Below are 57,349 nucleotides of genomic sequence, written 5' to 3'. Positions count from 1 at the left end.
AGGTCTCTTCTTTACTGACCGATGCCGATTATCGTAATTTTTATGGCCGTCATGCAGTTGAAGTCCTGTATCAAAATCAGGGCGCGCTACAGCGCCTGCTGCAGCTGCTGGAACCTTATCTGCCACCCAAAACGCATTGAGGCAAATCATGCAAAAACGGGCGATTTATCCAGGAACCTTTGATCCCATAACTAACGGCCATCTTGATATCGTGACGCGTGCGACCAGCATGTTCGATCACGTGATCCTGGCGATTGCCGCAAGTCCCAGTAAAAAACCGATGTTTACCCTTGAAGAACGCGTCGAACTGGCGCAACAGGCAACGGCGCATCTCGGCAATGTGGAAGTTCTGGGATTCAGCGACTTAATGGCAAACTTTGCCCGTGATAATCAGGCTAACATTCTGATCCGTGGCCTGCGCGCGGTAGCAGATTTTGAGTATGAAATGCAGTTGGCCCACATGAACCGCCACCTGATGCCGCAACTGGAAAGCGTCTTTCTGATGCCGTCTAAAGAGTGGTCATTTATCTCATCGTCACTGGTGAAAGAAGTCGCCCGCCACCAGGGAGATGTGACGCACTTTCTGCCGGAAAACGTCCATCAGGCGTTAATGAGTAAACTAAAGTAATACGTCTGGCCGGATAAGACATACAGCTTATCCGGCCAGCAACGAATGTTATTTCTGACAGCGACGGCAGTAGAACGTCGTACGCTGGGCGTGTTTTGTCGCAATGATCGGCGCGCCGCATACGCGACAGGGTTCGCCTTCTCTCCCATAGACCTGCAGTTCCTGGGCAAAATAGCCCGGCTTACCGTCGCTTTGCAGGAAGTCCTTCAGCGTCGTTCCACCCTGTTCGATCGAACGCAGCAAAACCGCCTTAATGACGCGCACCAGTAGTTCGCACTCATCCTGCGACAAAGATGACGCCAGACGATCAGGATGGATACCCGCTGCAAACAGCGACTCGCTGGCATAGATATTACCTACCCCCACCACCAGCTTGTTATCCATCAGCCAGGGTTTAATCGCGGTTTTCTTCTTCGCGCATTTCTGCTGCAGATAACTGGCGTTGAAATCGTCGCTCAGTGGCTCTGGTCCAAGATGAGCGAGAACATTATGCCCATCGAGCTCTGTCGTCCACAGCCAGGCGCCAAAACGGCGAGGATCGGTATAGCGCAGAACTTTGCCGTTACTCATCACTAAGTCGACGTGGTCATGCTTTTCTGCCGGAAGCTCTTCAGGAAGGATACGCAAACTACCCGACATCCCCAGATGAATGATAATCCAACCATCCGACAGTTCCAGCAACAGGTATTTCGCGCGCCGCTGTACGCTGAGAACGGGTTTATCACTCAACCGGTAGATTTCCTCGGATACCGGCCAACGCAAACGACCGTTACGCACAGTCGCATGCATAATCGTTGCCCCAACCAGATGCGGCTCAATACCGCGGCGGCTGGTTTCGACTTCAGGTAATTCAGGCATAGTATCTCCGGCGATGTATCAGGTCACATTAATATGGGGACGGCCAGAAAACAAAAAACCCCGCCGAAGCGAGGTTTTTTATTACATCAAAGCGAGAATTACTTGATTTTCGCTTCTTTGTAGAGAACGTGCTGACGGACAACTGGATCGAATTTTTTCAGTTCCAGTTTTTCCGGCTTAGTACGTTTGTTCTTCGTAGTGGTATAGAAGTGACCAGTACCAGCAGAAGAAACCAGCTTGATTTTCTCACGAATACCTTTAGCCATGATTTATTTCCTCTTAGTACTTAGTACTTTTCGCCACGGGCACGCAGTTCAGACAGAACTGTTTCGATGCCTTTCTTATCAATAACACGCATACCTTTAGCAGATACACGCAGGGTGACAAAACGCTTTTCGCTCTCAACCCAGAAACGGTGAGAGTGCAGGTTAGGCAGGAAACGGCGTTTAGTCGCGTTCAGTGCGTGGGAACGGTTGTTACCGGTCACCGGACGCTTGCCAGTAACTTGGCAGACTCGGGACATGTCTATTCTCCAAAAATCAAATTAGCTCGAGCTTCGTATGGGGTATCGGCGCCTCGTCAGGCTTTACAGCCCGGTCATCGCGTAGTTCTAAGTGAACTCTCGATTGCCAGGCCCAAATGCCAAACCCGAGATTCTCAAAGGTGGCGTAGTATACGCTGACCCGGCGTTATGCTCAAGTCCCGAACAGACAAAGATCCCGATGGATCGCGTAAAGTGCGTTAAATCCAACCGCGTTCCGCAAAAGAAACGTACTCTCCGCGCCCAATGACCAGATGATCAAGCACCCGGATATCCATGAACTGACAGCATTTCACAACACGCTCGGTGATGAGTTTATCTGCTTTACTCGGCTCTGCACAACCCGAAGGGTGATTATGGGCAAGGATCACCGCTGACGCATTCATTTTTATCGCTTCACGCACAATTTCTCGTGGATGCACCTCAACATGGCTAAGCGTGCCGGAAAAAAGTTTGCTGTGTTTAATCACACGATGTTGAGAATCCATAAAGATCACCAGAAAGATCTCGCGTTCCTCTTGCGCGAGCTGGCTTTGCAGAAATTCTCGCGCCATTTCCGGACTAAGTAACGCGCGCTCTTCCATCACTCGCACGTTATGGTAGCGCCTTGCCAGTTCGGCAATCCCTTTAAGCTGCGCATACTTCGCCAGGCCAATGCCGTGAACGTGGCTAAACGCCATATAGTCTGCTGATAACAGGCCATACAGCGAACCAAAATGCTGGATCAACTCTTTTGCCAACGTCAGCACATCTTTACCCAGAATCCCGGTGCGTAAAAAAAGCGCCAGTAGCTCAACATCGCTAAGTGAACCAGCCCCCTGCGCCAACAGCTTTTCCCGGGGCATCATACGTCCTGTATTTTCCATGCTTTCCCCTCCTTTCGCGTCCGCATAGTGGCATAACGCTTGTCGCGAATCGACGCTCTGTTATCACTTCTTCGTAGCGGCTCGCAAACTGAAGCGCGGGCAAAAGCACGACTCATTGCGGATTGTGATAAAATATCCGCCTTCTGGTGAAACCCAACAGGAAAGATCATGATGAGCCTGGCCGGTAAAAAAATCGTACTTGGCGTCAGTGGCGGCATTGCTGCGTACAAAACCCCTGAACTGGTGCGTCGTTTACGGGAACGCGGCGCTGACGTCCGCGTGGCGATGACCGAAGCGGCAAAAGCGTTTATTACTCCCCTGAGCTTACAAGCGGTTTCGGGTTATCCCGTTTCCGACAGCCTGCTTGACCCCGCCGCCGAAGCCGCGATGGGCCACATTGAGCTGGGGAAATGGGCCGACCTGGTTATTTTGGCGCCTGCTACGGCAGACCTGATTGCCCGCGTCGCCGCGGGGATGGCTAACGATCTGGTTTCAACGATTTGTCTGGCAACGCCTGCTCCTGTTGCTGTGCTGCCAGCCATGAACCAGCAGATGTACCGCGCTGCCGCGACCCAGCACAATCTGAGCATTCTTGCCTCGCGAGGTTTGCTCATTTGGGGTCCTGACAGTGGTAGCCAGGCATGTGGCGATGTCGGTCCTGGACGCATGCTGGATCCGTTGACGATTGTCGATATGGCCGCAGAACATTTCTCGCCTGTCAACGATCTGCAACATCTCAATATCATGATTACGGCGGGCCCGACGCGTGAACCGCTGGATCCCGTGCGTTACATTTCCAATCACAGCTCCGGAAAAATGGGATTTGCTATCGCAGCCGCAGCCGCAAAACGCGGGGCAAACGTCACGCTGGTGTCGGGACCTGTTTCGTTACCCACACCGCCATTTGTGCAGCGCATTGATGTGATGACCGCACTGGAGATGCAAGCCGCCGTGCAATCTGTGGTGCAACAACAGCATATTTTTATCGGCTGCGCCGCAGTCGCTGATTATCGCGCCGAGACCGTCGCCCCCGAAAAAATCAAAAAACAGGCGACGCAGGGTGATGAATTAACAGTAAAAATGGTCAAAAACCCGGATATTATCGCCGGTGTTGCCGCACTGGATGCTAATCGTCCTTTTGTCGTTGGGTTTGCCGCCGAAACAAATAATGTGGAAGAATATGCCCGGCAAAAACGCATCCGCAAAAACCTTGATGTGATCTGTGCTAACGACGTTTCGCTATCAAATCAAGGGTTTAACAGCGACAGCAACGCATTACACCTTTTTTGGCAGGATGGAGATAAAATCTTACCGCTTGAGCGTAAAGAACTCCTGGGCCAATTATTACTCGACGAGATCGTGACCCGTTATGATGAAAAAAATCGACGTTAAGATTCTGGACCCGCGCGTAGGGCAACAATTTCCACTCCCGACGTACGCCACTTCTGGCTCTGCCGGGCTTGACCTGCGTGCTTGTCTTGATGACGCCGTAGAGCTGGCGCCAGGTGCAACTACGCTGGTGCCAACCGGGTTAGCCATCCACATTGCCGATCCCTCTCTGGCGGCGGTGATGTTGCCACGTTCCGGGCTGGGCCATAAGCACGGCATCGTACTGGGCAACCTGGTCGGCCTGATTGATTCCGACTATCAAGGACAATTGATGGTATCTATCTGGAACCGTGGCCAGGACAGCTTCACAATTGAACCGGGCGAACGTATCGCGCAGATGGTATTTGTACCGGTCGTGCAGGCTGAATTTAATCTGGTGGAAGAGTTTGAAGCCACCGATCGTGGCGAAGGTGGCTTCGGCCATTCCGGGCGCAAGTAACCCGCAGAAAAGTATCCCACAGCGTAATAACGCAATAACACACCGCAAACAGCCGTTTGCGGTCGCTGTGTGGATGCCTGCCTGGCAAGAGCTTATTTTCAGGGGTATTTTGTAACATGGTAGAAAAGCAAACTGCGAAAAGGAATCGTCGCGAAGAAATACTTCAGTCTCTGGCACTGATGCTTGAGTCCAGCGATGGAAGCCAACGCATCACGACAGCGAAACTGGCAGCCTCTGTAGGCGTTTCCGAAGCGGCGTTGTATCGCCATTTTCCCAGCAAGACCCGCATGTTCGATAGCCTGATTGAGTTTATCGAAGATAGTCTGATTACCCGTATCAATCTGATCTTAAAAGATGAAAAGGACACCAGCGCACGTCTGCGTCTGATCGTTCTGCTGATTTTAGGCTTCGGTGAACGTAACCCCGGTCTGACGCGCATTCTGACCGGGCATGCGCTCATGTTTGAACAGGATCGTCTGCAAGGCCGCATTAACCAGCTTTTCGAACGTATTGAGGCCCAGTTACGCCAGGTTCTGCGCGAAAAAAGAATGCGTGAAGGCGAAGGTTACACGGTGGATGAAACGCTGCTGGCCAGCCAGTTACTGGCTTTCTGCGAAGGAATGTTGTCCCGGTTTGTACGTAGCGAATTTAAGTATCGACCAACGGATGATTTTGACACCCGCTGGCCGCTGGTTGCCGCTCAATTGCAGTAACACGATTGCCGGATGGCGACTTTGTCTTATCCGGCCTGTGCAACCCGTAGGCCCGGTAAGCTTAACGCCACCGGGCAATTCAGCGACGATTAAACCCCAAACTCTTCTCGGTATGCCCGCACTGCTGCCAAATGTTCTGCCATCTCAGGCTTCTCTTCCAGATACGCAATCAGGTCTTTCAGGGTAATGATCGAAATTACCTTGCAACCATAATCACGTTCCACTTCCTGAATCGCTGAAATCTCGCCACGACCGCGTTCCTGACGATCAAGAGAAATCAGTACCCCAGCAAGCGTAGCGCCATTAGCCTGAATAATCTCCATCGACTCACGAATTGCTGTTCCCGCGGTGATAACATCATCCACCAGCATGACACGCCCCTCAAGTGCGCTACCTACCAGATTACCGCCTTCACCATGGGTCTTCGCCTCTTTACGGTTAAAGCAGTACGGTAAATCTTTATCGTGGTGTTCCGCCAGCGCAACGGCGGTGGTGGTCGCAATCGGAATACCTTTGTAGGCTGGGCCAAACAGCAAATCGAACTCGATGCCGGAATCCACCAGCGCTTCGGCATAAAAACGGCCTAGCAGTGCCAGATCGCGCCCGGTATTAAATAGCCCGGCGTTGAAGAAATAGGGGCTTTTGCGCCCGGATTTCAACGTAAATTCGCCAAACTTTAGTACCTGCTTGCTAAGCGCAAACTCAATAAACTGGCGCTGATACGGTTTCATGGATTCGCTCCTCATCTCACTTTATTACAGACAAAAAAAAGGCGACTCTTCAGTCGCCTTTAAAATCAATTTTCTAACGCCGCCTTCTGCGTCGCTACAATGGATTCGATTCCCCCTCGGGCCAATGCCAGTAGGGTGAGAAGTTCTTCATGGCTGAACGGCTCACCTTCCGCCGTGCCCTGCACCTCAATAATGCGACCATCTTCAGTCATCACCACGTTCATGTCAGTTTCTGCGGCAGAGTCCTCAACGTACTCGAGGTCACAGAGCGCTTCACCGTTGACAATGCCCACGGAAACCGCGGCTACCATCCCTTTCATCGGGTTAGTTTTCAGCTTACCGCTCGCCACCAGTTTGTTCAGCGCATCCGCCAACGCAACGCATGCGCCAGTAATCGATGCAGTACGCGTACCGCCATCTGCCTGAATAACATCACAGTCCAGCGTAATAGTGAATTCACCGAGCGTCTTCAGGTCAACAGCAGCGCGAAGTGCGCGGGCGATCAAACGCTGGATTTCCATGGTACGACCGCCCTGCTTACCTTTCGCCGCTTCACGGGCGTTACGGGTGTGCGTGGCGCGTGGCAGCATGCCATATTCTGCGGTGATCCAGCCCTGGCCCTGACCTTTCAGAAAACGTGGGACGCCTTCATCGATAGAAGCGGTACACAGTACTTTAGTATCACCAAATTCGACCAGCACGGAGCCTTCAGCGTGTTTTGTATAATTACGGGTCAGGGTGACGGGACGCACCTGATTGGCACTACGACCTGCTGGACGCATGATAAAATCTCCGGCTTGAAACGAATGTGGCTGCGCATTATACGGACTTCCGACGGTTATTCCTATCCTGACAAGACGTGGATGGCTATAATCCTCCCATCTCATCTTTAAAAACAGGAACGTCTATGATCCGCAGCATGACCGCCTACGCCCGGCGTGAAATCAAGGGTGAATGGGGTAGCGCAACCTGGGAAATGCGCTCGGTAAACCAGCGTTATCTGGAAACTTATTTTCGCCTGCCGGAACAGTTCCGTAGTCTCGAACCCGTGGTTCGCGAACGCATCCGCACGCGTCTGACGCGCGGTAAGATCGAATGTACGCTGCGTTTTGAGCCGGATGCCAGCGCTCAGGGCGAGCTGATTCTGAATGAAAAGCTCGCTAAACAGCTCGTGAGTGCTGCTAACTGGGTCAAAATGCAGAGTGATGAAGGTGAAATTAACCCGGTTGATATCCTGCGTTGGCCTGGCGTAATGGCAGCCCAGGAGCAAGATCTGGACGCCATTGCCGCCGAAATCCTCGCTGCGCTTGACGGTACGCTGGATGACTTTATCGTTGCGCGTGAAACCGAAGGTCAGGCGCTGAAGGCGCTGATCGAGCAGCGTCTGGAAGGCGTCAGCGCTGAAGTGACGAAGGTACGTGCGCATATGCCGGAAATTCTACAATGGCAGCGTGAGCGTCTGGTGGCCAAACTGGAAGACGCTCAGGTGCAACTGGAAAATAACCGCCTTGAGCAAGAGCTGGTGCTGATGGCACAACGTATCGACGTGGCTGAAGAACTGGATCGCCTGGAAGCTCACGTCAAAGAAACCTACAACATTCTGAAGAAAAAAGAGGCGGTTGGCCGTCGTCTGGACTTCATGATGCAGGAATTCAACCGTGAGTCGAACACTCTGGCATCCAAGTCTATCAATGCCGAAGTGACTAACTCCGCAATTGAACTGAAAGTTTTGATCGAGCAAATGCGCGAGCAAATTCAGAACATCGAGTAATTTTGCGTACCATGCCTATGCTATCATAACGTACTAGATAGCCTGCTCAATGCAGGCTATCCGTACCTCCAGTAAGTACTGGCTTATATAAAATTGAACACTTATTTATCTGGCATATATTTGTCGTTATAAAGACTCTTCAGAATATCAACCCGAACAGCGTTGCTGCTGTTCATCTTCACGACTGTCAGTACTTCATCAGATCCCCTGAGGCGCCAGCATTCTGCCTCTATATCGCATTTTTCCTGTTTTTCATAGCCCACCATTGAGAGATATTCACTAATTTTCCACGTATCCCTGGTATCATGGAACGTCACACTCCATACATCAGCCTTAGGGCCAGAAATGTTCGTATAATTAAAGTCATATACTTGGGATATTCTCGGCATTTTTTTAAAAACCTGGGGAGTGTAATAATCATATTTGGCTTTATCAAACTCTGTATATTGTGCGTTACATGCAAGTCTCATTTTAATATTAGGCCAGAAATAAGAGCTACATATAGCTATTACCATCAGTACTATTATGACTGCCTGTTTCATATGTTTCCCTTTTTTACCAGTTAACGACCGTTCCATCTCTGCAAACTATTTTAACGTTACCAGACCTAAAGTCGCTGTAAGGTATCACTGTTCTCATGAATGAGGGTAAAACACCTTTTACAGGAAGAGCTAAAGCTGATTTCATCGGATCGGGAAATAAAATCGGTTGGAATGAGGTGTTTTTAAAAGAGCCGATTGGACCATAATAATCCCAACGTCTGAGGGCTTCCTCTTTGCTGACGGGTTGCAATAGCGGGAATGGGTTACTATATGAGACTACGCGGTAGAACCCCAGCAAATCGGATACTAAATCCTCACCACTGAAACCGCTGTCGGTGTAAAGATAAAAGGGGAAATTTGACTGTAAACCCTCAAAACGATGAGCAAGCGCCATCATCATGGAAAGCGCTATACTATATCGTTCAAATAAGCTACGCCCTTTTCTAATTCTCTATCTGATGAACTTCCCAATTATAAGCCCTCCTCTTCCCATACTTTGAGTGTATTTTACATCGTAATAATCCTTTCCTGAATGCTCGCCTTGGTGCATATCCGAGAGTAACTTTCTAACATCATCTCCTCGAGCATGTCCCATATCTATCCACCCCAAAACTTCGGTGTAGATTATCCCACTTCTTAAAATTCCAGCCTCTCTGCCATCCTGAATTTCTTCTCTGGCGCTCATATCTACCACTCCGACTGACTAAATGCTGAAGATTTTGCTGTAAATGCCCCTACACACATAGAAGCGATAGCTGAGGGGGCCATTTTTCAGAATAGAGGCCGCTGAATATCAGAGTTTACTCATGATGACTTCCCTAATGGCTTCTGGCGTGTCAACTTGTCCTATGGTCGAGGAGTAATAGCTTGATGAAATATCATACGTAGCCCGCCAGTAAACGGCGGGACTACGTGTTTTTCCCGACGTTTCGCTTCCGCCCCTTCACTTCGAATTACATTTTCTCATCGTTTATTATTACACCACACACTTTAGACAGCATGCCATAACGCATTTCTGACAAATTCGCATTAGCTGTAGTTATTAAAATCGATTCACCTTAGAAAATCTCAATCGTGACAATGCGCACAAATCGATAACCTTAGCCCCCAGCACAACAGGGGGAATACATGCTGTTACACGTTTTATATTTAATTGGTATTACTGCCGAAGCCATGACCGGCGCGCTTGCGGCAGGACGTCGCCGTATGGATACATTTGGCGTCATTATTATTGCCACTGCGACCGCCATTGGCGGTGGTTCAGTACGCGACATTCTTCTCGGCCACTATCCGCTTGGCTGGGTAAAGCATCCTGAATACGTCATCATTGTGGCGGCCGCTGCGGTACTCACCACCATTATTGCTCCTGTCATGCCCTACCTGCGTAAAATATTCCTTGTACTGGATGCGCTGGGCCTGGTGGTCTTTTCTATTATTGGCGCACAGGTGGCGCTGGATATGGGTCACGGGCCGATTATCGCCGTGGTCGCTGCGGTCACTACCGGCGTCTTCGGTGGCGTGTTACGCGACATGTTCTGCAAACGCATTCCGTTGGTGTTCCAGAAAGAGCTATATGCTGGCGTTTCTTTTGCCGCTGCCGTGCTTTACATCGTGCTGCAACATTACGTCTCCAGCCACGATGTGGTGGTTATCTCTACCCTACTCTTCGGTTTTACCGCCCGCTTACTGGCGCTACGCCTGAAGTTGGGCCTGCCAGTATTTTATTATCGCCATGAAGGCCATTAAGGCATAAAGCCCGTAATACGCTGAGCAGCCAGCCAGTTGCTCAGCGCTATGACCTCCCTGGCCTCCAGCCACTGAATAATCTGTCGTGCCCGGCGCTCCCCCATTAAAGGGAGTTGTCGCCAGCTTTGTTCATCACGGTCCTGCAATTGTTGCCACGAAGCATCCCGACAGGCATTCAGCGTTGCCTGTGTTAACGGTATTCCCATGGCTATAACCCAACGTGTGAACGGAAGATGGCGCGACAGGTTGAACTGATGCCACATCTTCTCCCCTTTGCTTACGCCTAATGTGGACCGGAGCTGCTCCTGAGTTAATCCGAGCCAGGAAAAGATATGTTCAAAGTGATACGTCTGATGAAGGTTACGCCATCCCGCTTCACCAATACCTTCTAATTCCAGCACTTCTTTCGCGCCCAGCCAAACCAGTCTGGCAATAAATTGCTCATAACACGCCGGCGTGGCATAAAAGCAGGTCATTGAATTGAAATGTCCCACAGGCGGCGTTGGCTTAGTGCGTTGAGTGCTACGCCAGACCACTTCGTCGATACGCGGGATCCCCTGTCCGGCCAGGCTTATCAGGATCCGATCTCCAGGCGCGATATCCCATTCATTCCAGCGGCGTACAGAGCCAATATTGACGCGTTGCACGCGTTTATCATCCAGCATGACGGGTGCCAGCAGCGCGACTACGGCAATTTTCCCACTTTTACCGACTGAAAACTGAATATCTGTGACCTCGGATACCTGAGCCACGGGCGGATATTTCCATGCCGCCAGCCAGTCTCCCTGCCCAGGTAACCAGTATCGCGCCTGCGGTTCTTTCCCCGATCGCACCACGACGCCATCCGTCACAAAAGGGAGTGCCGAAGTCCACCAACGGGTACGGGCATGCTCGACATCGTCCGCATTTTTCACGGGCTGGGTATAGCGTTGCGTGAAACTGAACCCGGCGGCAGTGAGTTGTTCCAGCCTTTCCGACATGACCGCCGGACCATCAGGCCAGGCCCAGATGAAAATAGCCAACGAACGTAACAATTCCGGGTTGCTCTGGCGCATCATCATTCCAGCGACCTTTGAGCGGGCATTCATTCCCCCGCTCTGTTGCTGGATATGCCCTTCCTGCTGTAAAAATATCTCACCCTGCAACGTACTGTTTGCCAGCAGACCTTTGGAAGTGTGTGGTACGGAAGGTATCCGCAGCACCTTTTGCGTCCAGTCTTCACCTTTCAGGCCATTACCTCGGCTAATCGCTCTTACCAGATTGCCATTGCGATAGACCAGCGTGACCGCCACGCCGTCGACCTTTGGTTGTACCCAGAGATCGCTGCGCACACGCATCCATTGCTGTAACGCTTGCTTATCTGCCAGCTTGCGGACCCCCGTGTGAGGTACTGGATGCGAGACGGTGCCACTTATTGGGGGCGCAGACAGATCAGGTGGAGCTTCATCGCCAAAACAGCGCTGCCATTGGATGAGTTGCGCATTGAGCTGGTCATAAACGCTGTCATCAACGGCGCTGACACCCTGTTTCCAGTAACTATCATTCCATTGTGTTATCTGCTGCTGTAATCGTGAAATTTCCTCGCTTGCCCGGGCTGGGGACCAGGCAGGGCATACCGCCCAAACCGGTAAATTCCAGACCAGTAAAACTATGCCAAGGCATTTCCATAGCCTCATGCTGCCTCCGCTAACCAATGTGTTTCCCGGCAGGTATAGCGCGGAGTGCCATCGAAACAGAGCGACAAAAATTCATCGTGCGAGCAGCCTTCCTGACATTTTCACGTGTTGCTGCAAATTGCCGATAAAACAGGAAACGGGTACGCAAAACGCAATAAACATGCGCAAAAAGTGTGACAAAGGCTACGTCACATAGCGGCTACGTGTATAATAAGCCCGTATGTAGGCTCTCTTTCGACAATCACATACATTAAGATACTCATGGCTCAAGGCACGCTTTATATTGTTTCTGCCCCCAGTGGCGCGGGTAAATCCAGCCTGATTCAGGCTTTATTAAAGACCCAACCGTTGTATGACACCCAGGTTTCTGTTTCGCACACCACGCGCGCACCGCGCCCGGGGGAAGTGCATGGTGAACACTATTTCTTTGTGAACCATGACGAATTCAGAGCCATGATTGGCAGAGACGCGTTTCTGGAACACGCTGAGGTTTTCGGTAATTACTACGGCACTTCGCGTGAGGCCATTGAGCAAGTATTAGCATCCGGCGTAGACGTCTTTTTAGATATCGACTGGCAAGGTGCGCAGCAAATTCGTGAAAAAATGCCGCATGCGCGCAGTATTTTTATTTTGCCGCCCTCTAAGATTGAGCTGGACCGCCGTCTGCGTGGTCGAGGTCAGGATAGCGAAGACGTGATCGCAAAACGTATGGCGCAAGCTGTTGCAGAAATGAGCCATTACGCCGAATATGATTATCTTATTGTGAACGATGATTTCGATACCGCCCTGGGCGATTTGAAAACCATCATTCGCGCCGAACGTCTGCGCATGAGCCGCCAAAAGCAGCGTCATGACGCTTTAATCAGCAAACTGTTGGCAGACTGAACCCACATTCAGTATCATGCCCAGTCATTTCTTCACCTGTGGAGCATTTTAAGTATGGCACGCGTAACTGTTCAGGACGCTGTAGAGAAAATTGGTAACCGTTTTGACCTGGTACTGGTCGCCGCGCGTCGCGCTCGTCAGATGCAGGTAGGCGGAAAGGATCCGCTCGTACCGGAAGAAAACGATAAAACTACCGTTATCGCGCTGCGCGAAATCGAAGAAGGTCTGATCAACAACCAGATCCTCGACGTACGTGAGCGCCAGGAACAGCAAGAGCAGGAAGCCGCTGAATTACAAGCCGTTACCGCTATTGCTGAAGGTCGTCGTTAATCACAAAGCGGGTCGCCCTTGTATCTGTTTGAAAGCCTGAATCAGCTGATTCAAAACTACCTGCCGGAAGACCAGATTAAGCGTCTTCGGCAGGCGTATCTCGTTGCACGTGACGCTCACGAGGGCCAGACACGTTCAAGCGGTGAACCTTATATCACGCACCCCGTAGCGGTAGCCTGCATTCTGGCCGAGATGAAACTCGACTACGAAACGCTGATGGCTGCGCTGCTGCATGACGTGATTGAAGATACCCCAGCCACCTACCAGGACATGGAACAGCTTTTTGGTAAAAGCGTTGCAGAGCTGGTAGAAGGGGTATCTAAGCTTGATAAGCTTAAGTTTCGCGATAAGAAAGAGGCGCAAGCTGAAAACTTTCGCAAGATGATTATGGCGATGGTGCAGGATATCCGCGTCATTCTCATCAAACTTGCCGACCGTACCCACAATATGCGCACGCTGGGCTCATTACGTCCCGATAAGCGCCGCCGCATCGCCCGTGAAACCCTCGAAATCTACAGTCCGCTGGCACATCGTTTAGGTATTCATCACATTAAAACCGAGCTGGAAGAGCTGGGTTTTGAAGCGCTGTACCCGAACCGCTATCGCGTGATTAAAGAAGTGGTAAAAGCCGCCCGCGGCAACCGCAAAGAGATGATTCAAAAAATCCTCTCGGAGATCGAAGGGCGTTTGCAGGAAGCAGGCATTCCGTGTCGCGTAAGCGGTCGCGAGAAACACCTGTACTCGATCTACTGCAAAATGGTGCTCAAAGAGCAGCGTTTTCATTCGATCATGGACATTTACGCTTTCCGCGTCATCGTTCATGACTCCGATACCTGCTATCGCGTACTCGGCCAGATGCACAGCCTGTACAAACCGCGTCCAGGTCGCGTGAAAGACTATATCGCCATTCCCAAAGCGAACGGATATCAGTCTTTGCATACCTCAATGATCGGCCCGCACGGCGTGCCTGTTGAAGTACAAATTCGTACCGAAGACATGGACCAGATGGCGGAGATGGGGGTCGCGGCACACTGGGCGTACAAAGAGCATGGCGAAACCAGCACCACGGCACAAATCCGCGCACAACGCTGGATGCAAAGCCTGCTGGAACTGCAGCAAAGCGCCGGTAGCTCATTTGAATTTATTGAAAGCGTTAAATCTGATCTCTTCCCGGATGAGATTTATGTTTTCACACCGGAAGGGCGCATTGTCGAGCTGCCTGCCGGTGCGACGCCTGTCGACTTCGCCTACGCGGTACATACCGATATCGGTCATGCCTGCGTTGGCGCACGTGTCGACAGACAGCCTTATCCGCTTTCCCAACCGCTATTTAGCGGTCAGACCGTTGAAATCATTACCGCGCCGGGCGCCAGGCCGAATGCGGCATGGCTCAACTTCGTCGTCAGCTCGAAAGCGCGAGCAAAAATTCGCCAACTGCTGAAAAACCTTAAGCGCGATGATTCCGTCAGTCTGGGGCGTCGACTGCTTAACCATGCCCTGGGTGGTAGCCGTAAACTGGCTGAAATCCCGCAGGAAAGTATCCAGCGTGAGCTTGAGCGTATGAAGCTCGCCACGCTTGACGATCTGTTAGCGGAAATCGGTCTTGGCAACGCCATGAGCGTGGTGGTAGCGAAAAACCTTCAGCAGGGCGAAGCATCGGCGAACGTTCCTGCGCAATCTGGTCATGGTCATCTGCCGATCAAAGGCGCAGACGGCGTACTGATCACCTTTGCCAAATGCTGTCGTCCAATTCCAGGCGATCCGATCATTGCCCACGTCAGTCCGGGTAAAGGTCTGGTGATTCACCATGAGTCCTGCCGTAACATTCGTGGCTACCAGAAAGAGCCAGAGAAATTTATGGCGGTGGAATGGGATAAAGAGACAGAGCAGGAGTTCATCACCGAAATTAAGGTGGACATGTTTAACCACCAGGGTGCTCTGGCGAACCTGACGGCGGCAATCAACACGACGACCTCCAATATTCAAAGTCTGAATACTGAAGAGAAAGACGGTCGTGTTTATAGCGCCTTTATTCGCCTGACCGCTCGCGATCGCGTGCATCTGGCGAATATTATGCGCAAAATCCGCGTCATGCCGGACGTGATTAAAGTCACCCGCAACCGAAACTAGAGATATGAACTCAAAACGCTATGAGCGCATTTGCGAAATGCTTGCCAGGCGTCAGCCCGATCTGACCGTCTGCATGGAGCAGGTCCATAAACCTCATAACGTTTCTGCGATCATTCGTACCGCAGACGCAGTCGGCGTACATGAAGTCCACGCCGTCTGGCCGGGTAGCCGTATGCGTACCATGGCTTCTTCTGCCGCGGGCAGTAACAGCTGGGTGCAGGTTAAAACCCACCCGACCATTAGCGATGCGGTCACGCAGTTAAAAAGCCAGGGCATGCAGGTTCTGGCGACCCACCTCTCTGATAAAGCCGTCGATTTCCGCGAGATTGATTACACGCGACCGACCTGCATCCTGATGGGCCAGGAAAAAACCGGCATTACTCAGGAAGCACTCGCTCTGGCGGACCAGGACATCATCATTCCGATGATTGGCATGGTACAGTCACTGAACGTTTCAGTTGCCTCTGCGCTGATTCTGTACGAAGCACAGCGCCAGCGACAAAATGCTGGCATGTACCGACGAGAAAACAGCATGTTGCCGGAAGATGAACAGCAGCGCTTGCTGTTTGAAGGCGGTTATCCGGTGCTGGCGAATGTCGCTAAGCGCAAAGGACTTCCCTACCCTCACGTAAACACGCAGGGCGAAATTGAAGCCGATGCAACGTGGTGGGCCACTATGCAGTCTGCGAAATAATCGCGATGAAAGGCCGTTTACTGGATGCCATCCCGCTCAACTCTCTGACGGGCGTTGGCGCAGCACAAAGCAGTAAACTGGCGAAAATTGGCTTGCACACCGTGCAGGACCTCCTGCTCCACCTCCCTCTGCGCTACGAAGACCGTACTCATCTGTACCCCATTGGCGAACTGCTGCCGGGCGTCTATGCCACCGTTGAAGGCGAAGTGCTGAACTGCAATATCACTTTTGGTGGCCGCCGGATGATGACCTGCCAGATAAGCGATGGCTCCGGCATTCTCACTATGCGCTTCTTCAACTTCAGCGCAGCAATGAAAAACAGCCTCGCCACCGGGCGTCGGGTACTGGCCTATGGCGAGGCGAAACGTGGCAAGTACGGCGCAGAAATGATCCACCCGGAATACCGCGTACAGGGCGATCTCAGCACGCCGGAACTGCAGGAAACGCTCACGCCGGTGTATCCGACCACGGAAGGCGTTAAGCAGGCAACGCTGCGCAAGTTGACCGATCAGGCGCTGGATCTGCTCGATACCTGCGCCATTGCCGAGTTGCTCCCTCCGGAGTTACTACAAGGCATGATGAGCCTGCCGGAAGCGTTGCGCACATTACACCGTCCGCCGCCGACGTTACAGCTTAGCGACCTTGAAACCGGACAACACCCGGCTCAGCGACGCCTGATTCTGGAAGAACTCCTGGCGCACAATCTCAGCATGCTGGCGCTTCGCGCCGGGGCGCAACGTTTTCACGCCCAACCGCTGAGCCCTGACAATCGGCTGAAAGATCAACTGCTGGCGGCGCTCCCCTTTAAACCAACCGGCGCACAGGCCCGGGTCACTGCCGAAATTGAACGCGATATGGCGCTGGATGTCCCAATGATGCGCCTGGTGCAGGGCGATGTCGGTTCCGGTAAAACGCTGGTTGCAGCACTTGCCGCCCTGCGTGCGATTGCGCATGGTAAGCAGGTGGCGCTGATGGCCCCCACTGAATTACTGGCTGAACAGCACGCAAATAATTTCCGCAACTGGTTCGAACCTTTGGGCATTGAAGTGGGTTGGCTGGCGGGTAAGCAAAAAGGTAAAGCACGCCAGGCACAGCAGGAAGCCATCACCAGCGGTCAGGTGCAGATGATTGTCGGCACACACGCAATTTTCCAGGAACAAGTTCAGTTCAACGGGCTGGCGCTGGTGATTATCGACGAACAGCACCGTTTTGGCGTGCATCAGCGTCTGGCGCTGTGGGAGAAAGGCAAGCAGCAGGGTTTCCACCCACACCAGCTCATTATGACCGCCACCCCGATCCCGCGTACTCTGGCCATGACCGCCTATGCCGATCTCGACACGTCCGTCATTGACGAACTGCCGCCGGGGCGTACGCCGGTCACCACAGTGGCGATTCCCGACACCCGCCGTAGCGACATCATTGACCGTGTGCGCAACGCCTGCACCCACGAAGGGCGTCAGGCGTACTGGGTTTGTACACTAATCGAAGAGTCTGATTTATTAGAAGCGCAGGCGGCAGAAGCCACGTGGGAAGAACTTAAGCTTGCCTTACCAGAGCTGAATATTGGCCTGGTGCATGGGCGCATGAAGCCCGCCGAGAAGCAGTCGGTGATGGCCGCCTTTAAGCAGGGTGAATTACATCTGCTGGTCGCCACCACGGTGATTGAAGTGGGTGTGGACGTGCCGAACGCCAGCCTGATGATCATTGAAAACCCGGAGCGATTAGGCCTGGCGCAGTTACACCAGTTGCGTGGCCGCGTAGGCCGCGGCGCCGTGGCTTCCCACTGCGTCCTGCTCTACAAATCTCCGCTGTCAAAAACGGCGCAGAAACGCCTGCAGGTTCTGCGGGACAGCAATGACGGGTTCGTGATTGCACAAAAAGATTTAGAGATCCGCGGACCCGGCGAGCTGTTAGGTACGCGCCAGACCGGAACGGCAGAATTCAAAGTAGCGGATTTATTGCGCGATCAGGCCATGATTCCGGAAGTTCAGCGTATAGCCCGCCATATTCACGAACGTTATCCGCAACAGGCTGCCGCGCTGATAGAGCGCTGGATGCCGGAAACCGAACGTTACTCCAACGCATAATCGATTTATCGCGGCGGATGTTACTCCGCCGCACAGCCGTTATTGCGCAAAAATCGGCAGCAGCAGATACAGCTTAATCACTAACGCGTTGACGATATCGATAAAGAACGCCCCCACCATCGGCACCACCAGGAACGCCATATGGGATGGCCCGAAACGTTCGGTAATTGCCTGCATGTTAGCAATCGCCGTTGGCGTCGCGCCGAGCCCAAAACCGCAGTGGCCGGCTGCCAGTACAGCGGCATCGTAGTTTTTGCCCATCATGCGCCAGGTAACAAATACCGCGTACAACGCCATAAAAATCGTCTGCACAACCAGTATCGCCAGCATCGGCAGCGCCAGAGATGCCAGCTCCCACAGTTTCAGGCTCATCAGCGCCATCGCCAGGAACAGCGACAGGCTCACGTTGCCCAGCACTGAAACCGCCCGTTCGAACACCCGATAAAAGCCCATGAGCGCCAGGCCATTACTGAGGATCACACCAACAAACAGCACGCAGACGAAGGTTGGCAGTTCGAGCACCGTTCCGACCAGCATTTGCGCAACGATTTTACCTAACGTCAGACAGATAGCGATCAGCGCGATAGTTTCAATCAGCACCAGCGAGGTGATTATGCGTCCAACGTCCGGCTTTTCAAACGCGGTCGGTACAGCCTGATCGTCCGGCATACCGTCAGGCGTGGTGGAGTGTTTAACCAGATAGCGCGCCACCGGTCCGCCAATCAGCCCCCCCAACACCAGACCAAAGGTTGCGCAAGCCATTGCGACTTCAGTCGCATTGGTAAAACCGTAGCGCTCAATAAACAACTTGCTCCACGCAGCCCCGGTTCCGTGTCCGCCAGAGAGCGTGATCGAACCGGCAATCAGGCCCATCAACGGATCCAGGCCCAGCAGGCTCGCCATACCGATACCGATGGCGTTCTGCATCAACAGCAGTCCCACAACGACAATCAGAAAAATACCCACCACGCGGCCACCGGCGCGCAGGCTGGCGATATTAGCGTTCAGGCCGATGGTAGCGAAGAACGCCAGCATCAGCGGATCGCGCAGGGTCATATCGAAGTTTACTTCCCAGCCCATGCTTTTTTTCAGCACCAGCAACGCAATCGCCACCAGCAATCCACCGGCTACAGGTTCGGGAATGGTGTATTTTTTCAGGAAGGAGACAGACTGGACGAGCTTACGTCCCAGCAGCAATACAAGGGTTGCCGCAACCAGAGTAGATAACGTATCGAGATAAAACATTTACAGCTCCATTAGTGCGTTTAGCACAATCACGCACGATGCATTCCAGACCGATTTTTTAGCTCTTATTGAGTTTTCGGGGTGGATTTTAAGCAGAAAATGATGAAAAGTTATATAAAAAAGTTTGTTTATCCGTTTTAAATATTAAGAATAACTGCTGGCAAACGTTTGCTTTTCCGCCCTGGTCAGATAAAATCACCGCTTTTCCACCATGGGATTGCCTCTGATGTCCGTTAACGCCGTAGAGTCAACAAATGCGCAACCGGTTGCGCAGACTCACAACAGTGAACTGATTTACCGTCTTGAAGATCGCCCCCCGTTAGCCCAGACCCTGTTTGCCGCCTGTCAGCACCTGCTGGCCATGTTCGTCGCGGTGATCACCCCGGCGCTGTTAATTTGCCAGGCGCTCGGTTTGCCGGCTCAGGATACTCAACACATTATCAGTATGTCGCTGTTCGCTTCCGGCGTAGCTTCTATCATTCAGATCAAAGCTTGGGGGCCGGTTGGTTCCGGGCTGTTATCTATTCAGGGCACCAGCTTTAATTTTGTTGCACCGCTGATTATGGGTGGCACGGCGCTAAAAACCGGTGGCGCAGATGTCCCAACCATGATGGCGGCCCTGTTCGGTACGCTGATGTTAGCGAGCTGCACTGAAATGGTTATCTCGCGTGTACTGCACCTGGCGCGGCGTATTATTACCCCGTTGGTCTCAGGCGTGGTGGTGATGATTATCGGCCTGTCGCTGATTCAGGTGGGTCTGACGTCGATTGGCGGTGGCTATGCCGCAATGAGCGATAACACCTTTGGCGCACCGAAGAATTTACTGCTGGCTGGCGTTGTGCTGGCGCTGATCATCCTGCTTAACCGCCAACGCAACCCGTACCTGCGCGTTGCGTCCCTGGTGATTGCGATGGCGGCAGGCTACCTGCTGGCATGGTTTATGGACATGCTGCCGCAAAATACCGCACCGGTAAGCCAGGACCTGATCATGGTGCCAACGCCGCTGTATTATGGCCTCGGTATCGACTGGAGCTTACTGCTGCCGCTGATGCTGGTCTTTATGATTACGTCGCTGGAAACCATCGGTGATATTACGGCGACCTCCGATGTTTCCGAACAGCCGGTTTCTGGTCCGCTGTATATGAAACGCCTGAAAGGCGGCGTGCTGGCGAACGGTCTGAACTCGTTTGTTTCCGCCGTGTTCAATACCTTCCCGAACTCTTGTTTTGGTCAGAACAATGGGGTCATTCAGTTAACGGGCGTAGCCAGTCGTTACGTCGGTTTTGTGGTGGCGCTGATGCTGATCGCGCTGGGCCTGTTCCCGGCAGTTAGCGGTTTTGTACAGCATATTCCTGAACCGGTATTGGGCGGCGCAACCCTGGTAATGTTCGGTACTATCGCCGCATCTGGCGTGCGTATTGTCTCTCGCGAGCCGCTGAACCGCCGCGCTATTTTGATTATTGCGCTGTCGCTGGCCGTTGGCCTGGGTGTCTCCCAGCAGCCGCTGATTCTGCAATTTGCCCCGGATTGGGTGAAAAATCTGCTCTCCTCAGGCATTGCCGCAGGCGGTATCACCGCTATCGTTCTGAATCTGGTGTTCCCACCAGAGAAGCAATAAGCAAAATGCGGCGTTGGCTCTGAATCAACGCCGCTGTAACGCTCTTTCACCATTCCTGCCTTGAGCATTGCCTCTAAATCGTGCATAACTTGACTATGTGCACTTCGCGGGATGGAAGACCATGAAATTTATTGGAAAGCTGCTTCTTTACGTGCTGATCGCCTGTGCAGTGGCGATTCTCGGCCTTTATTTTCTACTGCAAACCCGTTGGGGCGCAGAGCACGTCAGCGCCTGGGTCTCAGAGAACAGCAGCTATCATCTGGCATTTGATGCTATCGATCACCGGTTTTCTTCCCCTTCCCATATTCTGCTGGAAAACGTCACCTTTGGTCGCGATGGTCAGCCCGCAACGCTGGTCGCTAAAACGGTCGATATTGGGCTGAGCAGTCGCCAAATCACCGACCCGCGGCACGTAGACACTATCCTCTTGCAAAACGGCACGCTGAATCTTTCCCAGCAAACCGCACCGCTACCGTTCCAGGCCGATCGCCTGCAGTTACAGGATATGGCGCTCAACAGCCCCGGCAGCGAGTGGAACCTGAGCGCCCAGCGCGTGAACGGCGGCGTGATTCCCTGGAGCCCTGAGGCAGGTAAAATTCTCGGCAGCAAAGCACAAATTCAGCTCAGCGCCAGCTCATTGACGCTGAACGATGTCCCCACCACCAACGTATTGATTGAAGGCAGCATTGACCATGGTCGGGTGACGCTAAGTAATATTGGCGCAGACGTCGCGCGTGGCGCATTAACCGGCGTGGCGCAGCGCAATACCGACGGTAGCTGGGTGGTAGAGAATCTGCGCCTGAACGATATCCGGCTGCAAAGTGACAAATCGCTGGCCGACTTTTTTGCGCCGCTAACCACTATTCCATCCTTGCAAATTGGTCGTCTGGAAGTGACGGATGCCCGTCTGCAAGGTCCTGACTGGGCGGTCACGGACCTTGATCTGAGTTTGCGGAACATGACGTTTAGCAAAGATGACTGGCAAACACAGGAAGGAAAACTGTCGATGAACGCCAGCGAGTTTATCTACGGTTCACTGCATTTCTTCGATCCGATTCTGAACGCCGAGTTCTCGCCACAGGGCATTGCGCTGCGCCAGTTCACGACCCGCTGGGAAGGGGGAATGCTCAGAACATCCGGAAACTGGATGCGTAACAACAAAGCGCTGGTTCTCGACGATGCCGCGATTGCCGGCCTGGAATATACGCTACCGGAAAACTGGAAACAGCTATGGATGAAGCCTCTGCCAGCCTGGCTAAACAGCCTGACGCTGAAGAAATTCAGCGCCAGCCGTAATCTGGTGATCGACATTGACCCGGCCTTCCCGTGGCAACTCACCGCACTGGACGGTTACGGCGCTAACCTCGGGCTGGTACAGAACAACCAGTGGGGGATCTGGAGCGGTAACGCCACGCTCAACGCCGCTGCTGCCACCTTTAATCGCACCGACGTGCGCCGTCCTTCGCTGGCGCTAACGGCGAACGGCAGTACCATCAATATCAGTGAACTAAGCGCCTATACAGAAAAAGGGCTGCTGGAGGCCACCGCCAGCATTTCGCAACTGCCTCAGCGTCAGGCACAGGTCAGCCTGAACGGGCGCGGCGTGCCAATGACCATCCTGCAACAGTGGGGCTGGCCAGCACTGCCGCTTTCCGGCGACGGTAACATTCAACTCACCGCCAGCGGCAACATTCAGGCCGATACGCCGCTCAAGCCCACAGTCAACGGTCAGTTACATGCGGTGAATGCAGAGAAACAGCAGGTCACGCAGACCATGCAGGCGGGTGTGGTATCAGGTAGTAACGTTGCCTCACCCGTTACGCAGTGATTATTGCCCGGTGGCGCTTCGCTTACCGGGCCTACCGCTCATAAACGCTTATATTCACTGCATAACAACCACTTCACCGGCTCGTCTTCTTCTATCGTCGGGAAACGACCGCCCGGTTCAAGGAAGTGATTGTCATGCTGGTCGTCATTGACCATCGAGATTTCCCAGCCCAGAACAAAGGCTTTCTCAGCCCAGAAACGGTGATACAGTCGCGGCGGCAGACACACTCCCTGCCCCGGTTTTAGCACCAACGTATCACCAGATTTAACGGTACGCCGCTGACCATCGACGCTAACATCAACAATGCGCTGGGAATCATACCCGTCATCGGGCGTGGACCATGCCAGCTGCATACACAAATCGCCGCCGCCACGGTTAACGATATCTTCCATCTTATGGCGATGAAAATGCCACGGTGTTTGTTGATCCTGCTGAATTTGCAGCATCTTTTCGGCATACGGTTTGGGGTAATCGGCTGACCCCATCAGACCATTGCGCAACGTCAGTAACGTCAGTCCCGTTTGCGCAAAATCCCCGCGCCCAAAGTCAGTAACGTCCCAGCCCAGCTGGAGATCGCGCACTTCACGCCACAAAGAGTGGTCCTGTTGTCGCCAGGCGTCGACCGTTAAATACGCAAAATCAGGCAGACAGACCCGAAAGGTCTCGGCGATGGCATGCGCTTTATCGATGACATAATTAATATGTGAACGCTTCATTGCACTTTTCCTTGTTGCGAAAGAGGCGGGCCACCCCGCCTGCATGCCGTTAGTAAAGTGACGCTTTGCCGGTTGAGCCAAACAGTTTCATTTTGTGGCGAATCACGTCCCGCGCGGCGCTGATGGCTTCCGGGTAGATGACGTTCGGGTCCCACCAGGTCTCTTTTGCCAGGATTTCGCGAACTTTCTGGAAGTAGGCATATTTCATATCGCTGGAAATGTTGATTTTGCCCACGCCGAGCGTAACGGATTCAGCGATTTCCGCATCCGGATTCGCGGAACCACCGTGCAGCACCAGCGGAATGTCCACCCGCCCGGCGATATCGCGCAGGATGTTCATTTGCAGCTCTGGCTGCATCCCTTTCGGGTAGATCCCGTGCGCGGTACCAATCGCCACTGCCAGCGTATCGGCCCCGGTACGGGCGATAAAATCCTGCGCCTGGGCGGGATCGGTGTAGGTAACCTTCGACACGCCGCCTTCCACGGACGTTCCGGTCTGGCCAATCGTTCCCAGCTCGCCTTCAACCGAAACACCTACCGCATGCGCCAGCTTGACCACTTCGCGGGTCAGCGCCACGTTCTCTTCATACGGCAGCAGCGAGCCATCAATCATCACCGAGGTAAATCCACACTGAATTGCCCGCAGGACATGCTCTACCGAAGCGCCGTGATCCAGATGCAAAGTAAAGGGGACCGGGCTACGCAGGGTGATATCTCGCACATAGCTAAAGAACGCATCGCCGAGGAAATCATGTTCGCTGGGGTGAATGGAGATAATCGCTGGGGTGTTGGTCGCTTCCGCTTCTTCCACCACCGCACGCACAAAGCAGCTATCCGCTACGTTGAATGCGCCGATGGCAAAACCGTGCTGACGGGTCGGTTGCAGTAATGCTTTCATCGAAACTAACATGTTAATTCTCCAGTTTCAGGGTGTAGAAAGCCCTGCCAGTGCGTCATCGCAGAGGCATAAAAGGCGTTACAGAAAATGAATCAGGCCTGGTCGATAGCGCCGCTGGCCTGTAGATACGGAATAATGGCTTCCTCGCAGGCCTGCTCCATCAGGGCCAGGGCATCAACAAGTTCGCAGGATGTGTCGCGACACAAGGTGTGCAATAGCGCGGCCTTTCCGGCTTCGAAGACCGCCGCGCCAACATTAATCTTGGCGACGCCAAACGTCGGGCAACGCTGTAGCTGGTCAAACGGCGTCCCGCTACCGCCATGCAGCGCCAGCGGCACCGTTGATAAACGGGCAATTTCCTCCAGCCGTTGAAAATCAATGGCTGGCGTTACGCCCGGCGCGTACATACCGTGCGCCGTACCGACCGACACCGCCAGTAAATCAATCCCGGTCTGTTGGATAAATGGCTCCACGTCAGCGGCCTGAGTCATCAAATCAGCGTTAGCGGCATGGTCATAGCGCGGGGCGTCGGCCAGGTGGCCCAGCTCGCCTTCCACGCACAGAGAAACGCTGGCTGCGAGCTCGACCACCGCCCGGGTCTGGCGAATGTTTTCTTCCAGCGCAAAGGCGGAGGCGTCGATCATTAACCCGCTGAATCCGGCGCGAAAAGCCTGGCGAATGCGTACAGGATCCTTTCCATGATCTAACGCCAGCGCGATCGGTACCGAAGCTTCCTCTGCCAGCGCTTTGACCACCGCCGCCGCTATCGGTGCCGGAAAATGGTCCAGATGCCCCTGATACAGATTCAGAATAATGGGCGCACGGTGTTTCTCTGCCACCCGCACCGCCGCACGGGCGCTTTCCAGGTTCATACAGTTGATAGCCAGCAGTGCATACTGCCCGCGCCAGGCTTTCGTCACCATGCTTTTCATATCGGCAAACATACGACCTCCGGTTATTCCAGGGTGAAGGTGATCTCTTCGTCTTTCAGCTTTTGATCGCTGAGCTCATCAAACTCTTCGTCACGCTCGGTCACCGGTTTCTTCCACAGCGATAACATGACGCCGCAAATCACCGTCCCGATCCCCAGCGCCAGGCAAAACAGCAGCGGATGCGTAAAGAGTGGAACCACAAACATGCCGCCGTGCGGTACCGGGCTTTCAACGCCCCATACCATAATCAGGCCACCCGCTATCGCCGAGGCCACCACGCAGGAGCCCACCACGCGCAGCAGATCACGCGCCGCAATCGGAATAACCCCTTCGGTTATCATGCAGATCCCCATCGGGAATGCCGCTTTCAGCGCCTCACGTTCCGCACGGGTGTACTTGTGACGCGTGAGCAGGAAGGAGAGCGTAATGCCGAACGGAGGGATTATCGAACCAACAAACTTCACCGCTTCGGGGCCATACACGCCGCTGACCAGCATGCCGTCAGCGAACAGTGACATGGTTTTATTCACCGGACCGCCGAAGTCGAATGTCGCCATTGCGCCGAGAATGGCGCCCATCAGGAAGCGTGACCCGCCTTGCATGGACTCCAGCAGATGAATTAGCGCATCCTGCAGCCAGGCTATCGGCTTGCCAATCAGCGTCATCATCAGCAACCCGCCGATGACGGTGCTCAATACGGGCAGCACCATGATGGGCATCAGACCCTGCATCGACTGCGGTAAACGGATATAGCGTTTGAGCAGCAGGACGGTATAGCCAACCAGGAAGCCGCCCAGCATCCCGCCAATAAAACCGGTATGAATTTCGCCGCAGACAAAGCCGACAATCAGACCCGGCGCAAATCCGGGGCGATCGGCAATGGAGTACGCAATCGCCGCGCTAATCAGCGGCACGATTAACCCCATCCCCCAGCCGCCAATCTGATTGAGCATCCAGGGGATAGTTCCTGTTTTTTCACCCACGTTAGTACCGCCAAGTATTTGTCCGAGGGCAATACAGATCCCGGCGGCTACAATTAACGGGATCATCCACGAGATCCCCGTTAATAAATGTTTTTTTATTTCCTGAGATAGCGGAATTTTATTTTCACTCATGTGAAATCCCTCCAGAATGAGGATCGCTACTGGTTATTATTAACTAATGATTTTTCGACCTTTTCAAGAAACTGAATGGGCGATTTTATGACGATTTCGGTTTTTACTCGCACAATGCGTTTATTTGAGAAGCGTTCCTCCCCTTTTATTTTGACATCGACGGCAAGAATCACGACATCCGCGGCAGAAATATCATCTGCCAGCAGTTCGTTTTCCGTACCGATGGTGCCCTGGGTTTCAACTTTTATATTATGCCCAAGCGCTTTAGCACCTTTAATTAATTTTTCACGGGCAATATAGGTGTGCGCAATACCCGCCGTACAGGCGGCAACACAAACAATATTCATAACATGCTCCACATTTTATTTAGCAGACGTTGGATTCAGCATATTGGCTAAACAGCTCAATAATTTTCTGTGGACTACTTTCAACTAAGAGTTGTTCAATAATGTCATCATCCGCTAGCGCGCCGGCAACCTGCGAGAGCAGACGAATATGGGTAGTGTTTTGATCTTCAAGACGTACGGCAAACAGAATGATGCAGCGCACATTGCTGCCGTCCAGGGTTTCCCAGGGAATATCCTGACGGGTACGACCAATCGCCAGGGTGGTATTAACCACCGCCGAGGATTTCCCGTGGGGGATCGCAATATGATTTTCGAAGCCGGTCGAACCCTCGGATTCACGCTGCCAGACATCCTGAATAAACGTTTCCCGGCAGCTAATTGCCCCATCCTTTTGCAGAATATCAGTAAGTTCCTCAATAGCCTCCGTTTTGTTCGTAGCCTTCATATCCAAAATAACGCGATTTGTATTGAGAATTTTCGTGATGTCCATCAATCATACCTCATGGAGTTCAGACATTAATTTTCAACGACCAGCGATGTCGCCCGATGTAATTTTTCCGTAATAACCGTTTCCGTTACCCGCTTAATATCCGCATCATTGAAAAAGGCGGTGACATAGACAACCGGCATGGCAATGGCGGGTAAATTAATGGTCGATACCACCAGCTCAATATCGTCCGTCAGTACGGAGGGCAAACTGCCAGCTGACACCACGCCGACAATTGTCCAGTCCGGAAAGGCGCGCAGAATGCGGCTCTTGAGTAAATGCGAAGTGCCAATCCCGGTTGAGCAGACTAACAACACCCGCTTACGCGCTATCTGGCGCTCCATTGCGGCCTGAAAATGGACGGTTAAGTATCCCACCTCATCTTCCGAAACGGCCCGCTCGCCCCAACCGCAAAATACCCGATTCACCGCACACTGGGTCAAACGCCAGACGTCCTGCAACTCGCCTTTGATATCCTCCAGTAGCGGATTACGAATGCGGATCTGGTAGTTCAGGCGGTTAATCAGCGGCTTAATATGGATCAGCAACCCGTCATACAGCGCAGTATCCTGGCTGAGATCGCTGTCGACCATCTCGGCGAAGATGGCAATCAGTCGATGGGTAATCAAGCGCGCTTCGTCACTGGAGTGCATATGACCAATCACGCTCACATCATTATGTTCCTCAATCACCACGCCGGACGAGATAATATATTGATAGATAAACCAGACCTCGTCTTCCGGCAGCGGGTGAGCGATGCGTTTTTCGATATGCTGAATCATACGACTGGCAATAGAAAAAATATTCTCGTCGCATGAGGTGATGTTTTCATCTTTTCTCGGCAGCGCATTTCCGCGTGTGATGCGGTACATCATGATCAAAATATGGGTGAAGATATTGACGTAATAAGGCTCCCCCAATGACCAACACAGGTCGTTCTCCATTTCCTGCAGCAGCGTCTGGACAAATAAAACGTCTTCCTCGCCGAAGTAATGCACCAACGCTTTATAGCTGCCGGGATCAAGACGCGAATACACCATGCTGCCGGGTTCATTATGGTTAATAACACCGTTAATCAGCGATGCCATCGCCTGGCGCACGCTGCTCTCACTACCTTCAATGTGCGTGCCGCTTTGACTGCGGATAAGCGATAACCCCAATGGCGTTATCCAGGATTCAATCACTTTCAGATCGTTAACAATCGATGCGCTACTAATAAAATAACGCTCAGATAATTTACTGATCGACGTTTCATGCGGCGTTTCGCTTAATAATTGCGATGCTATCTTAACGCGCCGCGAATTACTCATCATACCGTCAGTATCATCACCCTCGTTCCCTAATAACTGGTCCAGATACAAAAGGTCTGTAATATTATCGGCACTTAATATTACGCCTGCGCCAGTACGTTTATCGATGGCTATTTTCCATTCCGCTAACCATGGTTCCAGTAACCGCAGATCGCGCTGCACGGTTTTCTCTGAAACCGATAAATATTCGGCAATTTTCAGCAGCGTGACATATTCCTTCCGGGACAGGAGGAATTTTAATAATCTGTTTTGTCGCGAGGTAATCATTTGCATTATTTACCCTTATCACACACCAGATTAAATATCTAAAGAAGCGTTTATGCTCCACGTGTAATCCGTGATGATAAATATAAGAGGACTACGATGCGCCAACAATACTAAATCGTGTCCTGTATTCCGGACAGAAATAAGACAAAACGGGGAAATAGTGAGATATTTACGGCGCAGATCACATTTTTTACGGGAATTAGAGTGATAGCGCTCGCAAATATGGGTAGGTAAAATTTTAAGTCAGAATATTTTTGATTTTCAGATCTGGAACGCTGCTCGCAGCGTGGGCCGGATAAAACACATCCGGCACCACGTAGACTGAATTTACAGGGTAATCGTCAGAGTATCACCTTCAGGCGCTACCACTACGCCCTGCTCACTGCCGGCATATGAACCGCCCTTCACGCCGCTAATTTGCGGAATATTACGCAGGCACAACGTCCAGTTACGCGCTTCACCGCGACCTTGTACGGTGATGGTTTTACCCGCACGTATCGCCTTCAGCGTGAAGATAACCGACCCGTCAGCAGCCGGGACCTCACAGACCGCTTCCCTATCCTCTTGCAAATGGAACAACTGGAATGCGGTCCCTTCATGCCAGGCATAGTCCGGCTTCTGGTTATTACTGCCCAGCGCCAGCAGGGTGTTGTCGCGCACGTACACCGGCAGACTGAGGAAGTCATGCTGCTGTTTGTACCAGCGGCAGCCCTGCACTTCGTCGTTGTGCCACAGATGCGTCCAGCGGCCTTCCGGCAGATAAAACTGCACGTTACCGGCTTCGGAGAAGACTGGCGCCACCATTACCGAATCACCCAGCATATACTGGCGATCGAGATAGTCGCATGCAGGATCGTCCGGGAACTCCAGCATCATGGCGCGCAGCATCGGCGTGCCGTGTTCGTTCGCCAGCGCGGCCTGACGATACAAATACGGCATCAGGCGGCACTTCATTTCGGTGAAATAACGCACCACATCGCAGGACTCTTCATCGTACGCCCATGGCACGCGGTAGGATTTGCTGCCGTGCAGGCGGCTATGGCTGGAGAGCAGCCCGAATGCACACCAGCGCTTGTAGACGTCCGCCGGGGCGGTGTTTTCGAAGCCGCCAATGTCGTGGCTCCAGAAGCCAAAGCCGGAGAGACCAATGGATAAGCCGCCGCGCAAGCTTTCGGCCATGGATTCATAGTTGGCGTAGCAGTCCCCGCCCCAGTGCACCGGAAACTGCTGCGCGCCCACGGAGGCGGAACGGGCGAACAGCACCGCCTCTTCTTCTCCGACGGTCTCTTTCAGCACGTTCCACACCAGTTCGTTGTAGATGTAGGCATAATGGTTGTGCATTTTCTGCGGGTCTGAGCCATCAAACCACTGCACATCCGTTGGAATGCGTTCACCGAAATCAGTTTTGAAGCAGTCCACGCCCATCTCCACCAGACCTTTCAGCTTGTTGGCATACCATTCGCAGGCTTGCGGGTTGGTGAAGTCGTAAATTGCCAGCCCCGGCTGCCATTTATCCCACTGCCACAGGGAACCGTCCGGGCGTTTGAGCAGATAACCTTTCTCTTTCAGCTCCTTGAAAACAGGTGATTTCTGACCGATGTACGGATTGATCCATACGCAGACTTTCAGCCCTTTCGCTTTCAGGCGCTGAATCATGCCTTTCGGGTCCGGGAAGGTCACCGGGTCCCACTCGAAGTCACACCACTGGAAAGCCTTCATCCAGAAGCAGTCGAAGTGGAAAACGTGCAGCGGTAGATTGCGCTCGGACATGCCGTCGATAAAGCTGTTCACCGTCGCTTCGTCATAGTTGGTGGTAAACGAGGTGGTCAGCCACAGGCCGAACGACCAGGCGGGCGGTAGTGCTGGACGACCGGTAAAGCGGGTATAGCGATCCAGCACCGCTTTCGGCGTCGGGCCGTCGATGACGAAATATTCCAGATACTCGCTTTCGACGCTGAACTGCACTTTCGATACTTTCTCAGAGCCAATTTCAAACGATACGCACTGCGGATGGTTCACCAGCACGCCGTAGCCACGGTTGGTGATATAAAACGGGATGTTCTTGTAAGACTGCTCGGTACTGGTGCCGCCATCGCGGTTCCAGGTCTCTACCGTCTGCCCATTACGCACCAACGCGGTAAAGCGCTCGCCCAGCCCGTACACCGTATCACCGACGCCCAGATCCAGGCGCTCGAACATGTAATTGCGTCCGCTGTTGGCGTCCTGTACATAGCCGTTGTTTTTCAACTGGCTGCCGGTAATGCGTTCACCGTTACGCAGGAAATCCAGCGACCAGAACTCGCCTTTGGTGACGCGAACGCTCAAATTACCGCTCTTCAGCTCAGCGAACTTAGCGGTGTTCTGCATCTCAACGTTTACGTCCTGCTGCACGTTCAGCGGGTAATGCGGACCGGTATCCAACGCGCCCTGGAAGTGTTCCATCCGGACACCCACCACGCCTTCCTGCGGCGAAAAAAGGCGCAGCGTGAACAACGGGGTATCGAGTTGCCAGGTCCGTTCACGTACGTCACGCGGCGCAACGTAGACCAGCATCTCATTACCTTGCTGTTCAACCTCGAACACCTGGACAGGGTTAATCACATTCAGGCCGGGCTGAATCAGCCAGTTTCCGTCGCTAATTTTCATAATCGGTTCCTTAGTTCTGTAATTCTTTCGTCGTAAAATCTTGCTGATTACGGTGCGCACCCTGCGCCAGCTGACGCATAATTTCAGTCAGATACGGGGTTTTCAGGGTGTAGAAGCGTTTGGCAATCACGGCACTCAGCAGGTAGCAAATAGCCGGAATAAGGGTGAACAATGCAATGATGATGGTGATGGTGGCGCTGTTTTGCGTTTTCGCCGCGGCATCGTAGCCACCGCCTGCCAGCATCCAGCCGATCAGCGCCCCGCCAAGCGCCAGACCCAGCTTGAGCACGAACAACGTTCCCGCAAAACTGATGCCCGTCAGACGTTTGCCGTTACACCACTCGCCGTAATCAACGGTGTCGGACATCATTACCCACTGGATTGGCGTTACGAGCTGATGCAGGACGCCAATCACGAAGATAAAGACGAACATGGTGATGTTGGCGTGCATCGGCACGAAGAACATCGCCACGCTGATGACGGCCAGCAGGGCATTCGTCCACCAGAAAACGCTGACTTTGCATTTCCAGTCAGTCAGCGGTTTTGCCAGCGCAGAGCCAATCAGATTGCCGACGCAATAGGTGGTAAGGAAAGCGACAAATACTTCCGGTGTGCCCAAAATCCAGGTGACGTAATACATCATCGCGCCGCCGCGAATGCAGACCGCCATAATGTTGAGGATGGTGAGCAAGCCGACAATGCGCCACTGGTCGTTCTGCCAGATATCACGCAGGTCTTCACGCATTGAATTGTTGGTTGGCGGCGCTTCAACACGTTCTTTGGTGGTGAAAAAGCAAAATGCGAGCATCAGGAACGCCACAACCGAGAGCACTGCGATTCCCCCCTGGAAGCCCAGCGCCTTATTTTCGCCGCCAATCAGCTTTACCAGCGGCATCATCAGGACGGTGGAGAGCATGCCGCCCGCCGTCGCCAGCACAAAGCGCCACGACTGCAGGGAGATGCGCTGCGTCGGGTCATTGGTGATCACGCCGCCCAGCGCGCAATAAGGGATATTGACCACGGTATAAAGCAGGGTTAGCAGCGTGTAGGTGATGACGGCATAAATCATTTTGCCGTGCAGGCTGAAGTCCGGCGTGCTGTAGGCAAGCACACAAACCAGACCAAACGGCAGCGCGCCAAACAGCACCCACGGACGAAATTTCCCCCAGCGTGAACGGGTACGGTCAGCAAGCAGCCCCATGCAGGGGTCTGAGATGGCATCCAACGCGCGGGCCAGTAAGAACATGGTGCCGACAAAGCCGGCTGGGATACCAAAGATATCGGTATAAAAGAACATCATATATAACATGACATTATCGAAGATGATGTGGCTGGCGGCATCGCCCATGCCGTAGCCAATCTTCTCCTTAACAGACAGAATCTCACTTTTCATTACGCATCCTTGTTTGCACTTTCACACGCACTGGTACCGGTTACAGTTCTTGTAAACCATCCCTGTGAGCGCGGGTATTGCGATATCTCGTTATCAAATTACGATTCTTGTTTTCTGTGATCAGGGTAGCGTCTAAAAATGTGTCCAAGTGTAAGTAATGGATTTTGCGAGGATTTATTTGAAACGGGTCATGGTATGGAGAAACGGAAGTTAAAAAAGTGAGTGAGGGGGTGTGGAAACCCGAGGAAGTAGCTATAATGCGCCCCGCCTCCATGTAGCAATCGAGGCGCGGAAGATCGTCATCTCCGGTGAGGTGGCTGGACTTCAAATCCAGTTGGGGACGCCAGCGTTCCCGGGCAGGTTCGACTCCTGTGATCTTCCGCCAAATTTCCTCCTCACCCATCCGAGAAAGTCTTAAAAACCCTTTATTTTCAATCACCGTTGTAGATTAATCATCCGTAGCAGTCCGACAAGATCTCCCTGAATCCATGAAAAATATGTATAGTGATGTGTATAGATTTTTTATACGCATTTTTGGCTTATACACATGGCACTTACAGATATACAAATCAAACGAGCAAAGCCCCAAGACAAGCCATACACATTGAACGACGGGCAAGGCCTGTCATTGCTTATCAATCCCGATGGCTCGAAGGGCTGGCGTTTCCGTTTCCGCTTTGCCGGAAAAGCGCGGTTAATGTCATTTGGCAGCTACGACCTTGTGAGCCTAGCTGAAGCACGTGAGAAGCGTGAGATCGCTCGTAAGCAAGTTGCCAATGGCATTGACCCGGTTGAGGAACGCAAAGCCCAGAAACTGGTTCAGCAGCTCTCCACTGAAAACTCATTCGAAGCTATATGTCGAGAATGGCACGCCAACAAAGCTGACCGCTGGACAGTGGCCTATCGCGAAGAAATCATTAAGACATTTGAACAAGATGTGTTCCCGTTCATTGGTAAACGCCCTATCAGTGAAATCAAACCGTTAGAACTGCTTGAAGTATTGCGACGAATAGAGAAGCGTGGCGCACTTGAGAAAACACGTAAGGTGCGTCAGAGGTGCGGTGAGGTTTATCGCTATGCAATCATAACTGGCCGCGCTGAATACAATCCTGCGCCTGATTTAGCCATCGCTCTGGCTGTTCCTAAGCAAAAACATCATCCATTTCTATCTGCCGAAGAATTGCCTCATTTTATTCAGGATCTCGAAGCGTATACCGGTAGCATCATCACCAAAAATGCTACGAAGATAGTCATGCTGACTGGTGTAAGAACGCAGGAGATGCGCTTTGCTACGTGGGAAGAAGTAGACCTCGAAAAAGGTATATGGGAGATACCAGCGGAACGTATGAAAATGCGTAGACCTCACATTGTGCCTCTATCTGCTCAGGTGATTGACCTTTTCAGACAACTCAAGCCTATTACAGGTCATTATCCCTTCATTTTTATAGGTAGGAACAATCGGACAAAACCCATCAGCAAGGAAAGCGTAAATCAAGTAATCGAGCTCCTCGGCTATAAAGGAAGAGCTACAGGACACGGTTTTAGACATAGTTTATCGACAATATTGCATGAGAAAGGCTATAACAGTAATTGGATAGAGTTGCAGCTGGCGCATGTTGATAAAAACAGTATAAGAGGCACTTACAACCACGCGCAGTACCTCTTACAACGGAAAGAAATGCTTCAGTGGTATGCTGATTTTTTAATGTAAGGAACCCATATGTCTTATTTTACTAACACAGCGGTAAATATCGAAGGTAACAGAAAGTTAAGAACCCCACAAATTGAGGCTTATATAAAAATAAGGGATTTTTTCAGCAATCCGGGTCAACGTGAAGCTCTCGTGGTTCTACCTACAGGTACAGGTAAGAGTGGATTAATCTCTATTGCACCTTACGGGGTATCTCAAAAAAGAGTGTTGATTATTACACCTGGCCTTGTTACTAAAGATAGTATTCGAAAGACGCAAGAAGTGTTAGAAGATAACTTTTGGATAAATTATGATATTGTCTTCAGCAGTAAGGATATTCCAGTTGTCAGTGAATATGTACCAGACATATCTCCTGAACACTTAGAGAAAAGTCATATTATATTTTCTAATATACAACGCATATCAGGTAACAGAAAAAGCGCACTCATTAATCGAGTTCCAGAAGACTTTTTTGATTTTATCATCGTTGATGAAGCACATCATGCCCCAGCACAAAGCTGGCGTGATGCACTTAAGTATTTCTCTACTGCAAAAGTTTTACATGTTACAGGGACTCCTTATCGTGGTGATGCTCAAGAAGTTCCAGGAGAGAAAATTCATGAAACACCGTTATCAGAAGTAATGAGGGCAAAGTATGTCAAATGGTTAAGAAAAGAAACTGTTAATGCTCATGAGCTGTATTTTACGACTCCAGATATACCTAATAAAAAACTTACTAAAGAAGATATTTTAGAATTTAAAGATAAAGAATGGATTGAAAAAAGTGTCGCGCTCTCACCTGAATGTTCAAATGATGTGATTGAGCATAGTATTTTGAAGTTAAATATACTTAAAGAAGCGTCTCCTAATGTCCCACATAAAATCCTCGCTGTAGGATGCAGCATTACGCATGCCGAAGATTTAGCTAAATGGTATGAGGCAAAAGGTCTGCGTGTAATTATTGTTCATAGTGAAATGGATGATGAAATAAAAGCAGATGCTTTTCTTAACATTGAAAATCATAACGCAGATGTTGTTATTTCAGTAAATATGTTAATGGAAGGCTACGATCATAAATATTTGAGTATACTGGCAATATTCAGACCTTATAGAAGTCTTAACGCTTTTGCTCAAGTCGTAGGTAGAATTCTACGTGCAATTCCTGACAAGGAGATTACGGCATTTGAAATAGATAATAATGGGGTCGTAATTTTCCATGAAGAAATAGGGTTAAACTCGATGTGGGAAAACTTCCAGAGCGAGGTAGATAGAGCCCGTAGAACCATCAATCGAGAATATACGTTTACTGATGATGATTATAGAGAAAGAGAAAGTTTCTTAGCTGGTGTAGCAAGTGAAGGCGCCTATATCAGTGATCAAGACTCTTATTTGGAAGATATTGATTTTAATTCTTTATTCGAAGAGAAAAGAGCTGAGATAAATAAAACAGTTGATGAGCAGTTAGAGAAGTTTAAGAAGGCAAGCCTTGATGCAGGACTAACGCTACCTGAAGACACTCTGGAATTATTTAAAAGAAACTTAGTTGAACAAGAATCCAGAAAGGCTGCAGGTGTAATAGACCAAGACCTATTAGAAAAAAGGCCGCACCTTGCTCGTAAAAAAATGAGAGAAATCTTAACCGCAAAGATTAAGGAAGAGGCATCTAACCTTCTGATAATAAATGGACTTGATGAGAAAGGACGAGAGTTACAACCTATTTTTTCACCACACCTTAGGAATTTACAGACAACTGATGCAAATGATGCTATTATTGTAAAATTCATTTTGGGTAAATTGTACAGACAATTTGGTCCTGTAAAAGAACGAGATAACCAAACTTTGCAGAATTCCATTAATGCAATACCTGAAATTTTAGATGAAGTATCGAGGATGTTAAAATGATTAATGTAGCTCAAATTTTGAAGAATTTAGCTGCCTTTTGTTCAGTAAAGGGTGTGCAACCTGACGAACTCATAACAGCTATATTTGAAAAAGAATACAAAAAGATTGAAACATATAAGGTCAATTCTTTTATTTATTTCATCATGAATTATTGCGAACACATTGATGATGAAGAAAACATTATTTCCATGCGTTATATTTATGACGAGAATCGATCGCTCGTAAAAATAGAGCAAAAGATAAATAATGGACGTTACTCTATCCAATGGGATAGAAATGACGCACTGAAAAAATACATAATGAATCAACTTTCTGATCTCCCGCATCAGAAAAGAGAAGACGTCTATCAATTAATTTTAGAAAACCTGCCTGTTGATGCAGGTTTCTCCTTACCCCCGAAATTAAAACTTGTCAGCTAAGTTATTATTTCACTAAAGGCACCTTTCGGTGCCTTTTTCAATGCTAATTCCAAAAGCCTCAAACATACCTCGTAATCTATAAAAACCATTTTTACTCCCGCCCCCTACATTATGCATAATATCAACATGCTCTAGCGCGCAATGCTCTCCCCGCCACGCCTGCCCGCTTAATGGGCCGCTTTTAATGCAGGTGCAAAGGTGGTCTCAGGCCGCGCCACGACTGGCGCTGGTCTGTCATGCCGGAGCGAAAAAACGCATGCAAAACCATGCACCTTATGGATGCATGGCTTATTTCGTTAAAAATAGCGGGATTTACGGGGATTTTTTGACAGGCTACTGCGCGGCCAGTTCGGCGCGTCGACGGGTGTAAATCATGTTCTGTGCAGGGGTGAATTTTTCACGATTATCATCCCGCGAAGGCGCGTCAGGCCTGTATCCGATGGCCGTTAAAATATCTTTATCCTGTGCAGAATAATTAATTTCATTTTCAACGGTCAGCCAGACGGAAAGAGCTTCTCTCAGGTAAGAGACTGAACGGTCAAGCGCGCGATTTTTTATCATCGCGGGCTGGTTTTTAATCCCCATCAGCTCCGGTGCCAGTGCGGCGGCCAGCTCTGCGCCGTTCTGCTGCATAAAATCATGCAGCCGGTTACGGATGCTGATGCGCTGCACCTCCTCATGCGAGAAGATGTAGCGACCGGCGGCCTGATTAACTTCCCATTTTTTTACGTCAATCAGGTCACGCAGCATCTGTAATCTGCGGGAGCCTGATACATTGTCATCCAGCAATAATTCCTGATATTCCTGCATTGCGGCGGCCAGTTCGGTTTTACGGTTCAGCCACGCGGTTTTGTTCGTCTGACAGGCGTCATAGGCCTGCTGTAAGGTCAGAGTGGTCACGGGTTGTCTCTCCTGATTAATGGCGGAACGGCGAGCTGTAGCAGCCTTTTACCCGACGGGGTGCCATGGGGGCTGTCGGCACCGGCGCGGGTTTCTCATCGACGACCGGCGAACGTATCACTTCAAAGATGGACTCATGCGTTTTGAATGTCGCCGAGCAGTGCACATTCTGGCACTGCAGGTAACTCTCTTTGACGCTCTCAGACATATAGCGGCTGGTGCGAACGTGTGCCGCTGTGCGGCAGAAAGGGCAGCGCATCATGACAATAACCCCCGTGCTTTCAGGTCAGCTTCACGTTCCCACATTTTTTCCTGCCAGACTTTTCGCTGACCGGGCGTGGTCGCAACGTCATGTTCCATATGCGGCAGTGTGGAAGCCGACAGCCCTGTTTTAAACAGCACCGGTTCATCGGTCAGACGGATATTGCAGCCCTTTACGGCCTGTTCAAGCCATGCTTTCACCTGCTGCATCACAACTTTTTCCGGTTCGATATATCCCTGATGCCCGGTCGTATTAGCAAGCGGATTATTCAGAACCAGTATGTTGAGTTTCATTGCTCTGATGAGGGCACCGCAGCTTTCACGCAGGGCTGCATCAAGTTCATGCTCTGCATACTGACTGAGGACGCCGTGATGTGCCTGACGGTATGCTCTGGCCGTGCGGTCACAGGCTCCTTTGAGTCTGTCCAGCTCAAAAGATAGTACCTCGTTCATGCTGTCACATTCCTGCGCCAGTTCCCGCCGTGCCACGCGCGCCAGATGGCGTTGTTTCAGCTCATCGGTAATGACAGCACCACCGGCACGAAAGGCGGCGCGCCATGCGCCGGAATCATTGCCGTTTTCCTGCTCCAGTTCCTTTTTTTGTGCTTTCACCTGGCTGATGGCCGCCGTGGTTTCATTCATGTGTCGGGCATTAATGAGATGTTCCTCTCTGGCCGTCTCAAGCCGTTCCATTGCAGGTTTAAGGTAGTCGGGAATAACATCGGTATGAGTCATGTCGGGTCTCCTCTTCGTTTCAATCTGAGGAGATTCTGCCGCGCCGGACACAACAACACGATTCATTGCCGTTGTGGCAAAAATGGTACAAACAAACCTTAAAACCCGGCTGGCCAGAGAAAGGTCTCAGGAAAACCCTACTCACCGTTTGTTTTTTTACTTATAACTATTCACTACTGTTCACTGAAAAGAAAAAGATAAGTAATACAGCAAGATAAAGGGTGAATAGTTGGGGGTATAACTGTTCACCGACTGTTCACTACTATTCACCTTTTGCTTTTTGCCTGGGTTGTCGGATTTAGTCTTTTTTCCGATTAATTATGAGGAAATATATAAATGAAAGTAATTAAAGTTACTGCAATGTAATGCATTGATTTGCATCTGTTTGCCAGCATTTGCCATTGTTCAAAAATCGCTCTGTTGTGTGGTGAAGCACTACAAAATGACTTGTTGCTCTGAAGGAAAATATTCACAAAATAGAGAGCTACCCGAAGCCGGACGGACACGACCGGCACTGTATGGACTTTGTGAGGTAGCCCGATGCACACTGCTTTTTCTTCCCCGTCTTCTGCCCCTGCCGCGCCGCTGATGCCGGTCTCTGATGCCGTTCAGGAGCGCTTTATCCGCCTGCCTGAAGTGATGCATCTGTGCGGCCTGTCCCGGTCAACCATTTACGACCTCATCAGCCGCGAGGCTTTCCCGAAACAAATCAGCCTGGGCGGAAAAAACGTGGCGTGGGCGCAGTCTGAAATCACCGCATGGATGACTGACCGCATTGCCGAACGCAACCGGGGCTATGACGCATGATGATGACCGTTCAGCAAACAGCCCCTTTTTCTGGCTTGCTTCTTTTCGTCGTTTCCAGGTATAGTTTTCCCGCTGTCGCAAAATCGGCAGCCGGGATTTGCAGCCCGTGTAACTTATTGGCGACACAACACGCGCCGAGCGTGTTTTTTTATGTCGTTGCTCAGACACACCTATTTTTCGGGCTGTGGTGCTTACACCGTGGCTCCTGTCAGATAATGGTGGTCCGGGCGGGGCAGCCTTCGGGCTGGCCGGTTTCCAATAAGGCCGGTACTGCAAACCCCGTCCGGGCTACCACCCATGAGATTTGCAGCTCTGGTGGTGGCGATAACCGCTACTTATTGGAGATTGCCGCTATGGCTACGACCCTCACCCCGTCACACCCGCAGTTTGTCTTTGTGTTTGCCGGCGTTCGTCGTGCAGACCGTAAACCCCGTATCTGTATGCTTCGCACCGTTGCCGGTGATGAACACGCCGCACGTCTTTCCCTCGTTCGCGATTACGTCCTCTCGTTTGCTGGCCGTCTGCCGGTTGCGGAGGTGCGCGCATGAAACACACCACCATTACCGCCCGTGACCTCGAATGCCTTGAGCACATGCGCAACATCGGCCAGCTCGTCGGCGACCTGATGCAGGTACAGGACTGCGCCACCGTTCGTCGTGACCCGGCGCAGCACTTACAGCTCACCTCCGTGATTTACCTCATGACCGCCCAGCTCGACGGCGTGGTCGAACGCTGCAATCAGCAGTGGCTTACCGGGGAGGGTAACGTATGAAAAAGCCATTACCGCCCGTATTACGCGCCGCGCTGTATCGTCGCGCAGTGGCCTGTGCATGGCTGACCCTGTGCGAACGCCAGGACCGCTACCCGCACCTCACCCTCGACGCGCTGGAAAGCGCCATTGCCGCCGAGCTGGAGGGCTTCTACCTGCGCCAGCACGGCGAGGAAAAAGGCCGCCAGATTGCCTGTGCGTTACTGGAGGATTTAATGGAAGCCGGCCCCCTCAAAGCCGCGCCGTCGCTGTCCTTTCTCGGGCTGGCCGTGATGGATGAGCTTTGCGCCCGCCATATCACCGCACCGGTACTGCACTGAGGGAGAAAATAACCATGAAAATGAACGTAACAGAAACCGTAAAACAGGCGTGCGGCCACTGGCCGCGCATTCTCCCTGCGCTGGGGGTGAAGGTGATTAAAAACCGCCATCAGTCCTGCCCGGTGTGCGGCGGCTCTGACCGTTTTCGCTTTGACGATAAAGAGGGGCGCGGGACGTGGTTCTGCAATCAGTGCGGCGCGGGTGACGGGCTTAAGCTGGTAGAAAAAGTGTTTGGCGTGACCCCGTCAGAAGCTGCCGGGAAGGTGAACGCCGTGACCGGCAACCTGTCGCCGGTTGCCCCGGAAATGATTGCGGCCGCAGAGGCTGAAACTGAGGCCGACCGCAAAGCCGCCGCCGCGCTGGCCGTAAAACTGATGGAGAAAGCCCGACCGGCCACCGGCAATGCCTACCTCACCCGCAAGGGCTTCCGCGACCGGGAATGTCTGACGCTCACCGTCATGCATAAAACCGGCGGCGTGACGTTCCGCGCCGGTGATGTGGTTGTCCCGCTGTATGACGATACCGGCGCACTGGTAAACCTTCAGCTTATCAATGCTGACGGTCTCAAACGCACCCTGAAAGGCGGTCAGATCAAAGGGGCATGTCATGTCATCGAAGGGAAAAAACAGGCCGGAAAACGCCTGTGGATTGCAGAGGGGTATGCGACCGCACTCACCGTCCATCACCTGACCGGGGAAACCGTCATGGTGGCGCTGTCCTCCGTGAACCTCCTTTCTCTGGCGAGCCTTGCCCGTCAGAAGTACCCGGCCTGTCAGATTGTCCTCGCTGCCGACCGCGACCTTAACGGCGACGGCCAGACAAAAGCCGCAGCGGCCGCAGAAGCCTGTGAGGGCGTTGTTGCCCTGCCGCCGGTGTTTGGTGACTGGAATGATGCGTTTATGCAGAAAGGCGAGGAGGCCACGCGGAAAGCGATTTATGACGCCATCCGGCCTCCGGCTGACAGCCCTTTCACTACCATGAGCGAGGCGGAATTTACCGCCATGAGCACCAGTGAAAAGGCAATGCGGGTGCATGAACATTACGGCGAAGCGCTGGCCGTGGACGCGAACGGTCAGCTCCTGTCCCGTTATGAGGCCGGGATATGGAAAATCATTCCGCCGTCGGACTTTGCACGCGACGTGGCCGGGTTGTTCCAGCGTCTGCGCGCCCCGTTCTCGTCGGGAAAAATTGCCTCGGTGGTGGAGACCCTGAAACTGATTATTCCGCAGCAGGATACACCAGCGCGACGGCTGATTGGCTTTCGCAACGGCGTGCTTGATACCAAAAGCGGTATATTCAGCCCGCACAGCAAAACGCACTGGCTGCGCACCCTGTGCGACGTGGATTTCACCCCGCCAGTGGAGGGGGAAACGCTGGAGACGCACGCGCCGAATTTCTGGCGCTGGCTTGACCGTGCCGCCGGTGGCAGACCGGAAAAACGCGACGTGATACTTGCCGCCCTGTTTATGGTGCTGGCGAACCGCTACGACTGGCAGCTCTTTCTTGAGGTGACCGGGCCGGGAGGGAGCGGGAAAAGTATTCTGGCCGAAATTGCAACGATGCTCGCCGGGGAAGAAAACGCCACGTCGGCGACCATCGAAACGTTGGAATCACCGCGTGAACGTGCCGCACTGATTGGTTTCTCGCTTATCCGTCTGCCTGACCAGGAAAAATGGAGCGGTGACGGGGCAGGACTTAAGGCCATCACTGGCGGTGATGCTGTATCGGTCGACCCGAAATACAAGGATGCGTATTCCACTCATATTCCGGCGGTGATTCTGGCCGTGAACAATAACCCGATGCGCTTTACCGACCGCAGCGGCGGCGTTTCCCGTCGCCGGGTGATCCTGCATTTCCCGGAGCAGATTGCCCCGGAAGAGCGCGACCCGCAGCTCAAGAACAAAATCGCCCGCGAGCTGGCCGTGATTGTGCGCCAGCTAATGCAGAGGTTCAGCGACCCGATGACCGCCCGCGCACTGCTCCAGTCACAGCAGAACTCCGACGAGGCGCTCAGTATTAAACGTGATGCCGACCCGACATTTGATTTTTGTGGTTACCTTGAAGCACTGCCGGAGCCTGAGGGTATGTATATTGGCAATGCAAACATCATTCCGCGTCAGCCGCGCCTGTATCTGTATCATGCCTATCTGGCGTATATGGAAGCCCACGGCTACAGGAATACCCTGAGCCTGACTATGTTCGGTAAGGGGTTGCCAGCCATGCTGAAAGAGTACGGGCTAAATTATGAGAAGCGCCGAAAAAATCAGGGCATACAAACCAATCTCACGCTAAGAGAGGAAAGCAACGCCGACTGGTTGCCGAAATGTGATAACCCCATAACGAAATAACCTACCCTGACCGGCAATCGCCGGTCTTTTTTTACCTGCAAAACGGCAAAAGTGAACGGTAAAGTGTTCACTGTTCACCAACCATTCACCGTGTAACATAATGATTTCAATGAACAAAAATACACAGTGAACAGTGTGAACAGTTTTTCTAAAAAAAAGTTTTTTTCTGAGGTCTGTCACTGGTGACTTATCAATAGATAGTTTGTCAGTCCAGCAAATGTGTATAGAGATGTGTATAAAAAATAGAATGTAAATATTAAAATCCCAATAAATACATGACATTAAGCCACATATCGAACTCCTGTGATCTTCCGCCAATTATAATAATATTTAATTCCTAATTAAGATTATATCCATTAATTAATACCATTTATATCTATAAATTTCACAGGTGAAATAATGAGTGGTTTATTCGGCATGGAATACAAAGATATTGTAATGACAGCAGCAGTAATAATTGGCCCCATACTTGCTGTAGAAATACAAAAAATATTAGAGCAATTTCGTGAAAAAAAACAAAATCGCTTATATATATTTAGAACTTTGATGTCAACCAGATCACAAAGACTCCATAGAGATCACGTACAAGCACTAAATATGATTGATATCGAATTCTACGGACGGAAAATTCCATTAATTAAGACACGGTATCAAACAAGCAGAGAGCAGGCAGTAACCCATGCCTGGAAAAGCTATAACAATCACTTAAACAAAGCAAAAGAATACCCTGATATAAATATATGGATATCAAAATCCGATGATTTATTCACCGAGCTTTTATATACGATCGCACAAGCCATGAATTATGACTTTGATAAAGTACAATTACAAAGAGATTGTTACAGACCGATAGCTCATGGAGATTTAGAAACCACTCAAGCTAACATATTAAAAGGTCTTGAAGATATATTTTCTGGTAAAAGTTCTTTACCAATGAGTATAACGAATATCCCTTTCAACGGGACAAATACAAGGGATCAGGAAGCTCAGATGGGTAGCCAAGACCTTGATAGTAATAAGCCCTAACCTTTTGGCTCAATTCCTTTATGACGCAGCTCCTCTCTCGCCAGTTCCTTTAACCAACTGGCGAGACTTACCCCTTCTTCTGCCGCCACAGCATCCAATTGCTCCTTCAATGCCGGATCAATACGCATTTTGAACTGCGGTGATTGACCGCCGCCTTTTGGTTTTTTTTCGCGCGATATGATTGACATGGGGCCACCTATCCAATTATCTTAATCACATAGGAGGCCACCTAAAAACCTCCTACACTAGCAACGCCCCGATGTGCGGGAACACAGCCGGAGCGTCTAACCTCACCAACTATCAAGGAGTTGATTATGGCTGATTCGCATTCTACCCCAGACACCAACCAATCCGGAACCGAGCGTTCGCTAATTGTGGGATATCGCCCGAATGTTTTCGACAAATCCACGCCCAAAATCATTCTCTCCGGCAAGTGGCTACGCGCGGCGGGATTTGATACCGGGCAACAGGTTACCGTAAAAGTGATGAACGGTTGTATCGTCCTGATGGTCTATGGCGAACAGGAGCAACGGTTGCAAAATGAGCTGAAAGAGGCCAGTCAGAAGCTGAACAGAATCGAGAGCACACTGGCGACTCTCCAGTGAAATACGGCTGAACCTGCAAGCGGTACTTACAGGTTCAATTGGTGCCGGATGGCGCTTGCACTTATCCGGCCTACGGGCTGCATGCAACAAGTGACAACATTGCGGCTTTTTATTGCAGTTGTTCGGTTTTACCGAACAACTGCAATAACCATCATATTTCATACGTAATAAAGCCGCCGATCGGTTAATCAGCGGCTTTTCCATTACTCACTTACATCAGAAATTATATTTCACGCCAAGCATACCGCGGGTATCGCTGTAGCCTTTGTCGCCAACCTGTTGGGCCACGTTGCTCCATACGTTGAGGCGCGGAGTGATTTGACCTTCAACACCCACTTTCAGCTCGCCGATGTTCTTCGTGCCGCGCATGTCGTTTCTCACATCGTCCATCTTCACGCTGGCAGTCTGCGTGTTATGGATCCAGTTGGCTTCGACAAACGGCTGGAACTCGCGAGATTTACCGTCATCGATGGCGTTATGGCCGTTGATAAAAGCTTTCACGCCCAGGCGAGTCATCAGGTTGCCATCGGTGTCATCCTTCACGCGGGTCCCGTTCGCTTCGCGATGGCTGTCGGCCTGCACGTCCATCCACACCACCTGCGCTTTCGGTTGCAGCCAGTAGCTATTGCGCTCGCTTTCGCCCAGTTTAAAGCTGTAACCGGCTTCGACCGAGGCGGTGATACCGCTGGATTTATATTTCTCTGTCGCCTGCTCCTGACCCATCACTTTGTTATCAAACCAGTTGTATAGCGCCCAGGTATCTACGTAGGTGCCGGTCTTGTCTGCGTCATTGGCATACCAGGTGCCGTACAGCCCCACGCTGTAACCGGTGACCTGACCACGAGAGTGGTAGCCGGTCAGGCTGGACTGCGTGCGGTTCTGGCTGTTGGCATAACCTGCCATCGCGCCAATATGCCAGCGGTCGAGGCCATCGCTACTCCATTGCGCCAGATCGCCGCCTAACTGTAAGACGTAGCTGTTGCTTTGGGTTTTCAACTGCCCGCTACCGTCTTTGAAGCGGGTATGCGCGCCAACGTTACGCATCCACAGGCTGGTCACTTTTTTCTCGCCCGTCAGCATGTCGACGTACTGCGTTTCACCCAGACGATCGTGCAGTCGGGTCATGAACAGTGTGTTAGCGGCATAGTTGTTCGCCAGATAACTGCCGGCTTCCGGACGATACTGTTGCTCCGTGACCGGCGGAACATGAGGCTCTTCCGGCTCAGGAATAACCGGGTCCACAGGATCGATCGGGTCCGGGTCGACCGGATCAGGGATAATCGGATCAACCGGGTCCGGGTCTACGGGATCAGGGTCAACAGGGTCCACCGGATCGGGCGGAGCAGGAATGAAGCTGGTCAGATACCAGTTGCTGCCCTTCTGCACTACGTTATAGTCGTACGCCCCGGCGACAATACGGCTCGCTTTCTCAAATGTGCCGTCAGAGTTGCCAGCAACCTCGATTATCTCAATGCCTTCAACGGTCTGCGCCCCAGTACCGCCAATGTTGTTCACCGCCACAAAGGCATTACCCGTCGTGTTGCCGAGCACTGTCAACTTATTGGTTTCGGAGGCATCGTCATTCAGAACGGTATTGAAAACCAGTTTGCCGCCATTCCCGGTAAAATCTTCATTGATAGTTAGCGTCTGCCACGGTTCGCCGTCAGCATGGCCAAAGTTAACCACTGCCCCACTGTTCAGCGTCAGGTCGGTCAGCGTTGAGCTGTTGGTCATATTCCAGGTCGCATCGCTCATTTGCAGCGAGATGACCCCCGTCCCGGCGGTCGCGCTGGTGATATAAGACGCCCCGCTCCATAGCGAGTTGTCGGTCATGTTGAGCTTAATCGTACTGTTTTGCTGGGGCAGGCTGCTGGTCGCGTTTGTCCCTCCGGCAGCATGAAGATCTCCGTCGATAAGGAAGCGTCCACCGGCGGATCCGTCTACGGTGCCGCCCGTTTCGGTGCTGATGGCATAGCTTTCAGTACTGTGGTCGCCCACCATAGTAATCGCGGCGCCGCCGGCCAGGTTAATCGCCCCGCGTGAAATCGCAAACAGGCCGCGTGGCGCTTTGCTGTATGAAGCCGCTTTTCCAGAACTGTTCACGATAATGGTCGCGTTGTCGCCCAGGTTCACGGTCGCGTTGGTGGAATAGACCGCATGCGCGCTCGCGCCGTTAACCGTAATAGTGGCGTTATTACCCAGTTCCGTTTTAGAAGATGTGGCAGCATAAATGCCCGTTGAGGAGGCGCCAGACGTCTCGATGGTAGCGTCATTGCCAAGCAGGATTGAGGAACCGCTCTGCCCGGAGCGAAGACCTTCAGAGCCGTCGCCGGTCGTCACAATATGCGCACGATCGCCAACGACAATCGTATTTTTGGCAAGCGTCGCATCTCGCATGGCATTGGCGGTGATACCACGCCCCTGGTTACCCGTCGTTTTGATGTACAGATCATCACCGACGTAGATATTAGCCGAGCCTATCCAGCCCTGGCCTATTGCGTTATAACCGGCGTTAATACCGTCACCATCCTGACCGTCTACATAAATACTGGTGCGATCCCCGGTGATGATAAAGACCGGGTTATCCGGCGTATTGGCCCCATGCGTGCGGATACCGTCAACATCTTTACCATTATTGGCGGCATTCTTTGACTGGGTGCGGATCGTCAGGTCGTCACCAAAAATAACGCCCGGACTACCCGTCGCGCTGTTCTGAATAACAGTAACAGAGTGCTCAAAAGCTTCAGCACCGGGTCCATTTAACGTTAATCCATTACCATAAACAGGAATGGTGCCCGCACTCCACTGATAAACATAATTTGGCATGGCGCTGGTTTTAGCGAAATTGGCATTGGCCTGCGCAGGGATTATTGCCTGCAATTCCGGGGGCAGACTGCTAACCAGACCGCTGGAAGGAAGACTATCAACATCAACCCAGGCTGCATGGGCTGAAAATACCATAGACGTTAATGCGGCTGAAACCGCGATGGCAATACGAGAGTAAGATTTGGGATTTGGCATATTAGCCTCCTGCTATCAGGCGTAGAGCGTCCACCACATCGCAAGGATGTGAAATAATAAAAATCAGAAATGCGTTATAAAATATTCGATAGAATTTGATGAATACTATGGCCCAACTTATCTTCAAGCCGGAGCTTATAGACGTATATTTTCTTAATATCAATATTATCTATCTGGGTAATTTGCTGAATACTTTTTCCTGAGACAAATCGCTTCAGTAATATCATTTCTGTATAGTTGAGTGTGCGCCCTCGTTTACTGTTAGCGAGATGACCCGTAAATAATCGTCTCATCTTCTGATGCTGTACGTCATCATCATCATCAGAATATATAATGCCTTGTATTTTATTGCTTTTCGACAGCCAGTAATTGGCTAACGGCGCCAGGTTCCGGTCCGCAATCAAAACAATATGCATACCGCTATACGCCAGACGGTCAACCCATTTCGGGTCAGCGAACAGGCGCAGGTTGGGGAAGGAGAAATCCACAAAAATAAACCCGCGGGATAAATGGTTTTGATTATTAAGCAAAAGTTTTTCAATAACGCCTCGTTGTAAAAAACCGTTTCCCTCAGGCCAGATCGCAAAAGCGGCACGGTGACAGTAGCTGGCGCGTACCGCAGTATCCGGAAATAATTGACAGGATAATTCACAGCTTATGCAACGAATACTCTGTGATGGGGATCTGTTCATAAAAAATGACTCCTGTTATTTTTCCATAAATATTTCATCGGTAAATAAATGTGTCAATCCGACACGTATGACATTCCTTGTCAGTTAATAACAGCAACCCTAAAAAAATGTAATAAACTCTTGATGCGCTAATATGTACGTACGGTAAGCAATGCCATACCGCTAAGTTTTTTTGTGTTTTATCTCAGAATAACAATCTGGGCATTAGGAATTTTATGCATAAATTAAAACCCTAGGATAAATCTTAAAAAAGCACTATTTGCTAAAAAATAACCGCTGTAAAGGTTACTCGTTAATTACACAATTCAGATAACTCAATCACCCTTGTTGCTCTGTGGATAAATATAATGATAACCCAGATAAAACTGTAATGAATTCTCATTATTTAACATTAGCTAATTCCCACCTAAGAAATTAAGTTAATAACATATTGTATTTGAAGGATTTTTATCCCCTAAGTGAAATTCTTATCTTAGATCATGTACAAAGAGTGAGGCGTCTTATCGATTTGGATGTAAAATTTAAGGGGTGTGCAAGGACACGCTGTGATACGTTTTGGTTACTGAGGGCTGGGCAATTGTATCTTATCAATCAGTTGGTCGAATTTAATCCTGATAGCAAAAGTCTGGTCAATCGTCAGACCGGGCGCACAATACAACTCCAGCTCCCAGCTTCGCTCTGTTTTCTCTATTTAATTACTCACGCAAGTGACATTGTTTCCCAGAACACGTTGATGATAGTGGGTTGGGGAGAGAGAAATAATGTCACCAGCACCAACACGTTCTACCAGGCAATTCTGACGTTACGTAATGCGCTGGCGGAGGTGGGACTACCGCGTGATACGGTGAAAACTATTTCCCGGCGAGGGCTGAGATTGAATGAAAACACTCAGGTAGAAGTGATAACGGATCCTCAGAGTGACGTTTCCCAGTCACCGGTTATTGAGGAGCGCGCGCCTGCAAAGGTAATTCTTACCGCACCACAACAAACGACGCAGATCTCCTGGTGGAACATTTTATTTAGCGTTAGTGTTGTTATTGCCACTCTGGTTATCTGGCTGGTGTGGTATCAGACTCGCCCGGTTATGCCATTTAGTAAGTTTGTCTCTGTTTCCATGCAGATCCCTTCGCGGCAAAACTGCAAAATTTATTACTCTCCGAATGAGTACGACCAGCATGGCTATTTCAGTCTGATGCAACTTCATCCTTTTCTCTGTGAAAACAACAAACACGTGTTTCTATCCGGCTACCTCAAAGCAGAAAGGATGGTGGCATTTGTATGCGATAAAGATGCGCGGATTGATGCCCACGCATTTTGTACTACCCATTATTACTGGATGCGCGGGCAATGAAAAAATCACGCCACATAATCTTGCTCACTATTGGCCTGGCTACCTTGCTCGGTTCAGGCAGTTGGCTATGGTATTCGCGCTATGCCGAAAAGCCGCTGAATTGCGTTGGGAACGTTGAATGGAATATTGGCAGCAACCGCTTTGCCGGTACGGTTTCATTTCGGATGTACAACCAGGAAGGTTTATCAACAATTACCGGTAAACTGTATGGGCGTAATACCTCAGACATCAGCAGGAACATCTATTTCAGCTACACCCAACAGCGTGATGCGCGGGTGTTACAGGCCATGCAAGTCGTCAAAACCTTCGCCGACACGGCCGATGAAGCGGATATCAACAATACGTTGCCCGGGTTTTATCGGCAGACCGGACGCAGCCTGAGCCTGGTCATGGAGGAGTATAAGGGCGCATGGATTTTCGCCAGTTCCAATGTTCCCTCGCTGTATTGCCGCAAAAGGTAACGTCATATCCGGAAACAAAAAGCACGGTGCTGCCACGGGATTCACTTTTGTCATCATTAACTTACGCGACACAGGTCACTGAATCCACTAATAAGCCATTCTATTCTTCACCGCGAATCAGGAAACATCCTGAATATCAGGATATTCGTTGCGTAATAATTAAGCGAAATGGACGTTTTATTTTGTCCAGAAGACTTCAACCTACGCATGAATATTTGGAGAAGACGTGGGCAGGGGCGTTTATCTCTCTCGCGAGACATGTCTGAGCATTCAGACGTTATCGCATTTCAGGAAACGGTATGTTTCCGGTGTATTTTTGGCGTACATATGAGGGATACGTAATGTTTACTTTTAAAAAGTGCCTGATTGCACTTTCAATAAATTTGGCGGTTGTTTCATCAGGTTTTGCTTGTACGACCCTGCTGGTCGGCAATGAAGCATCCGCGGACGGCTCCATGTTGGTCGCCCGTAGCGCAGACAGCGATGCCCTGAAAGCACAGCATTTTGTCATTCATCCGGCAAAACAGAATCAGACCGGGGTATACAGCACCAAAGCACATAATGGCGCGAATGATTTTACCTGGCCACTGCCGAAAAACTCTCTGCGTTATACCACCGTCCCAAACTGGAAAACTCAACTGCACGGCGCGACCGGATTTAACGAACTGGGCGTCGGTGTGAGTGGAACAGAATCTATTTTTGCTTCACCAAAAGCGCTGGCCGCCGACCCGTACGTTGAGGATAAAGGGATCACTGAAGACGATATCCCGGATATTCTGCTGTCGCAGAGCAAAACCGCACGTGACGCCGTTGCGCTGCTGGGACATATTGTTGAAACCGTCGGTGCGGGCGAAGGCTTTGGCGTTGCCGTCGTCGACGATAACGAGATCTGGTACCTGGAAACCGGCAGCGGCCACCAGTGGATGGCGCAGCGCCTGCCTAATAACCAATATTTCGCCACCGGTAATCAGGGCCGCCTACAGGATTACGATCCTAAAAACCCGGATATGATGGCGTCAAAAAATCTGATTCAGTTCGCAACGGAAAAAGGTCTGTACGAACCGGCGAAAGATGGCAAATTCAACTTCTCTAAAGCCTATACCCGTGATGACGAGCGTGACCGTACGTATAACGATCCTCGCGTATGGACCATCCAGAAAACGTTCAATCCTTCCGCAAATCAGGATATGGCCAAAGGACGTGAATTCCCGGTCTTCATGAAGCCAGAGAAGAAAATGACGCTGGACGATGTAAAAGCCGTGCTGCGTAGCCACTATGAAGGCACCAGTCATGACCCGTACACCAACGGCCTGAACGGTAAAGAGCCGTGGCGTCCGGTCAGCGTCTTCCGCACCTATGAAGCGCACGTTATGCAGGTACGTCCGTGGTTGCCAAAAGAGATCGGTGAAACAACCTACATTGGTCTGGGTATGGCCGATCTCACCGCCTTTGTTCCGTACTACAGCGGCCTGAAAGCATATCCGGCCAACTATACAATGGGTACAGATAAGGCTGACGATCAATCCATCTACTGGAAATATCGTAAATTGCAGACGCTGACGATGACCGATTATCCGAAGCTCGCGCCAATCGTCAAAAAGGCCTACAAAGCGTGGGAAGATAAAGTGGCGAAGGAGCAAAAAGAGGTCGAAGCAGAATATCTGAAGATGGCGAAAACCAATAAACCTGCCGCAGATAAAATGCTGAATGACTTCAACCTGCGCATAATGGCTGATGCAGAGAAGTTAACGGAAGATCTCACTAATCAGTTGTTTACCATCCGCACCAAAGACATTCAGTCTGATATTTTCTTTGCTAACGCAGCGAAAAAAGACTAAGTCACACCACAGTAATGTACTGGCGCAAAGCGTATCTTAGCTCTGCGCCAGCATTTCACATCGCGCCTTCACGGCGTCATGCAGCAAGCGTACCGCCGTTGAAAGCTGCTTACGATGCGGGCAAATCATATTCAGCGGGACTTTCTCTCCCTGATAATCCGTCATCAGCAGCTGCAATCGCCCTTCGCGTACATCCTCGCTAACATCCAGCCACGACTTGTAGGCAATCCCCTCACCCGCAATCGCCAGCCGTCGGATCACTTCGGCATCATCGCTCATAATCGTGCCGTTGACCTGCACACTGCTGACCTCGCCGTCGTGCGTAAAAGTCCAGCGGTCGTGCAGGCGTCCACGTAAGACAAAGGTCATGGCGTTCAGCTGCACTAAATCTTCCGGGGTTTTCGGCGCACCGTTTTGTAAAACCCAATCCGGGGACGCCACCAGCACGCGTCGGTTACCCGGCGCAACGGGCAGCGCAATATATGACGCATCTTCGGTATTGCCATAACGAAATGCGACGTCGACAGGATCTTTAAAGACATCCGTCACCTGATCGGAGAAAAAGATCCGCAAACGCAGCGCAGGATAGCGGCGTCGAAAAGATTGAAAGACCGGCAGCAGCAAATTCCGCCCAAGATCGGAAGGAACGGCGATTTGCAGCGTGCCAGAAACTTCATCTTCCGGGGTCTGAATTTTTTGCAGCCCGGCATGCATCACGTCCAGCATCTGGCGGGCATAGGGCAACCAAATCTCGCCTTCCGGCGTCAGGCGCAGGCTGCGCGTGGAGCGAGCGAACAGGCGGATAGTCAACGTAGACTCCAGGCGCTTGATAGCAGAACTGACCTGAGCAGGCTGGACGCCGGCTTCGCGTGCCGCATCGCTAAAACTATTCAGCGCCGCGGCGCGGACAAACAACGTGAGATCTTCAAGCCGGAACATTTTCACTCCCCGAGTATAAGTCCTGTCGCCGTAGGGCTATTTTTCCCGTTCTGCTGCCGGTTTACCATCGAATTATTCAACTGATTCCTGTGACCGGAGAGAATATGAAAGCCATCGCCATTACCCGCGCCGCGACCGACGGCAATAACATTGAATTTTTACAAGAGATTGAGCTGCCCATGCCGGTCGCCAGCGGACATGACCTGCTGGTTGAAGTAAAGGCCATTTCCGTCAACCCCGTTGATACCAAGGTCCGCGAAGGTTTTAACGCTGATGTGCCGCGCGTACTGGGCTGGGATGCCGTTGGTGTGGTGAAGTCCGTGGGCGAAGCCGTTACTTTGTTCTCGCCTGGCGATGAAGTCTGGTACGCCGGAGCCCTGGGACGTGCGGGCAGTAACAGCGAATTTCAGTTAGTTGATGAACGAATCACCGCGCTGAAACCGCGATCGCTGGATAACGCCTCTGCGGCAGCGCTACCGCTGACCGCAATCACCGCCTGGGAAATGCTGTTCGACCGCCTGGGCATTGAGGAAAATGGCAACGAAGGCGATGTGTTACTGATTGTCGGCGCGGCTGGCGGCGTGGGTTCTATTCTGACGCAACTGGCCAGTAAGCTGACCAAAATGACCGTCATCGGCACCGCATCGCGTGCGGAAAGCCAGAAATGGGTACGTGAAGCGGGCGCTCATCATGTGATTGACCACAGCAAGCCGTTGACGGAAGAGCTGGCACGGATAGGTATTAAAGAGGTGACGCACGTTGCCAGCCTGAATAATACCGAACAGCACTACTCGCAAATTATTGCTGCCCTGGCTCCACAGGGGAAACTGGCGCTGATTGACGATCCGCAAACCCTTGATGCGCGTCCGCTGAAGGCCAAAAGCATTTCGCTGCACTGGGAGTTTATGTTTACCCGTTCGATGTTTACCACCCACGACATCATTGCCCAGCATCAGCTATTGACCCGCGTGGCCCAGTTGATCGACGACCACACCATCCATACCACGCTGGGCGGACATTTTGGCGCGATCACGGCGGCGAATCTGCAAAAAGCGCATGCGCAAATTGAAACGGGTCGCTCGGTCGGCAAGATTGTGCTGGAGGGGTTTTAACATGTCTGATGCAGAAGTGATTTCAATTATTGCCGTACTGAAAGCCAAACCAGGGAAAATCGATGCACTGAAACAGGCGCTACAAGCTCTCTTACTGCCCACGCGCCGGGAGGAGGGCAATATTGAGTATGCGTTGTTCCAGTTACGCGACACGCCAGATGTATTTTATGTGCGCGAATCCTGGCGCGGTCAGGCTGGCCTGGACGAACATATCGCCCTGCCGCATTTCCAGTCGTTTGTATTGCAAATGAACGATCTACTGGCCGAGCCGCTACGACTGGATTATCTGACGCCTATAGAGCCGTAATATTAATACCGTGCTCCTCTGCTGTTCGGGGGAGCACAATAAATATCAACTTGAGAATTTACTTAACTCAATAATAACTTAGAAAATAAAATAGACATGATCATTATCCTCTGAAAAACTGTGGCATTAGTCACAAAATTGACATTAAAGATATATCGTTAATATTCATTTTATTTCACAATAATAATAACCATATAAAAATAAATCACTCAGAAACACCCGCCGAATCTCCATCCCCTTACTTCCAGTACACACCATAAAATAATGTGAATGCAGAAATATAATTTCATAATAACAAGTATTGTTATTTTAATGGGGCAGGAGGAAATTAATTCACTAAGGCAATTCTGATAAAGATAGCTTTAGCCTCCCCCTGAAATTAACCATGAAGATGTCAATAATGGTTAATGAACTGTAGAGCAAAAATGGATATCGCCCAGGCGATTTAGACTTTACTGCAGGTTAGATAGCCTGCAAAAAGCAACAACAAGGAATGGATCATGTCTACACCCGCTAATTTTAATGGCCAACGCCCAGTGATTGATGTCAATGACGCAGTTATGTTGCTTATCGATCATCAAAGCGGCCTGTTCCAGACCGTTGGCGATATGCCAATGACTGAACTGCGTGCAAGAGCTACGGCTCTGGCAAAAATCGCCACCTTATGCAAAATGCCGGTGATTACCACCGCCTCTGTGCCGCAGGGGCCAAACGGTCCGCTTATTCCGGAAATTCATGAGAACGCGCCTCACGCACATTATGTCGCACGCAAAGGTGAAATTAACGCCTGGGATAACAAAGAGTTTGTTGCGGCGGTAAAAGCGACAGGCCGTAAGACACTGATTATTGCTGGTACCATCACCAGTGTATGCATGGCATTCCCGGCCATCAGCGCGGTAGCAGAAGGCTATAAAGTCTTTGCCGTCATCGATGCTTCCGGTACCTACAGCAAAATGGCGCAGGAGATCACCATGGCCCGCGTCGTACAGGCTGGTGTCGTGCCGATGGATACTGCCGCGGTTGCGTCTGAACTGCAGAAAACCTGGAATCGGGAAGACGCAGCGGAATGGGCTGAAGTCTATACCAAAATCTTCCCGGCTTATCAGTTACTGATTGAAAGCTATACCAAAGCCCAGGATGTTGTGAAAAATAACGAGCTGCTGGACTCTCAGCGCGCTTAACTTTTCCGATCTTGCACAAACGCCTGTTTCGTATAAGCAGGCGTTTTGTAATGCGCAGCATCAGCCCCTGTCAGCTATTACGTCCAGCCATAACACCGCCATCGACATCCCAGACAGCACCAGTCACCCAACCCGCCTTGTCGGACAGCAGGAACGCGACGGTTTCGGCAACGTCAAGCGGCTTACCGACCCGACCGATCGGGTGGAAACTGTCAAAGCTGTTCATCACACCTTGTACATCTTCTTTCGGGATAAACCCTTCATAGATGGGGGTATGCACGACCGCTGGCGAAACGGCGTTCACGCGAATCCCATGCGCACCCAGCTCAATAGCCAGATTTTTGGTTAAAGCATGCAGACCCGCTTTGGCCATCGAATAGGCCGATGAAGGTGTCGCGCCCACCGCTTGTTGCGCCCACATTGAACCAATATTCACGATGGCGCCGTTTATATTATCTGCCAACATATTGCGTACCACATCGCGGGTGATGAAAAACGTCGCCCGATTGAGGCTCATATATAGCTCATAATCTTCAACTTCATGTTCAGTAAAAGGTTTCGGGAAAAACACGCCAGCCGCATTCACTAACAGGTTGATGTCTTTATGATCAGCATTCACCGTTGCCATCACCTGCCTAACCCCCGCTTCCGACATCAGATCTGCCACAATGACGGAGACGTCACCCAGCTCCGCCAACGCCTGACGGGCCCGTTCCGCTTTCTCGGCGCGGTTGCCTACCAGCACCACGCTACCGCCGCCCTGGAGGATCAGTTTCGCCGTTTCGAACCCCATCCCACTGGTCCCACCCACCACTAATAATTTCTTTCCGGCAAAGAATGCGCTCATCGTTAACCTCGTTTAAAGAATTCGTTGACGCGCTAAAGATGCCACTCGGCTCAGGAGTTGACGACTGAGAAGAAATAGCATCTCAAGAAAGAAAATCTATCTCGCTGGCGTATACTGGAAACAGTTAATAAGAATGGAAAAAAGCAGATGCGTTCACTCAATCGGCTAAAATGGTTACACGCTTTTGAAGCCACCGCCCGCCATGGCAGCTTCACCGGCGCGGCGCAGGAACTGGGCGTGACGCCTGCAGCCGTTGGTCAACTGGTGCGTGCGCTGGAAGATTGGGTAGGCCATCCACTGTTACATCGCACCCGCACGGGCAAAGAACGTCTCACGCTGGTCAGCGAAGCACAGGACGCATTGCGCGACATCACTCTGGGACTGGATAACCTGGAATCCGGACTCAACAAACTGCGCGGCCGTCGGGCGCGCTCGGTGGTGATCATTACCGCGTCGCAGGTCCTGGTCATGAACTGGTTGATGAGTCGTCTCAATCGTTTCTCACAAACGCATGAAAACATCGAATTACGTTTGAATGTGACGGAAAAGCTGATGGATGTCGCCCACGGCGAAGCCGATCTGGGCGTACGCTGCGGCAAAGGTGACTGGCCCGGCGTCAATAAAACCTGGTTAATGGATGAAGAAGCCGTTCTGGTCTGCAGCCCACGAATTGTACCGGTAGATAAAATCGCCTGCGGGGAATGGCTGGCCGCGCAAAAGCTGATCCACGACGATACCCCCCACCCCGGCGCTCATTTTCCTGCCTGGGATGATGTCTTGAACGCTACCCATTCCCCGACCGTCCGCGATAGTGGACTGCACATTAACTCCACCTCTGCGGTGATCCTGGCGGCAATCAGCGGCCAGGGGGTGGCTATCGTTCGTCGGGCGCTGGTTCAGCAGTTACTTACCGACGGACAGCTGGTGCAACTTCATCCCGACACCCGTTGGCCGCTGGCGTGGTCATACTACATCGTCACGCCGCAACAC

General features: G+C 51.4%; 57 protein-coding genes, 1 tRNA gene and 1 pseudogene (2 of these 59 only partly in view). 32 read left to right on the top strand and 27 right to left on the bottom strand.

All coding sequences use genetic code 11. The features are described from left to right. Positions 1-140: the 3' end of a lipid IV(A) 3-deoxy-D-manno-octulosonic acid transferase gene (gene waaA, locus M4I31_RS00570; protein ID WP_069323706.1), read on the top strand. Its footprint begins 1,138 nt before the window's first position; 140 of the gene's 1,278 nt are visible here — the last part of the coding sequence; the start codon falls outside the window, past its left edge; its stop codon occupies positions 138-140. Between the two features lie 8 nt (positions 141-148). Continuing rightward, positions 149-628 (top strand): pantetheine-phosphate adenylyltransferase, encoded by a 480-nt coding sequence (coaD, locus tag M4I31_RS00565; protein WP_003024099.1) that lies wholly within the window; start codon positions 149-151, stop codon positions 626-628. Positions 629-676: 48 nt separating this feature from the next. Here the strand turns inward: coaD and mutM are convergent, their stop codons facing one another. The 4 genes from mutM to radC all read right to left on the bottom strand — a co-directional run bounded on the left by mutM (position 677) and on the right by radC (position 2,893). Beyond that, complete coding sequence (mutM, locus tag M4I31_RS00560) at positions 677-1,486, bottom strand: bifunctional DNA-formamidopyrimidine glycosylase/DNA-(apurinic or apyrimidinic site) lyase (protein WP_038635364.1); 810 nt, start codon at positions 1,484-1,486, stop codon at positions 677-679. 98 nt (positions 1,487-1,584) lie between these two features. Next, complete coding sequence (rpmG, locus tag M4I31_RS00555; protein WP_003024094.1) at positions 1,585-1,752, bottom strand: 50S ribosomal protein L33; 168 nt, start codon at positions 1,750-1,752, stop codon at positions 1,585-1,587. A 20-nt stretch (positions 1,753-1,772) separates the two neighbouring features. After that, a complete protein-coding gene (gene rpmB, locus M4I31_RS00550) occupies positions 1,773-2,009 on the bottom strand; it encodes a 50S ribosomal protein L28 (RefSeq protein WP_003024071.1) in 237 nt (78 codons plus the stop codon). A gap of 218 nt (positions 2,010-2,227) precedes the next feature. Continuing rightward, on the bottom strand, positions 2,228-2,893 hold the full coding sequence (gene radC / locus M4I31_RS00545; RefSeq protein WP_038635368.1) for a DNA repair protein RadC: 666 nt from the start codon (positions 2,891-2,893) through the stop codon (positions 2,228-2,230). A gap of 171 nt (positions 2,894-3,064) precedes the next feature. On the opposite strand from radC, the gene coaBC reads away from it, so the two are divergent. From coaBC to slmA, 3 genes are all read left to right on the top strand, one after another. After that, the gene (coaBC, locus tag M4I31_RS00540) at positions 3,065-4,285 is read left to right on the top strand and encodes a bifunctional phosphopantothenoylcysteine decarboxylase/phosphopantothenate--cysteine ligase CoaBC (RefSeq protein WP_087857269.1); all 1,221 of its coding nucleotides are present in this window, start codon (positions 3,065-3,067) and stop codon (positions 4,283-4,285) included. Then, positions 4,263-4,721, top strand: a complete 459-nt coding sequence (dut, locus tag M4I31_RS00535) for a dUTP diphosphatase (RefSeq protein ID WP_006687626.1) — start codon at positions 4,263-4,265, stop codon at positions 4,719-4,721. Before coaBC ends, dut begins: the two co-directional genes overlap by 23 nt. Before the next feature lie 116 nt (positions 4,722-4,837). Beyond that, positions 4,838-5,434, top strand: a complete 597-nt coding sequence (gene slmA / locus M4I31_RS00530) for a nucleoid occlusion factor SlmA (protein ID WP_003024060.1) — start codon at positions 4,838-4,840, stop codon at positions 5,432-5,434. Between the two features lie 89 nt (positions 5,435-5,523). On the opposite strand, the gene pyrE is transcribed toward slmA, so the two are convergent. After that, positions 5,524-6,165, bottom strand: coding sequence for an orotate phosphoribosyltransferase (pyrE, locus tag M4I31_RS00525; protein WP_061066836.1), 642 nt, complete (start codon positions 6,163-6,165; stop codon positions 5,524-5,526). A gap of 65 nt (positions 6,166-6,230) precedes the next feature. Beyond that, positions 6,231-6,947 (bottom strand): ribonuclease PH, encoded by a 717-nt coding sequence (rph, locus tag M4I31_RS00520; protein ID WP_003024054.1) that lies wholly within the window; start codon positions 6,945-6,947, stop codon positions 6,231-6,233. 125 nt (positions 6,948-7,072) lie between these two features. Between rph and M4I31_RS00515 the strand changes: the two genes are divergently transcribed. Then, positions 7,073-7,936, top strand: a complete 864-nt coding sequence (locus M4I31_RS00515; protein WP_006687630.1) for a YicC/YloC family endoribonuclease — start codon at positions 7,073-7,075, stop codon at positions 7,934-7,936. A 101-nt stretch (positions 7,937-8,037) separates the two neighbouring features. Here the strand turns inward: M4I31_RS00515 and M4I31_RS00510 are convergent, their stop codons facing one another. Both M4I31_RS00510 and M4I31_RS00505 read right to left on the bottom strand, forming a co-directional pair. Next, positions 8,038-8,478 (bottom strand): hypothetical protein, encoded by a 441-nt coding sequence (locus M4I31_RS00510; protein WP_085049109.1) that lies wholly within the window; start codon positions 8,476-8,478, stop codon positions 8,038-8,040. 13 nt (positions 8,479-8,491) lie between these two features. Further along, positions 8,492-9,163, bottom strand: a pseudogene (locus M4I31_RS00505) (hypothetical protein). A 443-nt stretch (positions 9,164-9,606) separates the two neighbouring features. On the opposite strand from M4I31_RS00505, the gene M4I31_RS00500 reads away from it, so the two are divergent. Beyond that, positions 9,607-10,224, top strand: a complete 618-nt coding sequence (locus tag M4I31_RS00500) for a trimeric intracellular cation channel family protein (protein WP_038635410.1) — start codon at positions 9,607-9,609, stop codon at positions 10,222-10,224. Here the strand turns inward: M4I31_RS00500 and ligB are convergent. Beyond that, on the bottom strand, positions 10,221-11,900 hold the full coding sequence (gene ligB, locus M4I31_RS00495; RefSeq protein ID WP_085049110.1) for an NAD-dependent DNA ligase LigB: 1,680 nt from the start codon (positions 11,898-11,900) through the stop codon (positions 10,221-10,223). The two genes, M4I31_RS00500 and ligB, sit on opposite strands and share 4 nt — an antisense overlap. Positions 11,901-12,161: 261 nt before the next feature. Between ligB and gmk the strand changes: the two genes are divergently transcribed. From gmk to recG, 5 genes are read left to right on the top strand one after another with little or no spacing between them, the layout of a single operon-like run. Further along, entirely contained in the window at positions 12,162-12,785 is a 624-nt protein-coding gene (gmk, locus tag M4I31_RS00490) for a guanylate kinase (protein ID WP_038635416.1), read from the top strand. A 54-nt stretch (positions 12,786-12,839) separates the two neighbouring features. Then, a complete protein-coding gene (gene rpoZ / locus M4I31_RS00485; RefSeq protein ID WP_000135058.1) occupies positions 12,840-13,115 on the top strand; it encodes a DNA-directed RNA polymerase subunit omega in 276 nt (91 codons plus the stop codon). An 18-nt stretch (positions 13,116-13,133) separates the two neighbouring features. Further along, positions 13,134-15,245 (top strand): bifunctional GTP diphosphokinase/guanosine-3',5'-bis pyrophosphate 3'-pyrophosphohydrolase, encoded by a 2,112-nt coding sequence (gene spoT, locus M4I31_RS00480; protein WP_038635422.1) that lies wholly within the window; start codon positions 13,134-13,136, stop codon positions 15,243-15,245. Between the two features lie 4 nt (positions 15,246-15,249). Further along, positions 15,250-15,939 carry a tRNA (guanosine(18)-2'-O)-methyltransferase TrmH gene (gene trmH / locus M4I31_RS00475; protein WP_042311553.1) on the top strand — a complete coding sequence of 230 codons (690 nt, stop codon included), beginning with the start codon at positions 15,250-15,252 and terminating at the stop codon, positions 15,937-15,939. A 5-nt stretch (positions 15,940-15,944) separates the two neighbouring features. After that, on the top strand, positions 15,945-18,026 hold the full coding sequence (recG, locus tag M4I31_RS00470) for an ATP-dependent DNA helicase RecG (protein WP_085049112.1): 2,082 nt from the start codon (positions 15,945-15,947) through the stop codon (positions 18,024-18,026). Positions 18,027-18,065: 39 nt separating this feature from the next. Here recG and gltS read toward each other — a convergent pair whose 3' ends face one another. Continuing rightward, the gene (gene gltS / locus M4I31_RS00465) at positions 18,066-19,271 is read right to left on the bottom strand and encodes a sodium/glutamate symporter (RefSeq protein ID WP_069323698.1); all 1,206 of its coding nucleotides are present in this window, start codon (positions 19,269-19,271) and stop codon (positions 18,066-18,068) included. Positions 19,272-19,497: 226 nt separating this feature from the next. Here gltS and xanP point away from each other — a divergent pair, with 226 nt between their 5' ends. Together xanP and M4I31_RS00455 are read left to right on the top strand one after the other, a co-directional pair. Next, complete coding sequence (gene xanP / locus M4I31_RS00460; protein WP_038635433.1) at positions 19,498-20,889, top strand: xanthine/proton symporter XanP; 1,392 nt, start codon at positions 19,498-19,500, stop codon at positions 20,887-20,889. A 121-nt stretch (positions 20,890-21,010) separates the two neighbouring features. After that, positions 21,011-22,717, top strand: a complete 1,707-nt coding sequence (locus M4I31_RS00455) for an AsmA family protein (RefSeq protein WP_085049113.1) — start codon at positions 21,011-21,013, stop codon at positions 22,715-22,717. A 38-nt stretch (positions 22,718-22,755) separates the two neighbouring features. Here the strand turns inward: M4I31_RS00455 and M4I31_RS00450 are convergent, their stop codons facing one another. The 9 genes from M4I31_RS00450 to M4I31_RS00410 all read right to left on the bottom strand — a co-directional run bounded on the left by M4I31_RS00450 (position 22,756) and on the right by M4I31_RS00410 (position 32,828). After that, positions 22,756-23,433: a D-lyxose/D-mannose family sugar isomerase gene (locus M4I31_RS00450; protein ID WP_085049114.1), complete on the bottom strand. Its 678-nt coding sequence runs from the start codon at positions 23,431-23,433 to the stop codon at positions 22,756-22,758. 49 nt (positions 23,434-23,482) lie between these two features. Beyond that, entirely contained in the window at positions 23,483-24,343 is an 861-nt protein-coding gene (locus M4I31_RS00445; protein ID WP_085049115.1) for a ketose-bisphosphate aldolase, read from the bottom strand. Between the two features lie 80 nt (positions 24,344-24,423). Beyond that, positions 24,424-25,275, bottom strand: coding sequence for a class II fructose-bisphosphate aldolase (locus tag M4I31_RS00440; RefSeq protein WP_085049116.1), 852 nt, complete (start codon positions 25,273-25,275; stop codon positions 24,424-24,426). 11 nt (positions 25,276-25,286) lie between these two features. Further along, positions 25,287-26,378, bottom strand: coding sequence for a PTS fructose transporter subunit IIC (locus M4I31_RS00435; protein ID WP_042311543.1), 1,092 nt, complete (start codon positions 26,376-26,378; stop codon positions 25,287-25,289). 26 nt (positions 26,379-26,404) lie between these two features. Beyond that, entirely contained in the window at positions 26,405-26,725 is a 321-nt protein-coding gene (locus M4I31_RS00430) for a PTS fructose transporter subunit IIB (protein WP_006687645.1), read from the bottom strand. A gap of 19 nt (positions 26,726-26,744) precedes the next feature. Next, positions 26,745-27,215 (bottom strand): PTS sugar transporter subunit IIA, encoded by a 471-nt coding sequence (locus M4I31_RS00425; protein ID WP_003024008.1) that lies wholly within the window; start codon positions 27,213-27,215, stop codon positions 26,745-26,747. A gap of 26 nt (positions 27,216-27,241) precedes the next feature. Further along, complete coding sequence (locus tag M4I31_RS00420) at positions 27,242-28,795, bottom strand: transcription antiterminator (RefSeq protein WP_069323692.1); 1,554 nt, start codon at positions 28,793-28,795, stop codon at positions 27,242-27,244. 321 nt (positions 28,796-29,116) lie between these two features. After that, complete coding sequence (gene yicI / locus M4I31_RS00415; protein WP_085049117.1) at positions 29,117-31,435, bottom strand: alpha-xylosidase; 2,319 nt, start codon at positions 31,433-31,435, stop codon at positions 29,117-29,119. Between the two features lie 10 nt (positions 31,436-31,445). Continuing rightward, positions 31,446-32,828: a glycoside-pentoside-hexuronide family transporter gene (locus tag M4I31_RS00410; protein ID WP_038635456.1), complete on the bottom strand. Its 1,383-nt coding sequence runs from the start codon at positions 32,826-32,828 to the stop codon at positions 31,446-31,448. A 290-nt stretch (positions 32,829-33,118) separates the two neighbouring features. On the opposite strand from M4I31_RS00410, the gene M4I31_RS00405 reads away from it, so the two are divergent. The 4 genes from M4I31_RS00405 to M4I31_RS00390 all read left to right on the top strand — a co-directional run bounded on the left by M4I31_RS00405 (position 33,119) and on the right by M4I31_RS00390 (position 36,839). Next, a tRNA-Sec gene (locus M4I31_RS00405) sits at positions 33,119-33,213 on the top strand. 162 nt (positions 33,214-33,375) lie between these two features. Continuing rightward, entirely contained in the window at positions 33,376-34,539 is a 1,164-nt protein-coding gene (locus M4I31_RS00400) for an integrase arm-type DNA-binding domain-containing protein (RefSeq protein WP_200448189.1), read from the top strand. 9 nt (positions 34,540-34,548) lie between these two features. Next, positions 34,549-36,420 carry a DEAD/DEAH box helicase gene (locus M4I31_RS00395; protein WP_042998655.1) on the top strand — a complete coding sequence of 624 codons (1,872 nt, stop codon included), beginning with the start codon at positions 34,549-34,551 and terminating at the stop codon, positions 36,418-36,420. Beyond that, positions 36,417-36,839 (top strand): hypothetical protein, encoded by a 423-nt coding sequence (locus M4I31_RS00390; RefSeq protein WP_042998656.1) that lies wholly within the window; start codon positions 36,417-36,419, stop codon positions 36,837-36,839. Before M4I31_RS00395 ends, M4I31_RS00390 begins: the two co-directional genes overlap by 4 nt. A 333-nt stretch (positions 36,840-37,172) precedes the next feature. On the opposite strand, the gene M4I31_RS00385 is transcribed toward M4I31_RS00390, so the two are convergent. From M4I31_RS00385 to M4I31_RS00375, 3 genes are read right to left on the bottom strand one after another with little or no spacing between them, the layout of a single operon-like run. Further along, the gene (locus tag M4I31_RS00385) at positions 37,173-37,739 is read right to left on the bottom strand and encodes a phage polarity suppression protein (protein WP_003827213.1); all 567 of its coding nucleotides are present in this window, start codon (positions 37,737-37,739) and stop codon (positions 37,173-37,175) included. 16 nt (positions 37,740-37,755) lie between these two features. After that, positions 37,756-38,001, bottom strand: coding sequence for an ogr/Delta-like zinc finger family protein (locus M4I31_RS00380; protein WP_003827212.1), 246 nt, complete (start codon positions 37,999-38,001; stop codon positions 37,756-37,758). Next, complete coding sequence (locus M4I31_RS00375) at positions 37,998-38,735, bottom strand: glycoprotein 3 (RefSeq protein WP_250856849.1); 738 nt, start codon at positions 38,733-38,735, stop codon at positions 37,998-38,000. Before M4I31_RS00375 ends, M4I31_RS00380 begins: the two co-directional genes overlap by 4 nt. Before the next feature lie 540 nt (positions 38,736-39,275). On the opposite strand from M4I31_RS00375, the gene M4I31_RS00370 reads away from it, so the two are divergent. The 6 genes from M4I31_RS00370 to M4I31_RS00345 all read left to right on the top strand — a co-directional run bounded on the left by M4I31_RS00370 (position 39,276) and on the right by M4I31_RS00345 (position 44,005). Then, the gene (locus M4I31_RS00370; RefSeq protein ID WP_003827209.1) at positions 39,276-39,542 is read left to right on the top strand and encodes an AlpA family transcriptional regulator; all 267 of its coding nucleotides are present in this window, start codon (positions 39,276-39,278) and stop codon (positions 39,540-39,542) included. Further along, complete coding sequence (locus M4I31_RS00365; RefSeq protein WP_250856848.1) at positions 39,539-40,090, top strand: host cell division inhibitor Icd-like protein; 552 nt, start codon at positions 39,539-39,541, stop codon at positions 40,088-40,090. Before M4I31_RS00370 ends, M4I31_RS00365 begins: the two co-directional genes overlap by 4 nt. Then, positions 40,087-40,314, top strand: a complete 228-nt coding sequence (locus M4I31_RS00360; protein ID WP_003827205.1) for a hypothetical protein — start codon at positions 40,087-40,089, stop codon at positions 40,312-40,314. Before M4I31_RS00365 ends, M4I31_RS00360 begins: the two co-directional genes overlap by 4 nt. After that, on the top strand, positions 40,311-40,631 hold the full coding sequence (locus M4I31_RS00355) for a DUF5375 domain-containing protein (RefSeq protein ID WP_250856847.1): 321 nt from the start codon (positions 40,311-40,313) through the stop codon (positions 40,629-40,631). The genes M4I31_RS00360 and M4I31_RS00355 overlap by 4 nt, the downstream gene beginning before the upstream one ends. Positions 40,632-40,645: 14 nt before the next feature. Further along, positions 40,646-42,979, top strand: a complete 2,334-nt coding sequence (locus M4I31_RS00350; protein ID WP_250856846.1) for a primase-helicase zinc-binding domain-containing protein — start codon at positions 40,646-40,648, stop codon at positions 42,977-42,979. Positions 42,980-43,378: 399 nt separating this feature from the next. Next, on the top strand, positions 43,379-44,005 hold the full coding sequence (locus tag M4I31_RS00345; protein ID WP_051594495.1) for a DUF6680 family protein: 627 nt from the start codon (positions 43,379-43,381) through the stop codon (positions 44,003-44,005). Here M4I31_RS00345 and M4I31_RS00340 read toward each other — a convergent pair. After that, entirely contained in the window at positions 44,002-44,193 is a 192-nt protein-coding gene (locus tag M4I31_RS00340; protein ID WP_085049118.1) for a toxin-antitoxin system HicB family antitoxin, read from the bottom strand. The two genes, M4I31_RS00345 and M4I31_RS00340, sit on opposite strands and share 4 nt — an antisense overlap. 126 nt (positions 44,194-44,319) lie before the next feature. Here M4I31_RS00340 and M4I31_RS00335 point away from each other — a divergent pair, with 126 nt between their 5' ends. Continuing rightward, entirely contained in the window at positions 44,320-44,610 is a 291-nt protein-coding gene (locus M4I31_RS00335) for a SymE family type I addiction module toxin (protein ID WP_085049119.1), read from the top strand. A 216-nt stretch (positions 44,611-44,826) separates the two neighbouring features. Here M4I31_RS00335 and misL read toward each other — a convergent pair whose 3' ends face one another. Together misL and M4I31_RS00325 are read right to left on the bottom strand one after the other, a co-directional pair. Then, positions 44,827-47,631 (bottom strand): intestinal colonization autotransporter adhesin MisL, encoded by a 2,805-nt coding sequence (misL, locus tag M4I31_RS00330; protein WP_085049120.1) that lies wholly within the window; start codon positions 47,629-47,631, stop codon positions 44,827-44,829. Positions 47,632-47,705: 74 nt separating this feature from the next. Beyond that, positions 47,706-48,323, bottom strand: a complete 618-nt coding sequence (locus M4I31_RS00325) for a helix-turn-helix transcriptional regulator (protein ID WP_038635555.1) — start codon at positions 48,321-48,323, stop codon at positions 47,706-47,708. A 577-nt stretch (positions 48,324-48,900) separates the two neighbouring features. On the opposite strand from M4I31_RS00325, the gene M4I31_RS00320 reads away from it, so the two are divergent. The 3 genes from M4I31_RS00320 to M4I31_RS00310 all read left to right on the top strand — a co-directional run bounded on the left by M4I31_RS00320 (position 48,901) and on the right by M4I31_RS00310 (position 51,973). Continuing rightward, positions 48,901-49,674, top strand: a complete 774-nt coding sequence (locus M4I31_RS00320) for a transcriptional regulator (protein ID WP_085049165.1) — start codon at positions 48,901-48,903, stop codon at positions 49,672-49,674. Further along, complete coding sequence (locus tag M4I31_RS00315) at positions 49,671-50,135, top strand: hypothetical protein (RefSeq protein WP_085049121.1); 465 nt, start codon at positions 49,671-49,673, stop codon at positions 50,133-50,135. Before M4I31_RS00320 ends, M4I31_RS00315 begins: the two co-directional genes overlap by 4 nt. A gap of 341 nt (positions 50,136-50,476) precedes the next feature. Further along, entirely contained in the window at positions 50,477-51,973 is a 1,497-nt protein-coding gene (locus M4I31_RS00310) for a C69 family dipeptidase (protein ID WP_069323827.1), read from the top strand. 36 nt (positions 51,974-52,009) lie between these two features. Here M4I31_RS00310 and M4I31_RS00305 read toward each other — a convergent pair whose 3' ends face one another. Beyond that, on the bottom strand, positions 52,010-52,912 hold the full coding sequence (locus M4I31_RS00305) for a LysR family transcriptional regulator (RefSeq protein WP_085049122.1): 903 nt from the start codon (positions 52,910-52,912) through the stop codon (positions 52,010-52,012). Between the two features lie 104 nt (positions 52,913-53,016). Between M4I31_RS00305 and M4I31_RS00300 the strand changes: the two genes are divergently transcribed. The 3 genes from M4I31_RS00300 to M4I31_RS00290 all read left to right on the top strand — a co-directional run bounded on the left by M4I31_RS00300 (position 53,017) and on the right by M4I31_RS00290 (position 55,512). After that, entirely contained in the window at positions 53,017-54,024 is a 1,008-nt protein-coding gene (locus M4I31_RS00300) for a zinc-binding alcohol dehydrogenase family protein (RefSeq protein ID WP_085049123.1), read from the top strand. Between the two features lies 1 nt (position 54,025). Then, positions 54,026-54,331, top strand: a complete 306-nt coding sequence (locus M4I31_RS00295) for a putative quinol monooxygenase (RefSeq protein ID WP_042311525.1) — start codon at positions 54,026-54,028, stop codon at positions 54,329-54,331. 500 nt (positions 54,332-54,831) lie between these two features. Then, on the top strand, positions 54,832-55,512 hold the full coding sequence (locus M4I31_RS00290) for a hydrolase (protein WP_038635572.1): 681 nt from the start codon (positions 54,832-54,834) through the stop codon (positions 55,510-55,512). Positions 55,513-55,582: 70 nt separating this feature from the next. Here M4I31_RS00290 and M4I31_RS00285 read toward each other — a convergent pair whose 3' ends face one another. Beyond that, a complete protein-coding gene (locus tag M4I31_RS00285) occupies positions 55,583-56,359 on the bottom strand; it encodes an SDR family NAD(P)-dependent oxidoreductase (RefSeq protein WP_085049124.1) in 777 nt (258 codons plus the stop codon). A 147-nt stretch (positions 56,360-56,506) separates the two neighbouring features. On the opposite strand from M4I31_RS00285, the gene M4I31_RS00280 reads away from it, so the two are divergent. Beyond that, positions 56,507-57,349 carry the 5' portion of a LysR substrate-binding domain-containing protein gene (locus M4I31_RS00280; RefSeq protein WP_085049125.1) on the top strand. The gene runs 102 nt beyond the window's last position, so 843 of the gene's 945 nt are visible here — the first part of the coding sequence; its start codon is at positions 56,507-56,509; its stop codon lies off the right edge, out of view.

Origin of the sequence: Citrobacter sp. XT1-2-2 (genome assembly GCF_023516235.1) — a bacterium.
Lineage (GTDB): Bacteria > Pseudomonadota > Gammaproteobacteria > Enterobacterales > Enterobacteriaceae > Citrobacter > Citrobacter werkmanii.
The sequence above is the reverse complement of the archived record's forward strand: the minus strand, read 5'-3'. Positions and strand labels throughout refer to the sequence as shown.

Bases quoted from the DNA above. Each gene is read 5' to 3' on its own strand.
- M4I31_RS00510 (WP_085049109.1), bottom strand. From the start codon at position 8,478: ATGAAACAGGCAGTCATAATAGTACTGATGGTAATAGCTATATGTAGC.
- M4I31_RS00435 (WP_042311543.1), bottom strand. From the start codon at position 26,378: ATGAGTGAAAATAAAATTCCGCTATCTCAGGAAATAAAAAAACATTTA.
- M4I31_RS00350 (WP_250856846.1), top strand. From the start codon at position 40,646: ATGAAAATGAACGTAACAGAAACCGTAAAACAGGCGTGCGGCCACTGG.
- M4I31_RS00345 (WP_051594495.1), top strand. From the start codon at position 43,379: ATGAGTGGTTTATTCGGCATGGAATACAAAGATATTGTAATGACAGCA.
- rph (WP_003024054.1), bottom strand. From the start codon at position 6,947: ATGCGTCCAGCAGGTCGTAGTGCCAATCAGGTGCGTCCCGTCACCCTG.
- M4I31_RS00450 (WP_085049114.1), bottom strand. From the start codon at position 23,433: ATGAAGCGTTCACATATTAATTATGTCATCGATAAAGCGCATGCCATC.
- M4I31_RS00295 (WP_042311525.1), top strand. From the start codon at position 54,026: ATGTCTGATGCAGAAGTGATTTCAATTATTGCCGTACTGAAAGCCAAA.
- M4I31_RS00425 (WP_003024008.1), bottom strand. From the start codon at position 27,215: ATGGACATCACGAAAATTCTCAATACAAATCGCGTTATTTTGGATATG.
- M4I31_RS00365 (WP_250856848.1), top strand. From the start codon at position 39,539: ATGATGATGACCGTTCAGCAAACAGCCCCTTTTTCTGGCTTGCTTCTT.
- M4I31_RS00375 (WP_250856849.1), bottom strand. From the start codon at position 38,735: ATGACTCATACCGATGTTATTCCCGACTACCTTAAACCTGCAATGGAA.
- M4I31_RS00370 (WP_003827209.1), top strand. From the start codon at position 39,276: ATGCACACTGCTTTTTCTTCCCCGTCTTCTGCCCCTGCCGCGCCGCTG.
- gmk (WP_038635416.1), top strand. From the start codon at position 12,162: ATGGCTCAAGGCACGCTTTATATTGTTTCTGCCCCCAGTGGCGCGGGT.
- misL (WP_085049120.1), bottom strand. From the start codon at position 47,631: ATGCCAAATCCCAAATCTTACTCTCGTATTGCCATCGCGGTTTCAGCC.
- yicI (WP_085049117.1), bottom strand. From the start codon at position 31,435: ATGAAAATTAGCGACGGAAACTGGCTGATTCAGCCCGGCCTGAATGTG.
- M4I31_RS00355 (WP_250856847.1), top strand. From the start codon at position 40,311: ATGAAAAAGCCATTACCGCCCGTATTACGCGCCGCGCTGTATCGTCGC.
- slmA (WP_003024060.1), top strand. From the start codon at position 4,838: ATGGTAGAAAAGCAAACTGCGAAAAGGAATCGTCGCGAAGAAATACTT.
- M4I31_RS00420 (WP_069323692.1), bottom strand. From the start codon at position 28,795: ATGCAAATGATTACCTCGCGACAAAACAGATTATTAAAATTCCTCCTG.
- xanP (WP_038635433.1), top strand. From the start codon at position 19,498: ATGTCCGTTAACGCCGTAGAGTCAACAAATGCGCAACCGGTTGCGCAG.
- rpoZ (WP_000135058.1), top strand. From the start codon at position 12,840: ATGGCACGCGTAACTGTTCAGGACGCTGTAGAGAAAATTGGTAACCGT.
- M4I31_RS00445 (WP_085049115.1), bottom strand. From the start codon at position 24,343: ATGTTAGTTTCGATGAAAGCATTACTGCAACCGACCCGTCAGCACGGT.
- M4I31_RS00410 (WP_038635456.1), bottom strand. From the start codon at position 32,828: ATGAAAAGTGAGATTCTGTCTGTTAAGGAGAAGATTGGCTACGGCATG.
- M4I31_RS00500 (WP_038635410.1), top strand. From the start codon at position 9,607: ATGCTGTTACACGTTTTATATTTAATTGGTATTACTGCCGAAGCCATG.
- M4I31_RS00310 (WP_069323827.1), top strand. From the start codon at position 50,477: ATGTTTACTTTTAAAAAGTGCCTGATTGCACTTTCAATAAATTTGGCG.
- coaBC (WP_087857269.1), top strand. From the start codon at position 3,065: ATGAGCCTGGCCGGTAAAAAAATCGTACTTGGCGTCAGTGGCGGCATT.
- gltS (WP_069323698.1), bottom strand. From the start codon at position 19,271: ATGTTTTATCTCGATACGTTATCTACTCTGGTTGCGGCAACCCTTGTA.
- coaD (WP_003024099.1), top strand. From the start codon at position 149: ATGCAAAAACGGGCGATTTATCCAGGAACCTTTGATCCCATAACTAAC.
- M4I31_RS00340 (WP_085049118.1), bottom strand. From the start codon at position 44,193: ATGTCAATCATATCGCGCGAAAAAAAACCAAAAGGCGGCGGTCAATCA.
- recG (WP_085049112.1), top strand. From the start codon at position 15,945: ATGAAAGGCCGTTTACTGGATGCCATCCCGCTCAACTCTCTGACGGGC.
- trmH (WP_042311553.1), top strand. From the start codon at position 15,250: ATGAACTCAAAACGCTATGAGCGCATTTGCGAAATGCTTGCCAGGCGT.
- M4I31_RS00360 (WP_003827205.1), top strand. From the start codon at position 40,087: ATGAAACACACCACCATTACCGCCCGTGACCTCGAATGCCTTGAGCAC.
- M4I31_RS00430 (WP_006687645.1), bottom strand. From the start codon at position 26,725: ATGAATATTGTTTGTGTTGCCGCCTGTACGGCGGGTATTGCGCACACC.
- mutM (WP_038635364.1), bottom strand. From the start codon at position 1,486: ATGCCTGAATTACCTGAAGTCGAAACCAGCCGCCGCGGTATTGAGCCG.
- M4I31_RS00315 (WP_085049121.1), top strand. From the start codon at position 49,671: ATGAAAAAATCACGCCACATAATCTTGCTCACTATTGGCCTGGCTACC.
- M4I31_RS00305 (WP_085049122.1), bottom strand. From the start codon at position 52,912: ATGTTCCGGCTTGAAGATCTCACGTTGTTTGTCCGCGCCGCGGCGCTG.
- rpmG (WP_003024094.1), bottom strand. From the start codon at position 1,752: ATGGCTAAAGGTATTCGTGAGAAAATCAAGCTGGTTTCTTCTGCTGGT.
- pyrE (WP_061066836.1), bottom strand. From the start codon at position 6,165: ATGAAACCGTATCAGCGCCAGTTTATTGAGTTTGCGCTTAGCAAGCAG.
- ligB (WP_085049110.1), bottom strand. From the start codon at position 11,900: ATGAGGCTATGGAAATGCCTTGGCATAGTTTTACTGGTCTGGAATTTA.
- M4I31_RS00395 (WP_042998655.1), top strand. From the start codon at position 34,549: ATGTCTTATTTTACTAACACAGCGGTAAATATCGAAGGTAACAGAAAG.
- M4I31_RS00515 (WP_006687630.1), top strand. From the start codon at position 7,073: ATGATCCGCAGCATGACCGCCTACGCCCGGCGTGAAATCAAGGGTGAA.
- rpmB (WP_003024071.1), bottom strand. From the start codon at position 2,009: ATGTCCCGAGTCTGCCAAGTTACTGGCAAGCGTCCGGTGACCGGTAAC.
- M4I31_RS00335 (WP_085049119.1), top strand. From the start codon at position 44,320: ATGGCTGATTCGCATTCTACCCCAGACACCAACCAATCCGGAACCGAG.
- dut (WP_006687626.1), top strand. From the start codon at position 4,263: ATGATGAAAAAAATCGACGTTAAGATTCTGGACCCGCGCGTAGGGCAA.
- M4I31_RS00400 (WP_200448189.1), top strand. From the start codon at position 33,376: ATGGCACTTACAGATATACAAATCAAACGAGCAAAGCCCCAAGACAAG.
- M4I31_RS00290 (WP_038635572.1), top strand. From the start codon at position 54,832: ATGTCTACACCCGCTAATTTTAATGGCCAACGCCCAGTGATTGATGTC.
- M4I31_RS00440 (WP_085049116.1), bottom strand. From the start codon at position 25,275: ATGTTTGCCGATATGAAAAGCATGGTGACGAAAGCCTGGCGCGGGCAG.
- M4I31_RS00300 (WP_085049123.1), top strand. From the start codon at position 53,017: ATGAAAGCCATCGCCATTACCCGCGCCGCGACCGACGGCAATAACATT.
- M4I31_RS00390 (WP_042998656.1), top strand. From the start codon at position 36,417: ATGATTAATGTAGCTCAAATTTTGAAGAATTTAGCTGCCTTTTGTTCA.
- radC (WP_038635368.1), bottom strand. From the start codon at position 2,893: ATGGAAAATACAGGACGTATGATGCCCCGGGAAAAGCTGTTGGCGCAG.
- M4I31_RS00380 (WP_003827212.1), bottom strand. From the start codon at position 38,001: ATGATGCGCTGCCCTTTCTGCCGCACAGCGGCACACGTTCGCACCAGC.
- M4I31_RS00325 (WP_038635555.1), bottom strand. From the start codon at position 48,323: ATGAACAGATCCCCATCACAGAGTATTCGTTGCATAAGCTGTGAATTA.
- M4I31_RS00285 (WP_085049124.1), bottom strand. From the start codon at position 56,359: ATGAGCGCATTCTTTGCCGGAAAGAAATTATTAGTGGTGGGTGGGACC.
- M4I31_RS00455 (WP_085049113.1), top strand. From the start codon at position 21,011: ATGAAATTTATTGGAAAGCTGCTTCTTTACGTGCTGATCGCCTGTGCA.